This is a genomic window from Sphingopyxis sp. H115 (genome assembly GCF_001468465.1).
Lineage (GTDB): Bacteria > Pseudomonadota > Alphaproteobacteria > Sphingomonadales > Sphingomonadaceae > Sphingopyxis.
Window position 1 is genome coordinate 1 of record NZ_LNSA01000034.1, and the last position, 43,370, is coordinate 43,370.

Sequence of the window (43,370 nt, forward strand, 5' to 3'; positions counted from 1 at the left end):
GTGGCCACCAGCGACGCCGCATTCCGGGGTGGGGCATGCCCCACCCCGGAATACACCATCGCCTACACCGGAAATTACACCACGAGCGCGGACGCTAACCAGCGATATTGCTCCTCGCTCCGATGATATCTGGCAGGAGCGCCTCTACGCGATACAGTGGATGGACGCGGACGACATAGCTGCGGGCAAGGCCAACCCGCGGACTTGGTTTGCCGCACCTACAAAAGAGGATCTCTCTCGGGAGGAGGAGGTAGCGGACTACGTCGCGCGACACTTCGCTGAGTGGCAATCGGCCGGGCTTGTCCCAGACATGAACATTGAATGGGGGGTAGAATCACGAAAACCGATCTGGGAGCGGGGTTGGAATTACTGGCACCAGCTTTTTAATCCGCGTCACCTTTTGATCAACGCAACTGTCGCAAAGCATCTGAATCATTATCCTGAGGGGGCCCTGATTGCGCTAAATTCGCACAACCAGAACGCATCCTTGTGCAGATGGGCCACAGGGGCGACGCGGGAGGCGCTCGCCAACGTTTTCTCAAATCAAGCGCTGAATACCCTTCTGAACTATGGTGCGCGAGGCTACGAGGGAGCCTCTGCTTTTCTTAATATCCCGAATAACAAGCCGGTTGCGTTCACAGGTCATGTCCTGAACCAGTCCGCGCGTGACTTCTCGGAACCGGTCGACATTTTTGTAACTGACCCGCCCTATGCGGATGCGGTTCAATATGACGAGATCACGGAATTTTTCATCGCCTGGCTCCGGAAGAACCCGCCGGCCCCGTTCAACAAGTGGATCTGGGACTCCCGCAGGAACCTCGCAATCAAGGGCGAAGGCCAGTCCTTCAAGACGGCGATGATCGACGCTTACGGCGCTATGACCGAGCACATGTCGGAAAATGGGCTACAGATCGTCCAGTTCACCCACCAGGACGCCAAGACCTGGTCCGACATGGCCCAGATATTCTGGGGTGCAGGCCTACAGGTGGTCCAGGACTGGTACGTTTCGACGGAAACGATCACAGGCCTCAAACTCGGCGGCTACGTCCAAGGGACACACATGATCGTCCTCCGAAAGCGCCAAGGCGAGCAGTCCGGCTACCAGGACGAAATTGTTCATGAGATCCGGGACGAGGTAGAGCGCCAGATCAAGAACATGATCGGACTCAATGACCAGATGGACGCGGCGCGCGGCGAGAACATCTTCAACGACGCCGACCTCCAGATGGCCGGCTATGCGGCAGCCCTCCGGGTCCTGACAGCTTACACCAAGATCGACGGGATCGACATGACCCAGGAGGCGCTGCGTCCCCGCAAGAAGGGGGAGAAGACTCTCGTTGACGAGCTGACTGAGTTCGCAGTTCAGACCGCCAACGAGTTCCTGGTCCCAGATGGGCTGGAGCGGGAGCTGTGGCTTGAACTCAATGGGTCGGAGCGTTTCTACCTCAAGATGATGGACATCGAAGAGGCCGGCGAAGCGAAACTCGACCAGTTCCAGAATTTCGCCAAGGCCTTCCGCGTCGGGGACTACGATGACCTGATGGCTTCCAAGTCACCGAACAACGCGAAGCTCAAGACCGCAAAGGGCCTCGGCCGCGCTGCGATGGCAGAGGGGGTTCAGTTCGGCCGGGACAGCATCGTCCGGCTCGCGTTGCGCGCGATCTGGCGCGTCGGCAAGGAAGACGAGGTCGAGGACGTGCTGGAAGAGCTGCGCGACCTGATCCCGGACTACCTGCGAAAGCGGGACGCGCTTCGCCAAATCGTCATCTACGTGGCCACAAAGCGGGAGCGGACAGACCAGGCCGAGGCGAGCGCAGCTCGGATCCTCGGGACCGCGATCCAAACGGAGCGGATCTGATGAAGGGGGCCGCGCAGTGGCGAACCTGATCTCCCGCTTCTCCTCCCGCAACCAGCGCCTCTCGCATGTGTTCCTGAAGGACCGGCTCAAGGGGGCGGAGACGTATGACCGGATTGCGGGATACTTCCGCTCCTCTATCTTCGACCTGATCCACGAGGAGATCAGCACGATCGGTAGGGTCCGGATCGTCTGTAACGCCGACCTTGACCCTCGCGACCTGACCGCGGCGACCCTGAGCCAGAAGGCTCGGGACCAAGCGCAGGTGGAGAGGTGGCACGATCAAGAGAACGAGATCGACGCGCTCCTCGAACGGCCTCGCTGGCGGCGCCTGCACGAGCTCCTGACCGCAGGGAACGTCGAAATTCGAGTTGTCTCGAGAGACAACGCCCCGTTCCTGCACGGCAAGGCCGGAGTGATCACGCGTCCGGACGGGACCACATCCAGCTTTATCGGCTCCATCAACGAGACGGCGAACGGCTGGGCCCAATCCTACGAGATGATCTGGGAGGACCCGTCCCCGGAGGCCGCCGCTTGGATTCGGTCCGAGTTCGACTGGCTATGGAAGAAGGGGGTACCCCTCTCTCAGGCGGTAATCGACGAGATCGGCCGGACAGCCAATAAGGTGGAAGTCCAGATCGAGGCAATGCGGACGGACCCGGTCGAGCTCGCAAAATCCGTCACCGTGGAGAGCCCACTCGTCCGACGCGGCGAAGGACTCGCACCGTGGCAGAAGGCGTTCGTGAAGATCTTCGTCGAGCATGATCAGAAGTACGGGGCTGCCCGACTCCTGCTCGCGGACGAGGTCGGAGTGGGTAAGACCCTCTCGATGGCAGCGACCGGGGCGCTCACCGTCCTGCTGGGGCATGGGCCCTTCCTGATCCTCTGTCCGGCGACCCTGACTCTCCAGTGGCAGATGGAACTCTGGGACAAGTTAGGGCTGCCTGCCTGCGTCTGGGCTCGAGCCCCGCAGCGGGGCTGGGTGGATCACCGCGGTCACCTTTACAGGTCTCGGGATCCGGAGGACGTGCTGCGCTGCCCAGCACAGATCGGGATTGTTTCTACTGGCCTTCTGGTCCGAGGCGGTCCGGAGGCACAGGCGCTAATGCGCGGGACTTTTGGGATGATCGCGCTCGACGAGGGGCACAAAGCCCGTGTCAAACGTGGGATCGGGACAGAGGAGCCGGAGCCGGGTAAGCTCTATCAGGCAATGGAACGCCTCGCCGGTCGAACACGGCACTTGGTGATCGGGACTGCTACACCGATCCAGACGCATCGGGAGGAGATCTGGGACCTTATGAAGCTGCTCGCTTACGGGCAGGATCATGTCCTCGGCCGGCCGAGCGTGTCTCGCTGGTGGGACTCGGAGCAGGCACTCGACCTGGTCTCCGGCCGAACCGCCCTGCCGGATCCGGAGGTGGCTTGGCCATGGCTTCGTTCCCCACTCCCTCATGCCCGCGAGGCGGCCGTGTTTCGGGGGATCCGGGAGGATTTAAAGGTCTCGGAGAACGAGTTCTTCACTGACCGCGGTCTCGCGGACTTGGACGATTTTACCCGCGAGGACTTGACTGAGGTGATCGAGAGGGGGGAGATCGCTCGGAGACTGCCATTCATGCGCTACCACAACCCGCTGGGCCGCCACGTCGTCCTCCGGCGCCGCAAGACGCTTGAGGAAGCGGGACTAATGGACCGGATCGCGGTGAACATCCACCCTCGGCCCGGCACTTCCCCGGCGGTGTTCGAGCGCAGCGCGGTCCGCACTCCGCATTTCTATGACCGTGCGTACGAGGAGATCCAACTTTTTACGAGGGCAATGAAGGCGCGCCAGGCTGGAACTGGATTTCTAGGAAATTTGATGATGCAGCGCATATGCTCCTCCGTTGCGTCCGGAATAGCTACCGCCACAAAAATGCTCGAGCGTCGCCGCGAAGGAATTATGGCCGAGGAGGCTGAAGATCCGGACCTCCTCGAGGCGATCGAGGAAATGGGGGCAGACGCCTATGCCGCCGCCGTGGATGTGGAGGCGATCCATCTGGAACGGGTTTTGGAGATTCTGTCTTCGGCCAAGCAGGAAGACCCAAAGGGGCGGGCGGTCCTCCACTATCTCGACCAAGAGGGGTGGATCGCGCTCGGCTGTATCATTTTCTCCCAGTATTATGACACGGCCCGCTGGGTAGGCGAGCTAATCAGCGCGACGCATCCCACCGAGCCGGTTGCAGTATATGCCGGGGTCGGAAAGTCAGGCATTTTACTCGGCGGCGAGTGGCGGTCGATCGACCGCGAGGAGATCAAACGTGGGGTCAAGGAGCGCAAGCTTCGGGTCGTCTGTGCGACTGACGCGGCCTGTGAGGGTTTGAATCTTCAGACTTTGGGGACCCTAATTAATGTCGACTTGCCATGGAATCCGTCTCGTCTCGAACAGCGGATCGGGCGGATCAAACGGTACGGCCAGCAGCGCCGCGAGGTGGACATGGCGAACCTTGTCTATTCGGGGACCATCGATGAACGGGTTTATCAACGTCTCTCTGAGCGAATGCAGGACCGTTACGACATACTTGGTTCGCTGCCGGACACCATCGAAGACGATTGGATTGAAAATATCGAACGACTTGAGGAGGAGCTGAAATCATTCACCAAACCGGAAAGTCCGGCTGATGTTTTCAGCTTGAGGTACGGTGATTTTCTTGAAGTTGGCGATGGGGACGCTGACTGGGAACTTTGGACCAAAGTAGTGTCGCGCAGAGACATCGAGACTTTGCTTGAACTTCCATGGAGCTCTGGTCGTTGAACGGCCTTATTTTTTCAAAATTTTGAGCATTGCGTCTGAACGGACATGCGATTGGGGGAATTTGTGACCGATTCTGACGTTGTTGGCTCTCACGCTCAAGCGATAGAAATTAGGTCTAGCGGGCTGGTCCATTCGGCGGAAAGTGACATTCTCCGCCTGCAGCAAATCTTGCGTGAGGGATACGCTTCCGGCTTCACGATCTTCAAGGAACTCCTTCAAAACGCTGAGGATGCCGGCGCGCGCCGGATGGTCGTTGCCGGTCACAACGGTTTCGTTGACGCAATTAATCCGTTACTTCGAACTCCGGGGCTGATCGTAGCAAATGATGGTCCCGTGCTTGCACGTCACATGGAGGCAATCACTCGTGCGAGTGGCGGTAGCAAAGCGGATGAGCGCTCGGCAGTGGGGCGTTTCGGTCTCGGCCAGAAATCAGTCTATCACCTTTGTGACGCGTTCATTGCGGTAGGCCGAGTAGAGGATCAAGAAGGCCGGTCGCAAACGTTGATCATGAATCCCTGGGGACAGGTTAGCGAAGCCAATACCGCGCAGCGCGATTGGACCAAACTGGGGCCCCTCGAAGCAGCGGCTCTAATCGAAAAAGCTGCGAAGCTCGGCATGGACCGAGGGATGGTGTTGTTTCTCCCGCTTCGCACAGAGTACTTGCGGCCTGGTCCAGAACTAAGTCTGTCCGATCGGAATTGGTCGCCCGATGCCGCTATTGCCGAAATCCTGGAAGGGGGCGAACTGGCTGCAACTCTGTCCTGCCTGAGAAATCTCGAGACCATTGAGATTATTCCAGTGGACGGAAAATCTCGCAAAATCTCAATGGCACACGGCGCTCGACGCCTTTCGGGGCCGGGGGTTGAGGGCGGACAGCATAACATCGAAGGTAAAGTTGATGGTGCGGGTTTTGAGCTGACATTTAGCGGCTTCCAACAATGGAAGCCTGAGGGGCAAGCGGCGCGGCTTTTGCATGAAGATGGATGGGATAAAGTCTTCGATATCCATGGGAAACATATTCGGCCTAAGGCGAATCCGCATGGCGCAGTGATATTATGCCGCTCAGCTGCGGCGGAAGGCACGGGCCATCTGCGGTTGCGTCACGCAGTGTATTTGCCCCTAGGCGAACCACTGTTCTCCGAACAATTGGGGCGCAGTTCTTACGACATCGACCTGCTCGTTCACGGCTATTTTTTTGTTTCGAGTGACCGTCGCAAGCTGCGTGATGATGATCATATCGAAACCCGATGGAATCAGGCCCTCCACCGCGAAGCGACGCTGCCTTTGTTGCTCGAAACTTTGGCTGATGCATTGCTCAGGTTGCCTAGCGATGCGGAGCGACATGCACTCGTCCGCACCTTACATCGTACGCCGTGGTGGGACGAAAACCGAGGTGCCGTCTGTCAAGGCCGGGCGCTAGCCAAATGCTGGCCAGGCGATAGATCTGAAAGCTGGAATACATGTTCGGGCGTGTCACTACGTCCCATCTTGAGGGGCGATGCGACGACGCTCACCCGGCTCAAGTTGGCTTTTCCAAGGCTTGAAGAATGGTGCGATAAGAACGGCCTCGTTTTGGCGTTCGGCACTGTTTTGGCGGATCTCGAGCCAAGGTGGCCAGATACTCAATTAGCCGAGTTGGTGAGGCTTGCCGGACCAGCTGTCTTTCAAAAAGGCCAAGTGGCCGAGACGCTGGTTGCGCTTCTCGACTCGGTACACCTTGGCGCGGAAACACAGGCAGCCTTGGCGGACATCTATCGGGAAGCTGTCGCCGACGTAGATCAGAGTTTCGCAAGAACGGAAAAGCTGCGGGGGTTGGTGCGCCACCTTCCTCCGGATCGCATTTTCGTTCTGCCTCCCAGCGTCGAAAGCCGCGAACTTCTTAGCTCTCTCGTCGCTGCGGGCAGCAGCATCCCGATCAAATCGTCCTGGGCAGAGGAGAGCGGATCGATAGCTCGGCAACTGGGTTTGAACGAGACGATCGAATTGTTGGCGGTGACTGAAACCTTCCTCTCGGCTCGAGGCACCGTAGCGCAAGAGGCGTCTGCACTAATCTCGCACCTTCTGCGAAATGGCCCGTCGCTGGACGCGCTCGCTGGCGATGATCGGGGGAATAAATTGGAGGTCATCCCTGCGCGATTGATGCAGGATGAGAACGACGTTCGCCTCTCGTTGGGATCCATTGCAGCTCTTACTCGACGAGGCTTGCTCTTCGATGCCGCACCCAATCGAGAGCTGGGCGTGCTTGCCGCGGCAGTGGCGACACCTCGTATTTACCGGCTAGGTTTGAAGGACGGTGGTCTTGAAAATCTGGCGTCGGCGAAAAAGACGGACTGCCTTTTGGCCGTTTTGAGACAGGCTGAGCGCTTCGGGGATCCCGGTAGTTGCGGTAAGCTTGCGGAACTTCTTGGTACCGATGCTTCGCGCGACGACCTGCGCAAACTTGTTGCACTCGATCCGGCTTTGCCTGCAGATGTCGCCTTGATCGAGCTGGATGAACTTGGTGGCATTCTCGATGAGTTGGTCCAAGTCCTCTTACTGGACAGGAAAGATCGCCTCGTTGCCTCCGCAACAACGGCAGAACTGAAAAAGGCACTCCGCGACCGCATTGGTTTGCGTCGGATCGATGTCGCGGAATTGGGCGATTGGCTCCGTGATGCACAAGTTGAGGGCACTTTGCCTTCGATAAATGAATCCAAGGCCATCGCATTGCTCAAGTCGGGTATCGATGACGGCATTCTGAAAATGCTGCCTTTGCATCAATCCAATAGGGCTGATGATTTATTGCCAGCCACGGACATTTTCCGGGGGCGAGCCTCTGATGTCCCAGCAGCGCTGATGTCATTCACTCACCTTGTCGAGCTTTGGTGGGATACTTCGGCAGCGGGGGTCCAGAACAGGCTTATCGCGCGCTGGGGGCCTGAGGCGGCAATTCGGACAGCGTTGTCCGCGTCTAACCCCCATCGGTTCACCTCGGAAATAGCCAGTGCATTGGGCGAATTGGAGCAGGTGCCGGATGATTTGATCGATACGCTTCGTCAGACGGCCTGGATCTGCGCAGATGGTGATGCATGGGAGCCAACCAGAGTCCTCGACTTACCTCTGGAAGCCGAACATGCACTCGAGGGGCTGATCATCGAGGAGGGCGGGTATCTCTTTGCCAGTGCGCTTCCCGGCCCTCTCCGCGAACCGAAAGTGCAGCTGCATTTGGAGAGGCTTCGACCGGATCGATCCCAGTCATTCCTTCTGGCGGCCCAACTTGCAGCTGATCACGGTGCGACCGGCCTTTGCCTCGATATCGTAGAGCACCTTGATGACTTGGCGAAGCTGGCTGGCGCGAATGCCGAGCTGAACGCTGAAGCGTGGCCCCTGATTTCTGCGGCGTTGCGAGACGGCATGGTGGACGCGACCATTGCCGGGATGGGTGAAGTTCTATGCGTGCCATCTTCGATAGGCATAGTTGCTCAAATGAACGCAATGGCTGCGCAAACTGGACTTGGTTCGTCTGCTGAAGCGGCACGAAGACTTTATCGGGCCGCGTTTGACCGAAACTTGCCGGTTTTGACGCATAGTTCCCGCTTTCTTCCGCCAGATCTGCTCGTTCCAACCGAAGCCGGTAGGTTCGAAAGGGCGGACAGCGTTGCGCTCGCTGCAGCGGGTATCGATCCATCAGCGCTCCTTGAACGTGAATATGCGGGCAAACTCGACCAGCCCACAGATCAATCGACCCAAGAAATTTTGACGGCCCAGTCGGTCGATGCAGATTGGCTTGAAGGCATCGAACGCGCCTTCTCGCCGCTCATTCAATATGATGTGCATGACGGCATTCTTTTGGCCTTGGCTATGCTCGGCCGTGATCGCGGGATCCAGTCGCTTGCGGCGAAATGGGAAGGGCAGCGTTCGTTTCACCGAATTTGCGATGATCTCGATAAGCTAGCCGACGAACAGCGCGATGTGGACAACGCTAATCTGGACCGCCTTGCAGAAATCCGCTTCGCCGTAGCGCTGCCAGATCAGGGGCAGGTCAGTGTGCCGTCGGCAGCTGGGACTGACTGCACGGTGCCATTGTCCGGCAAAGAGGATGCATTACTCCTCGATTGCATCCAGCGAGGAATTGAGCGCGACGAAGCGGGATACCGACACGTCTACGATTTGGTGATCGGACCAGTTTCACCATCCGATGAAACCGAGGCTCGGCAGCTACTGGATCAGTTTGTCAGAAAACTGGCCATTGCTCTGATGCTCGGCTTCGAGCGTCACAAAACGGCGCTGTCCGAGCTGTTGGCCAGCTATTTCGCTAGCGATCAACGCACACTCTCAGACACCTGCGCGGAATTGCAGGAGGTCCTTCATGATCGCCTGGCCGGTATCAAGACCGGGCCTGTGATGCGAACTGCATTAAGTGACTACCATCGCGATGCGCCTCGCGACCGCGACAAGGCGCGCAGCGCGCTTTGGGCCGCCGCGCAGTCGGACGAGGGTGCGAAGGAACTCCTCGATGCCACCCGCCAGAAGATCGATGAGATGGGCTATGCCCCACATCGCGTGCTGTTCGAACTGTACCAGAATGCTGTCGATGCACAGGCGCAGTGGCACGGCAACGGACGCTTTCGTGTCGAAGCCATCTTCGACGGCGATCAAATGATCACGTGTTTGCGGGTGATCCATTGGGGGCGGCCGGTCAATCAGCCCGGGAGTGATCCCCTGAAGGCCGAAGAGGAAGGGCACCGCCGCGATCTTTCGAACATGCTCGCGATCAATCACTCTGCAAAGGATGGGGATGCAGTAACCGGTCGCTTCGGCCTTGGATTTAAGACAGTGCACATGCTCGCCGACGAAGTTCGGCTGGCCAGCGGTGGCATAGCCATTCGTATCCTGGGCGGCATGATCCCTGCCGACTGGGAAGGGGGAAGCAAGACGATCGCCCCTTTTCACGACAGGGGGCGCAAGGCGACACTCATTGAAATTCCTGTGGCACCTGGTCGAGCTGAAGAGGCGCTTGAAGCATGGAAAGCATTTCGGGAGGCAGCTCCGTTCTTGGCTGCACTCGGTCAGGACGCATCCATCGAAGTGGCAGGCCCAGAAGGCGAGAAAGTATTCCGACATGAGGAGCATCGGCTGGTTGATGGCGTAAGCTGGCTGGCAATCGATGGCACTCGCCGGGTACTGCGCTTCGATTTGGGGAATGATTTCCGTCTCTTCCTGCCCTTCGGTCGCAATGGACCCCATGCTTTCCCGAGTGATGTGCCTCAGTTCTGGCATCTTGTCCCGCTCGTTGGCGAACGCCGCCGGGGAGCCTGGCTATTGGAAGGCCGCTTTCCGGTCGATCCTGGACGCACCCAATTGTCCGGTACGGCAGACGAGAAGGAAAGCCGATTTGCGCGGCTGAGCCTTTCCCTTGGCCCCCGGCTTGTCGCCTTTTACGACGCTTGCAGTGCCGACTGGAAAGACTTTGCTCACGCGACGGGCCTGGATCCCGAAGGGCGAGAGGACTTCTGGCGAAAACTCGTGCAGCTTTTTGCGCATGACTTGGCAAGTTACGGACCTGAACATTCGCTGCATAAATCAGGCCAGGGCCTCGCACGACTATGGGCGGAACGTCCCCTAGTTCCCTTGGCATTCGGCGGTGCATCGTGCGCGGCTGATGTAAAATGGCGCTTGTCAGGAGCCATCGCCGACCATGACGCTCAAATCGCGATCACTGAGTTGCTCGCTTTGGAAGAATTCGCAAATGCCGTTGTCACGGAGGAAACTGGCCGGCTGCTGAAATCTGTTGGGCTCCCTTCGGGGCAACGTTTGGATACCGTTACCTTGGTCGAAGCGCTCTCCGGAGGCGAGGGCATAGACTGCGCACGAGCGGGAAGTCTTGCCTGCCTTTGCGGAGAAGCCGTGTCGCTTGCCATGACCGGCGAGGAAGAAGCGGAATTCCGCAAGGTCCTGCGCGAGCGGAACTGGCTAGCCGAAGATGGAAGTTGGCAGCCCATCCGCCTGCTGGCATTTCCGCAGGGCAATAGCGATGAACAAGAGCGGGCAGCCTTCGCGCCTCCTTCAGGGCGGTTGGCTTCGAATTACACGGGGTCTGCCTTTGACCTCGCCGCCTTCGCACGTGAACAGTCCGGACATACGCCAAATGTCTGGGAGAAATGGGCTGAGAGTGCTGGTGACAGTCCAGTGCGCCAGACCGCCTTCATTCGCTATTTGGTCGGCGCGGATGATCGGACTGTCGCTCAATTGGCGAGCGCGGCAAAGTGGCTTCCCACTGTGGACGAATTGGTGAACTCTCCGTTGCTTGCCGGACTGCAGCAGGACGAAAAAAACCGATTGCTCGCCAAACTTGGATATTCCTTTGGGTTTCCTTCAATACCGACCGATACGACCAGCCCTTGGCAACCCGATGCTGAGCAGGCGCTTTCGGGCATCGCGCAATGGTGGCACGCCAATCAGGTCGGTCTGCGCGAGGCGTATGATCGTGCGGTCTATCCTGAGGACTTTTCCTCCGGGGCTTTGGCTGACGGGGATAAGCCTGCTTGGTTTACCATGCTCTCGCTCGCAACCTTCCAGACGCTTGGGAGGATCAAACCGGCTCAGTCCCGGCAATTTGTTGCCAGGGCGATCCAGGATGGATGGTGGCAAGACCTCGCGACAATCGACCCTTGTGACGAGGAGCTGAGACCTTTTGTCGAGCGGCTTCGAGCCTGGAGCGATCCGGATGCGGATGAGAGCTACCTGATGTGGCGCCGATGCCTTCCCGATCTATGCATGATCGCACGGCACCTCGAGAGCTACCAAAGGCTATTTATGAAATTACCGGCGGTAGTTGCCCAAGAGGGCGATGTATCCCTTCGCGGGCACTTGCGGCCGGCGTTCTCCAACGTTGCGGCCCGCATGGGCATAGAGGCAGCGCCCCTAGCAAGATCGCTTGGTATTGGCGCAAACTGGCTGGTGCGCGAATTAGGCCGCAAGGGTATCTATTCGCAGGCTCAATCCGAACAGATTATGCCTTATGGCTGGAGCGCAACGGAACGCGTCCGCCGCCTCGCCCACACGCTCGGCATGGGCCAGTTCGAGCGTGGCATTGACGAAGGACGCGCCCTGTATGGGGCAGTCGAGCGTTGCATTGGAGATGCCGCCCATTTCGATGGTGACGGTGATTTGCCACTGCACGTCATCACACTCGCCAAGCACCGCGATGACCTCGTGTCGATCCTCTATGATGCCGATGTCGCAGAATGGCCAGATAACAGTTGGGACGATGCCGAAGATGACGATGCCTGAAGCGCTGGCCGCCGATACAAGGGTCAATCACCCACGCCACGGCGCTGGCCAGGTGATTGCGGATGCAGGTGAATTTGTCGTTGTTCGTTTCGGCGCAACGATTCAGCAGGTCTTGCGCACCGAACTCACCCTTGCTCGGTCGCTCGAGCAGGCTCTTTCCACCGGCACATTTGATGAAAGCGCAGAAACTTTAATGCGCGCCAGCGCCATGGCTATTCGCTCTGTGAACGATCAGTGGGGGGTATTTTCAAGATCGCGGGTGCAGCTGCTCCCGCATCAGCTTTGGGTTTGTCACAAGGTCAACCGGACATTCCCCTTCCGCTGGCTGGTGGCCGACGATGTGGGGCTGGGAAAGACCATTGAGGCTGGCCTTGTGCTCATGCCTTTGGTGGCACGAGCACAAATCCGCCGCCTACTGGTATTGGCGCCTGCCAAACTGGTGCCCCAGTGGCAGAAGCGGCTCCGTCAGATGTTCGATATCCGTCTGCAGGTCTATGATCGCTCGGTTGATACGCCGACCGTGGACTTCTGGGACACAGCGAATATGGTCGTGGCATCAGTTCACACTCTGCGCCGTGAAGTTGCCGATGGTCGATCGGAAGGTAGTCGCTTCCTTTCTGCGGACCCTTGGGACGCTGTGGTGGTCGACGAAGCGCACCATCTTCACGCCGATGAGCGGTCAGGGGAAACTCTATCCTTCCAGCTCCTGCGCGCGCTGGAAGAACGACACAAGATCCGCTCGCTTTTGCTCTTCACCGGTACGCCGCACCGCGGAAAGGACTTCGGCTTTCTTTCGCTGCTCAGTCTGCTCGATCCGTGCCAATTTGGCCCGGAGCATGACATCGACGAACAGCTGGCCAAGCTCCCGGATGTGATGATCCGCAATAACAAGGCGACGGTCACTGACCTGAAAGGCAATCGCTTATTCACGCCGGTCACGGTGGAGACGCGAGAATACGCCTTCAACGATGAGGAAAGTGCCTTTTACGAGACATTGAGTTCCTTCATCATTGATGGGCGGGCCTATGCATCGACCCTCGACGGACGCGCACAATCGGCAAGGATGCTGTTGCTGATTGCGCTTCAAAAACTGGCCGCCAGTTCGATCGCCGCGATTCGAAGCGCTTTAACCAAACGCCGGGCCAAATTGGCAGATGTCGCCGAGCAGGCTCGCGCCCCTATTCTGACGATAACGGAGGGAGACGAAGACGAGACTTTGGATGATCGCGCCCGAGCCGATGAGGAGGCGTGGAGCAAGATGCTTGCCGAACTCATGGAGGGGGAGATTGCTCGGCTCGATGAATTGCTCGAATTGGCAGAGCCTATTCAGCAGGAGCGCAAGATCGAACGTCTGGTCGATCTCATTGAACGCGAGCTGCCTTCAGGTGAGCCCGTACTTCTCTTCACCGAATATAAGGCGACGCAAGCCCTTGTCGTTGATGCCCTGCACGCTCGATTTGGGCACGGTTGCTGTGCCTTTATCAACGGCGATGAGCGCTTGGAGGAGATCAACAAGGCAGACGGGTCTCGCGGGCCAAAAAGTTGGTCGCGCGATGCGGCGGCAGAGGCGTTCAATCAGGGTTCGATCCGGTTTCTGGTCTCAACCGAGGCAGCAGGCGAGGGGATCGATCTCCAAGAGCGTTGCGCCACGCTGATACATGTAGACATGCCATGGAATCCGATGCGTTTGCATCAACGTGTCGGGCGACTTTCCCGGTATGGTCAGACACGACCGGTCCAGGTCTTTATCCTCCGGAACCCGGACACCGTAGAGGCGCGAATTTGGGACCTATTGAATGCCAAGCTCGAGCGAATTCAGCGCGCTCTCGACGAAGCCATGGACGAGCGAGAAGACATCAGTCAGCTCGTCATCGGCATGACCGGCCCGAGCGCATTCGAGAAGATTTTTGCGACTGGACAGACACAGTCGCGCGAAAGCCTTGATCAGTGGTTTGACCGTGAATCCGCCACCATTGGCGGAGAAGACCTGGTCGACAAGGTCAAGACGATGATGGGGAACGTAACCCGCTTCGATTTTGCTCAGGTCGGACGAAACCTCCCGCAGGTCGATCTTCCCGATCTCGAACGCTTCTTCGCGATGACGATGGAATCACAAGGCCGGCGTGTGTTTCGGAGGGACGATGGGCTGGATGTCCTGACGCCTGAGAAATGGGTGGATGAAGATTACGCCATGCAGGATCGGTATAAAGGCCTGCTGTTCGATCGGAATGTCCGCTTGGGCGATCGGGAAGGCCCAACCCGTCTCGTGGGTGTGGGGCATACGCTTTTCGATCGCGCTTTGAAGGAAGGAGAGGGGCTGCAAAGCACGCTGGCGGTTTGCCTGCGATTGCCAGCTCCCTTGCTCATTGCTTCGGTCGAGGACCAAGTCACCGGCCAGGACCATTCGGTTACCAGGATTGTTTTGGGGGCGTGGCGCGATCATGAAGGCCAGACCCACGTCCTGCGGGATTGGGAGGTTCTGCAGATGCTCAACACATTGGGACGAGCGGACAATCCTACGCCACCTTCTGTAAACGGCGAGCAACTGAAGACACTCGAGGCGAGTCTTCTTTCGTCCATGGAGGCAAGCTTGCCAACTATCGCCGAAATGATGACCCGGCCCGGCATCCGCAGTGAGATCATGCTTCTGCCGGATGAAAACGCCGGTACCTGACCGTCCTGCCTGAGTTCTGAGGAAAGGCTGCGCGTCTCTCGTGGGGTATGTTTTTCTGGTTTGGTCCTTTGTTGTTGATGGAGTATCGGATCAATAAGTCCTGGGCCGACCCATGGGCGTTGCAACGAAGCAGCCTCTTTTCTGAGTCGGAGCAATGCTAGGATTATATTGAGCGCGAAGTCAAAGTGGGTGATCCAGTGCTTCTCGGCAGACGAGGGCTAGGTGCGCACAAGGCGCTGCTACGTTGAGCGATTCGGGAGCAGTGCGTCAGATCGGGTTTCTGGCGAAGAAGCACGGTGCCGGATTTGATAGCTCGGTAATATCCTCATCAAGTTTTCCCTAGCCCACTTATGCGGCCCTGAGGTTTGGCTTATCGATGTTTGCCGGCGTCGTTGCCGCTGGTGAAGGGATATGAAAGCCCATCGTGCCGCGGTGGCGATCGCCGCGCGCATCAATTTCATCGCGCAGCCAGCGCAGCAGCACCGTCGGATCGCGCTCTGCCAATAAGCGGGCACGATGCGCGACGACGGCAAAGTCGCCTGGCGTTTGTCCCTCATGGATTGGCCACTCCACCGGCCAGGCTAGACCGAAGTGCGACTGAAAGAGCTTGCGGGCCTGGTCCGTCGTCATCGACCTGAAGGTGGCGCGCATGGTGAAGCGCCGCTGCGTCGCCGCATCGAGCTTGTCGGCAAGGTTCGTCGTGGCGACGAACGGAGTCCGCAGATGTTCGAGTTGGACGAGCATCTCGTTGACCTGGCTGACTTCCCAGCTTCGTTGCCCCGCCTCGCGCCGGTAGAGGAAACTGTCTGCTTCATCGATGAGCAGCATGGCGCCGCGTTCGGCGGCCCTTGCGAAGGCCTCGGCGATGTTCTGCTCGGTCTCGCCGACAAAGGGGCTCATTAGGTCCGAGCACCGTCGCTCTTCGACCTCGATGCCCATGACCTCGGCGAGATGCCTTGCAAACGCAGACTTCCCCGTACCGGATGGACCTGACAGCAGCAGGCTCCACCCACGGTCCGGCGAATTTGCCAGCTGCTCCGAAAGTCGAGAAAGGTCGGTGTCCGCTCGCGACAGCTGCGGGTCATAGACAGAACTTCCCGGACTATCAGGTGCGCAAGACTGACCGAGAATGCGCATCACGCTGTGAATGGCAGTCTTTGCAACATCGGCTCCACCGCTGGCGAGTTGAGCCGCCTTTAGGCCTGACGCGACAACGGCTGGCGGCGCTTTCAAACTCGCAATATCGCGCAGCTCTGCTGGGCTCAGCGAAACCGATGCGGCTTCGGCCGATCTCTTCACGACACGCTCGCGCACCGAGAAGCGCGGGCGATCGAAGTTAATGGCAAGGGTCATCCGCCGCAGAACTGCCGGGTCAAGCCTGGAACGCTGGTTGACGATCCAGATCGTCGTCACTTGCGGGTTTTCGACCAGGCGATTGATCCACTGCTTTGAGCTGCCCTTGCGTTCGCTCATCATGAGTACGTCATCCGCTTCATCGACAACGATGACGCGATTCCGGCGATGACGGCACATGGCACGCAACACCATCAGGTGATCGAGGCGTTCGGATCGTTCGGGTTCATTGCCGAAATCGTCGGCAAGGCCTGCGAAGATAGCGCCGCTTCCGGCTTCCGCGGCGAGCGTGCGAGCAAATTCGGTTTTTCCCGTACCGGGCTCGCCAAACAGCAGGATGCTGACCGGCTCTTTGGAAGCCAGAACCTTGAGCGCCACGTCCCGCAGGGGATCGATGTGATCAAAATCGTCCCAGAGCAAGTTGCTTGCTTCCGGGGCCGGCATGAGCCAGCGCAGCATCTCCTCTTGCGTCTCAGCATTTACGCGGATCAGACGTCTGAGCAGCGGGCTCAGGCTATACTCACCATCCCGATCATCATGGAGCAGCCGACAGGAAAAGAGCGGAGCGCCAGACATCAACTTCTGCTCTACAAGGTTGCTTTCCAGTCCCGAGAGGCGCGCGATCACGGTCGGAGTGAGGTTGCTGCAGGAGAAAGGAGCTCGGCGCACGAGGTCGCGCCAGCATTCTAGCTTGCCCCAGCGAGCAAAGATGGTGAGGATCGTGATCTCGGTATCGTCGAGGCCAAACAGCTCTCCGACCCAGCCAAAGACGCGGTCAATGTCGGTAGTTTCAGGACGCTTGAGCGCCAATTGCCTGGCGACCGCCCGCATCTCCGAAGAAGATGGCCTCTCGCGATTGGCAACCTTTCGCAACGCATCGACCGGGACTTCCTGCTCGATCAGGTCGATCAGATCCTCGCCGCAACGCTTCAGCTGATGTGCGGTCAATGCGCGCAGGACATTCGCCGTAGCGTTTGCGAAATGCGCCACTTCGCCCCTCTCGTGCGGTGCGAATTCGGTTTGTGCAGTCAGACGACGTCCCATTTTCCTCACGATCTCCCTGTGTGCGCGTTCCATTCCTGGTCTTAGACCACACTAATGCGACAAAAATGGTCGTAAAAAAATGCAGATTGATGTCGAACTCACTTGCTCTTGCCGATCAGGCAGTTAGCAATGGTCTGTGATGACCAAGCGCCTCAGTAATCTCGACCGCACATTGAAGCTTGTGCACGCGCTTACACAGAGCATCGAAGGACTGACTCTCGACGAAATGGCGACCATGCTTAATGTCAACCGGCGAACGGTTGAACGTTTGCGCAACGTCATTCTGATTCATTTCGATCTCGAAGAAACGATCGACGGTCGGATCAAGCGATTTCGGATCAAGGACAGCCCGGGAAGAGCCTATGCAACGCCGAGTTCTTCCGAAGTTGCGGCGCTTCAGTCCGTCGTTGATGCCGGGCGCCGCGAAGGTACCGCCAACACCGAAGCGCTTGAGAAGTTGCTCTCCAAGATCAAGATTGCCTTCGACAGCGCTGAGAGGCGCCGGCTGGACAACGATCTTGACCTGCTCACCCGCCTCCAACGCTCGCGTGTCGCAGCAGGGCCTACCGTCATTGCATCGCCCGAAGATCTGACGACAATCCAGTCTGCCATCCTTGCATCCCATTGTGTCGACTTCGATTATCAGCCTGATTGGGCGGATGAGCCTTCATGGCGGAGGGTTGTACCCCATGGCCTGATCCATGGACCGATCACTTACCTCGTGGGCAAGATGCCTGACCGGGACGATCCGCCGTTTACCTTCCGCCTGGACCGCATGAGCAATGTCCGGGACAGCGGGATTGTCGGATGCCCTCCCGAGGATTGGGATCTCGATGCATGGATGGCCCGCAGCTTCGGCATCTGGCATGAGGCAGGTCATGAGATCGTTCTGAGAGTTTTGGCCCCGGCGGTTGATCGGGCGCGGGCTTGGCGCTTCCATCCGCATCAACAGTTTGAAGAAGATGGCGGCGAACTAATAGTTCGTTTCCAATCTGGCGGCTTGTTTGAACTCGCCAATCACTTGTTCGGATGGGCCGGCAAACTGGTGATCGAAGGCCCTGACGCACTCAAGGACATAATGGAAAAGCGCATCGCTGCCGCGCAGACAATGCTGCGACCAGATTTGTCGTAATTTGCAGGCAAGGGGTGATGTTGTGGTGCAGGGAGAATTCTGAGGGGTAATCTTGAATGTTTGAAAACTGCCATCTTCGGATCGGCGAAGCGCCCTTTACGAGCTGCATGCCCCTCAGTGCGCAGCTCCTGGGGAGCCTTTATGCCTTACCTCAGTCCACCGAGAAGCCGCTGCGCGAGGCCCTTGATACCTTGGGTGACAGCGTCCCCTGGGCGGAAAGCTTCGCGGTAGCGCCTGAGCAGACCACCGGTGTCGTGGGGGCGATGCTCCGCCACATGATGATGGCTACGCGTGATCTCGATCCGGCGTCGATCGGGATTGATGCGCTGCCGGGCGAGGGTAGGGCGCGCCTTCATTTGGAAGCGCTGCAAAATCTCTGGATCAGCAGCGATTCTCTAGTTCCGTCCGATCTTGCGACGCTCAAGGCTTTCCTTGCGAGTGACGCAGGTGATGCTCTGCAGCCGTTGCAGGTTGTCTGGGATCGAGACTGCGTTCAGTTGACCCCGCTGGAGCGCGCGGTGCTCGATCACATCGAAGCCCATCATGGCCAGCTGAGCGAACAAGATGATGACGTCGTTCGTCTGATTTCTGACCGGAAGCTGGCGCGGGCACCCGGATCGTGTCTGGCAGGCCATGTACAACGCCATCTTCTGGATCCGGATGTCCCGGTCATGCCGCTCGACGACAGCCTGGCCATACTGTCCGTCCGAGACTCCCTGACCGAATGCGAGGCCGCGGCGGCCATCGTGCAGCGATGGCTGGCTGATGATGCAAGTCTCGCAGCCAGCGACATCGCCATCATCGTCCCGCAGGGTGCGGAATATGGCCATTATCTGGCAGAGACCTTCGCCCACGCTGGCTTGGTTGCCTCATCGCTTCCTGGGGTTGGTCAGCGGAGGAACATTGGCGGTGAGGCTCTTCTGCATTTCCTTCAATGCCGACGTCGGCCAGCTCCCGCCATGGCGCTCGCGTCGCTCTACTGTTCACCAGTCCTGTGCTGGCCCGAAGAAGTGGGAACGGCCTTGGCGGCAGCCGTTATGGGTGGCGACTTTCAGCCAAGAGAGGCTCGTGACTTTGCAGGAAGGCAGGCATCTCTCTTCGCCCTGATCCGCTCGGCCTCGCCTTCGACTAACGGGCAACTCAAGGAGCAGATTCGATCTTTCCAGAGGCTGCTCAGCGACAACGCGGCACTCGCTGAGGATGTCGCTGAAGCGAAGCAACAGGCATCGCGTCTGATCGCAGCCCTTGGCAATGCCAATGACGCGGCAGAAGCTGAACTGGAGAAAGCCATCCAGATGGCAGCGGCCTACCAGGCTGCGCCAACGGCGAGAGGAGCTTACTTCCTCGGTGGCATGTCGGTGATGATGGTCCACGAAACACCAAAGCGGCCGCTTCGCAAACTTCTCGTCCTGGGCTTCAATGACGGTGCCTATCCATCGCCGCCGACGGGCAATCCGTTTTTTCTCGACAGCGAAGTTGCATCGATTGCCGAAGTGACGGGCATCCAGTTGCCATCGCAGACGCAGCAACTGACTGCCGCGCTCGAGCTCTTCACGCGCCAGATTGGTGCAGCGAGCGAGCAGGTTATTCTTATCCTGTCGGAGCGTGATCGCAGCGGCAGCTCGCTTTCGGTGTCGTCGAGCCTGCCGCTGATCTCGCGGCTTGTGGAAGGGATCGAGGACCCAGAGAATCTGATCGTGCCTTTGAGCCATAGCGAGGGGACGATCTGGGACAGGCTGGTGGGATGGAAGCCCCGACCAGTGATCGAACCGGCGCTTATGCCGGAGGTGCCGCCTCATTATGCCCTCGACTTCAATCTTCTGGGGCTGCGCCAGAAAGAAGACGGCAGTGTGCGAGCGCAGAGCCCGAGCCGGCTCGAGAAGCTTCTGGTCAGCCCCTTGGCCTGGCTCTTGGCAGAGCTGGGGGCCGAGCATGTTTCCTGGCAGCCCGAGGCGCTTGACGTCATGCTTCGCGGATCTCTGGCGCACGAGGTTTTCGAGCGGCTGTTTGTGCCGGGCAATGCGCATCCGTCCAGCGAGGAGATAGAAGCCACGGTCCCCGAACTTCTGCTGGATCGCATTCGCGCACTGGCGCCGTTTCTCCAGACGTCGACATGGGCGGTCGAGCGCAACACGCTTGAGGCAGAAATCACCAAGTCCGCGAAGCACTGGTCGCTCGTCCTCAAATCCCTGGACGCCGAGATCGTGGGCAATGAGTTCTGGCTGTCAGGAGAGCTGTTCGGTCATCCCGTGCACGGCAAGGCCGATTGCTTGTTGCGGCTTCCCGATGGGCAGCCGATCGTCGTGGATTACAAGAAGAGCAGTTCGGGCACACGGCGCCAGCGCCTCCAGAAGGGATGGGATCTACAGGTGGATCTCTACCGTCGCATGAGCGTTCGGCTCGACGAGCGCAGCAACGAAGGCGTGGTTCGCATTGCCGAGGCGCTGGGTGGGTGGTCTAAGCTTCCGGCAGTCGCCTATCACACCCTCAACGACGGGAATGTCCTGCTCAACGGGATCGACGAGTTCGATAGCGCTGAGGTCGAACTTGTTGCGGGCGATATCGCCGAGCATGCGCTGGCGCTCATTTCGGCGCGGTTCGATGCTCTGAAGGCAGGCCGCCTCGATACCAACACTACAGCCGACGAGAAGTTCTTCCAGCGCTCTGCCGCGCTCGGCACTTATGCGCTGGAAGACAGTCCGTTGATCACCGCCTTCATGCGCGATGACATCAACCCCTCAGTGGCGCTTACGGACAATGAAGATGACTGAGCTTTCGATCGTTCCCGCCGGCGCAGGGGCGGGCAAGACCCATCACATCCAGGAAACCCTCTCTCAGTGGGTGCGCGACGGCAAAGTTCGGCCCGAGCGGATACTGGCCGTCACTTTCACGGAGGCCGCGGCTGGAGAACTTCGCCAGAGGATCCGTGGAGCACTGATTGCCGACGGCAATCTGCAAGCGGCTTTGGCCGTAGAGCGAGCCTATGTGTCCACAATCCATGGCCTTGGACGCCGGCTGCTGATTGAACATGCCTTTGCGGCAGGTTCATCGCCGCAGCAACGTCTTATCGCCGAGGACGAGCAGGACCTGCTCATCCGCCGTTCGATCGAGGAGAACCAGGCTTTAAGCGAGCTCTCCCGCAATCTTGGGGCCTATGGCTACCGGGGTAGCTTCACCTCGGACGACACGGCTGAAGACAGCTTCCGCAAGACGTTGCTCGGCGTGATCGCACTCCTGCGAACGCTTGGACCGCGGGGCAGTGATCCGGCGATGGCCGACTTTGTCGAGGCGTCGATCAGGCAAGGATATCGTCAGCCGGTCGGTACGCCAGAGACCCTGGCGGCAGGCTTGAAAAAGGCCGTCGACGCGCTGCTTTTCGCCTTTCCGAGATCGCTGGCTGACGACGCCGGGAGTGCTGCAGCGAAGACAGTGTTTCGGGATAATTTCCGCGCCTTGAAGCAAGCCGAACAACTCCTCTCGACCGGAGGGAAGGACTGGAGGCTCTGGCAGCGCCTGCGTGATCTTCGCCAGTCCAAGCGCGGCAGTCCGACGCCCGATGGTTACGATGACCTGGGCGCTGCAGTCATGGCGGCGGCCGATACACTGGTCTATCATCCGGGTCCGCTTGAAGATGCTGTTTCTCATGCGCGCGCGCTTGTGGAAGGAGCGCAATCGGCCATGACCGACTACGAGACCCGCAAGCGCGAGCTCGGCGTGATCGATTTCAGCGACATGGTCACCAACGCCGCGCGGATACTCGATGAGAAGCCCGGCGTGCTCGCCGCGATCATGGATGAGGTGGACTGCGTCATTGTCGACGAGTTCCAGGACACCAACCCGATCCAGTTCACGTTCCTGTGGGCCCTGGCGCGGCAAGCGAAGCGTTCGCTCGTCGTCGGCGATACCAAGCAGGCCATCATGGGCTTTCAAGGCGCGGACCCGCGCTTGACGGTCGCGCTTACGAAGCAGTTCGAAACCAGCCCGCTTAACAGGAACTGGCGCTCCGATCCCCGGATCATGGATTTCGTCAACGCGCTCGGCCCTTGCCTATTCGGCGGTGACTACACTTCGCTCACCGCGCAGAACCCCGCCGGACATGACACCGCGCTTGAGATCATAGAATTGGCTAACAAGCGCGGCGCGCGCTCGGGAGGGAAGCCCCAGCATTTTGTCGCGGATCGCCTTCTCTCCCTGCTGTCCGACGATCAGGTGGCTATCATCGACAGGCATACGAAGACTTTGCGGCCGCTGGAGCCCCGAGACATCGCTGTCCTGTGCCCAACCCATAGCCATTGCGCGAGCTACGCCAGCGCGCTGCGATCACTTGGCCTGCCCGTTCGTGTGGCGGAAGGTGGCTGGTGGCAGAGCAAGATCGTCCAGGCCGCGTGCTTTGCGCTGCGGTTCGCGGTCGACCCTGCCGACAGCCATGCCGCGATCTGTACCGCGACGCTTGGTCCGGGGGCTACAGCGCTTCCGGACGCGATAAGGGCACTTGCCCAGCAAGACAGGATCGACACGCCTGAATTGACTGCGCTGCAGAAACTTTGGCCTGACTCGCTTGCAACACCGGTTGACCGGCTGGTCCACCAGGTCATCGAAGTCGCGGGGCTTCGCGAATGGTGCGACAGGCTCGATGATCCGGCCCAGATGAGAGCAGACCTGCTCCGGTTCGAAGCGGAAGCCGCAGCATTCATGGATGCTCACCGCGATATGCGCGAAGCGTCCGGTTTCTATGGACAGAGTGCCAACGTCTTTCTCGGATGGCTTGAGAACAAGGTCGGTCTCAAAGGCGAAGATCTGCGTCCGAACCCTTCAGGCAGTGAAGCCGACGGCGTCGAGATCGTCACCTGGCACGCATCCAAGGGACGTGAATGGCCAATCGTCGTTGTCTGCGGGCTCGACCACAAGCTCGACCCCCGTGCCGGGACCTTCAGCACGAAGTTTCCGGGGTTCGACGATCTCGATCATGTGATCGAGGAAGCGACGCTCGCCTATGCTCCCGAATTCGCCGCGCCTGAAGCGACCGACCGCTTTCTTTATGAACTCCATCCGGAGTCCGAAGAAACAGCGAGGCGGCTGCTTTACGTGGCCCTGACCCGTGCCCGGGATCGCCTGATTATCGAATGGCCACAGGACGATGAGAAGGTGGAACCGCCTCTGCCGATCACTGCCCGCCGCCTTCTGAATGACGTCTGCGGCATCAGATTTCAGGGTAACCAGATCAGCGTCGGCGTCGCAGAATTTCCTGCGCGCATGACGATCTGCAGCAAGGAATTGCCGGCTTCGTTCGAGGCTGAGAACCGGATTCATCTCGACGCGTTCGACCGTGAGCTGCGATTTGCCCTGGAGCGATGTCCGATCGGCGCGCTGACATCTGTGGTTAGCCCCTCGCAGGCAATCACTACGTCACGGCCGCTTCCTTCTCAAATCGAGACGCGTGCGATCGCACCAGGAGTCAAGCTGGCTGGATCTGACTTGGTTCATGCGACAGATAGGGGCACGGCGATCCACGAAGCGCTGCGCATTCTCCTCTGCCGCCCTGATCTACGACATAGGGTTCAGGCGCATTGCCGCATTCTCGATGCCGAGGTCGAATTTCTATCGCAGCAGGCAGATGCCCTACGCCAGGCTCTCGCCGACATCGGCTATCCGCGGCTGCATGTCGAGCAACCGATCGAGGTTTCTCTTTCAGATGGTGGGAGTCAGAGCATCATCCTCGATCTTATCGCTGAGGGCCCGGACAGCTTCATGATCGTCGATCACAAAAGCGGGGCGGTCGCTGACCATGCGCTACGCTTCGAACGCTACTGGCCGCAACTGGCAGCCTACATCGACGCAGTCGGCACTAAAGACGCAAAGACTGTTGATGGCGCCGCTATTTTTTGGACGGAAACCGGCGAACTGACAATCGGTCGCGGTCACCAACCGAATGCATGAAGATTGAACTGCGAACGGGTTGTTTGAAAAGTCATGACAATAATCAGCGCATCCGATTTTCAGTCACACTTTGATCGGTTCCAAGAGCTCATTACTCCCGAAAGCAAGGGGCACTCGTTTATTGATTTCACGGAGGGCAAAATCGCCGCTTGGGAAGGTTACAAGCCAACGCTGCGTCAGACTGCCCTTGCACGGCTTTCCCCCGATACATGGTCTCGCGAAAGCATCGGGTCCGGCTCAATTGTTGAGCATGCCATCGACAGCATCGAGATACAGGACAACAAGGCCAATTTCGTCAACAACCTTGTCTTCTGGCAAAACCGCTTCGGGCACGCCAATCGGGATCACCGCATCTTGCTTGAAGCCCGGACGAACCGCAGTTTGAAGCACGCACTCGATGCTCTGCTGTTCGACCTCTACCGAGAAGATCGTCAAGAGGGCATGGTCTTCGAAGAACTGGCCGAACTCACCGGGCACAAATACCCGCTGATCGCCTATCTCTACTTTCTGAAGGATATGACCCGCTTCATGCCGATCCAGCCAACGGGCTTCGATCGCGCCTTTGCAGCTATGAATCTTGGGTTTTCGACACGACAGCAGTGCTCCTGGGACAACTACAGGAGGTTCAATGAGATCCTGTTGCAGCTCGTCCCCCTGATTGAGGCTGCGGCCGGCATCCGCAATGTCAGGCTCATAGATGCTCACTCATTTTGCTGGATATATGCCCATCTTCTGAAATTGGAGGCTGAGGGTGCAATTGGTCAAACCACATTAGGCAAAGACGCGGGCCGCGTGGTCAGCGGCCGAGAAAAGTCTGTTATTACCATGCGTCTGTCGATTGAGGATACGGTCAGGAAATCGAACGGCCAGAGCATCGAACGCAGGATCAAGAACAAGGAGTCTGGCCATTCCGCCCAAGAGCTCGAAGCTCTTCTCGCCGAATTGCTTGATCTGCAGGGAAACCGCTGCGCGCTGACCGGCATTCCCTTTCACTTTCCCGGCCCTGACGCCGATAGCAACCTCTTGCCGTCTCCTGACAGAATCGACAGCAACGGGCACTACGTCCGAGGGAATATCCAAATTGTATGCCGCTTCATAAACTTCTGGAAAGGGGCAAGCGACAACGAGGAGTTCAAGGAGCTCCTCATGCTTGTGAGGTCCGTGTGATCGCGCGCTTGCCTCCCAACGGTCAGTCTCGGCTAAACGAAGCAGGGTAGGGGTCGGACAACATTGCGTCTGGCATAGGCTTTCTCAAGAACACCTCCCAGCCAGATCGGTTCAGGTGGATCTCCCTATCGAAGTCCCCTTGCGTGCATCGATCCATCTTGTCCTCGACCTCATATTTTCGCTCGATGAAGGAGCCGACCTGATCTTCGTCAAAGCTGTCCTTGAGATAGGGATAGTTTATTTCCAAGGCACTCGTGTCGGGACCCCGCTGCTGCAAGAGGCTGTTCACCTTGCCAAAGAGACGGTCGACGCGGCCCACACGCTGCTCGTTATCGCCCGGCGTCCATGCAATACCGTAATGATGAACTTTTCTGCACTGCAGGTGCAGATTTACCCCCTCTTGGAAGACCGAGGTCGCAATAAGTGTGTTCGGATAAAAGGGGCTGTTGAATCCGAGAATCAGGTGTTGCCGGTGGCTGGATTCGCCACTTGCATACCATGCCGGGCTGGAAAGCGTCGTGAGTGTTCGCCACCCCTTGTCCCAGGCGTCGACTTCGTGATCGATGATCTTCGTGCAGAGCTGCTCGAAGGTTGCGATGGCTGAAATAAAGTATTTCAGCAAAAGGGAATCTGGAATTTGCAGGTCTGCAAAATCCAAGAATTTCCGGTAGCGCCGCTGAACATTGGCGTGCTTTTCCTCGTCAGCAAGACGCCGCTCGAAAGTCACATACCAGCCGTAGAGCTCGACGATAACGGGACTGGCGAAGAGAAATCCGGCCTTGATATAGTTGGCGAAGTTCTCGGCAATGCGCGGCTGAGCAGTTGCCCATTCGACAAGACTAGACCTCTGTTGCGCGGGCAGGTGATAGAATACGCGGCCCCAGATCGTTTCGATCGGCGCATCGTATTCGCGCTGATCTCCGTCGTGAGGGCGCAATGCATCCAACGCGTCTCGCGGAAACTCGGGCCGTGTTTCCATTCGTTGCATCTGTGCAGCCTTGGCAAAATCCATGCGCTGCTTGCCCCCCTGCACGAATTGGTAGTGCCAATGATAGGCACCTGATTGGTAATCTGATGCGGGTTCCAGGAGCATCGAGAAGATGCCAGTTGTTTTGCGCAGATTAAGGCTGAAACGGGAGCAGTCGGTCGGTGGTGCAGGCGGTCTGCCTTCAGCCGCCTTCTTAGTCACAAACAGGTCTGCAACTCTGGAGCGAAGATAGTCGTGTTCGTCGACACTTTCACTCTCGCCTTCGATCTCGTCCATCTGGTCGTCGTCGCTATCGATGTCGCGTCGATTGCTTGCACCAGTGATTTCGTTGAACACCTCACGCGACCAATTGCTTTTCTTCCATCGAAGACGAGCTTCTTCATCCCAGCCGTGGGTGTCCGCAATGTGCTTTGCGAGCAATTCGTCGTAACGCTCATTGATGCGCTTCGTGAGCTCTCGGACCGACGGGATACGGCGCACAAAGACGAGGTGCTTATCTTCATGCAAGCAGCGATCTGTGGCCATTTCGAACAGTTCTGATGGCGTACAGAGATTGACGATGCCATCGTATTTGGGGTGATCGGGAGCCGAGCCGAAAAGGCCGCGAAAATCGCCGCTCATGTCTTGCAGGAGCTGTGTGTCCGCAGCCGCCCTGAAGTCCTTCGAGCGCTCGTCATCCGATCCTTCATTCTCGCTCTGCGCGTCACGGGCCAGATCACGATGGCCTGCGGATTCGAAACCTTCTAGATAACCGTAGAGAGCCCGCCTTTTTTCATCCGCCACACCGCAGTCTTCGATCAGGCGCTTCTGGTAGAGCGCAAAAAACATCTCATCCTGGGGGTTGTCTCCAAATCTGCACGGAGTTGCGATTTCCCGGCGGTATTGGTGCTTGGTGTAGCTCGTGCCCTGACCTTCCATGCGCCGAAACCGGCGAAGCGCGTACGTGCGCATCAGGTCATCGACTTCCTTTCCTTCAAGTGAGGCGTGGTCGACAAAGTAGGACAGGATGTTCGCCACATCACCAAGGCGGGTATGGCTCGGTGTTGCCGTCAGAAGTAAGGTGCGCCGGGCAATTTGACTTTCAGGCTTGCCGAAAAATTCTTCAGCGGCAGTGACGCGCTGCGATCCACCGCGGCGATTGCGAAAATAATGTGCCTCATCGACGATCATCAGATCGAAGCCAGTCCCGCCTGTCGCGGCCAGAATTCGCTCATGGAGTTTTTTGGCTACCTTCCCCGCAGCTCGAGCCTTGTCGTTGGATGCATCGGCGCTATCGAGAAGGCCGCTGAGGGCATGGATTGTCGTGATATATAATTGGGCCGGCTCGTCATCTTTGGACCGCTGTTCAATTGCCTCGGTCAATTCCGGCAGGCGATAGTGGGCTCCGATGGGCGGTACGGGTTTTCCGTCCTTCTTGCTCTTAACGAAATCATCGGCCTTTACGTAGAGGTCTCGGGTAAAGGACGAGAACTCTCGTTGCCAATGCGCGCATATATCGCGGTTTGGCGCGATCACCAGGATCTTTGCGTCGGGCTTCTTTCGCCACAGCAGTGCTGCTACCCCAAGTGCTTCAAAGGTTTTGCCCATGCCGACTTCATCGGCCAAGAGCGCAACCGGACTTCTTGAAAGCACGCTCCACAAATGAGCGACGCCTTCGGTCTGAAGTGCGGCCATTCCTGTCGGTTGGTCAGGCGCATAAGTCCATTCCCCGCTGACCCCGCCGAAGTTGATCCACTTCGCGACCTCCATTGGTTTCAAGCGTCGCCAGAACTCACTCATATGCTGCCTGCGCCCTTACCAGTGTGACATATTCTGCGGAGACCCCGTTCGGGGATTTGGGCACCGACATTGCTATGCTGTTCCATCGTGATTTGGGCGCCGGGGTATAGTTTGGCTCGCGACGTTTGTAGCCGTGAAGTAGCTTGCGACGCCGGTCTTGAGCCAAGGCGCAAACGGTCGCGACTTCATTCGCGAGGAACCAATTGAATACCGAGCGCTCCTCGGTTTGGATGGTTTCGCCGGCCTTTTCGACCAATTCGAGTAGACATCCAGGCGCTACGAAGACTTGCTTTTCCAACTGCTCCAGTTTGTCCACTGCAGAATACCGTTGGCGATAATCATGCATGGCTTTGAAAAGACGGAAATAGCTGATCGAACTGTGCTCGGAAATTTCTCGTTGGAGTAGCTCTGAGCCCAAGTCCGGTTGAGCGGGAGTGTCGTCAGGAAAGCTGTCGCTGTCGTCAGGACCTCGAAGCGGAAGGTCAGTAAGCGATCCCGGGTCATCCCCAAGCAACAAGGCTTCCAGGAGATCATTCAAGTTGTTGAATATCTGAGCCCTGCGGGACTCCAGGTTGGTTTCACCGACGATGCCGCGATGAACCTCTTTCCCGTCGTGGTGTACACGAAAGATTCGATCTCTAAGCAGCACGCTGTCATTCACACGAATTTGTGCAGGTTGCACGGGCTCACCGCTGCGGGCCCATTTCAATGGCAGCAGCGCATCTACGCCGGGCAGTCGGACAGAGTATCCCTCGCGCGGCTCATTTCCTGCCATCCACGCACCCGAAAACGTGTAGACCTGTGCATGCCAGTCGAAGGTTACGTGCAGATCAAAGGGTGGCAGAGCGGCGGGATTAAGTGCTTCCTCGGCCAGGAGCTCATCCGACGCGCAATCCTCCTCGCTCAGCGCCAGTGCTTTGCCATGCATGAGACGCCAGTCATTCGCATCTTCGATGATGATGCCTGCTTCAATGTTGTTGTCTCGGCTCCATTTTCCCCGGTCGTCGCAAAGGCTGTTGGAGCCGGGTGCAGTGAAGTTCCACGAGCCAACAGCCAAAGCCTTGCCGACCTTCCAGATCTTCGCATGACATAAATCAGATCTGTGGTCGCGTTCGACTGGACTATCATAGAACGTCAGATGCCCACGCGCGATCAACTGCCCTAGTTCCTCACTCCATTGAGTTCTGAGGAATTTGTTCTGGATCCGATCAGCCACCAAATGGACACGCAGGTCACTGTTCGCCGTCGAAGTTTGCAGCTTGCCGATAAAGTTGGCGAGGTCGCGAGGCAGATATGGTGACCAGACGACGATGTCTGATGCCGCCGATCCGTTGAAAAGTTGCGCTGCGAATGATTGGTTCTGGAGGCTATGGATAAACCGCCATTTTTCCTTGGTCTTGGCAAACTTTCGGCGCTCGGGGAGTTTGCCGCCACCGTCCTGAATGTCGTTGGCATCCCAAAGTCGGTCGAAAAACCTTCGGATTTCTCGATAGTTACTGAGGCTTTCAACCTCACGGAATACGAACGCTTCCAGATTTCGGCCCCAGCCGGACAGCGTTAGATTGGCGCTACCTGCGCCGATTATGCGCCGACCTTTGTCGTCCTCGAGGTAGATGACTTTGGGATGAAAAAGACTGCGTTCGCCGAACCGCTCCGACAAGCGGTCGGGACGGACTGCGTGTATGGGAACGCATGTCCTCTTGATGCGGTTGGTGTCGATGAACCGCGGATCGCAAAAGGCTCTGACATCAATGCCTTGATCCGTGAGTTCTTGCTGTAGCTGCTCGAACTCGATCCGGTTTCGTGGAGGCTCGGCACCTACCACCGCAGGCAGGACAAATGTCTCGAGGAACTCAATGTCCAAGTTGAAAGTGGTGAACCATGCTCGGCGCAAGGGACCCATGCCGGTCACCTTGCGCTTCAATTCCTGCAGGAGTTTCATGCGACCGCTCCGCACAGGCCGTTCACGAAGCTGCTGAACTGGGGGAGATAATAGCTATTGAGCCATGAACCAGGCACACGGCTATCAGGCTCGGGCAGAGAGACAGTTCGCGCGTGGACATTGATGGCGCCGTCGCTGCTGACATTAAGCCATGAAACCTGGCCGCGGGATTGCATCACTGAGCCATGATAATTCGCTATTTCGCGAATTTGATCGTCGAGACTGGTTCCGTTTGCAGCTTTCAGAAGCTGCTTGAGACGCTTTGCCCCCTCCGTGCCCTTAATGGCTGGCAGATCTGCATAGCCAGAAACCGCAGCGGATACGCCTGGCAATCGCGTTGCGTCCCTGCCGAAGTTTGCCCACGCGTTCGCAACGTCATCGGTTGATTGGTTTCGCCGAGATGCCATGAGAGTGAATAGCAGCGAGCAATCCGCCAAGAACGGCTCCAGGTGCACAATGTGCTCGAGCTTGGCCTTTTCTCCGGGCGCTAGGTTATGCGAAAGCGCCTGCTCGATTGCCCCTTTCGGCGACAGATCGTCTGTTTCTTCGAGAACATCGAAAATCGCACCGGCCGCACCTTGATTGAGCTCTGTCTGTAAAAGCCAAAAGTCTTTTGCGTAACTTCCGACTGCTTGAGGCGAGGCAAATGCTCGAGCGTATGCCCGGGTCAAATCTATTGGGACATCGGCAAATGGAAGTTTTCCGCCTTGGATCGGTTGGGAGACGCATTCCTTGAGAAAGTCGTATGCCTTGCGTGCAACCTTGCTGAGCAAGCTCTTCGGTTGGCCGATTATGAGCCTTTCGGCATCAGCCCACCGGCTTTGAAATGCTGGCTTATGATAGTGATAATTGCCATCGAAGAAGCCCATTTCCATTAGCGGAGTCTTGTAACGACCACTCACCCCGAGGCCGAGCTGCCGGATCAGGATTTGTCCGATGGGTTCATGGGTGAAGATGAGTGCGGGAGGGCGATCCTCATTCCCCCAAAGTCGCCGCGCGTTTGAGATGCCAAGTATTCCTGTCGATTCCACACCCTGCGATTTGTCATGGCGCAGAATTGAAAAAACAAAGACATTCTCGAGGAAGATCAGGCATGCTTGCTTGAAATTCAGGCTATCCTTGCTCTGGTATTTCCGCTGGAGCTGATGAGAGAGATGAATGCCATCGTCTTCAATCAGCGCCTTCACCAAGTAGTGGTTGAACAGGTTTAGCGTAAAATTTCGAACATCGTTCGAGATAGAGTTTATCCGGTTTCGGAACACCTGCCGGCCGAATGCTGACCAAATAATGAGCGTGCCGATGGGATCAATGTATGAATCGGACGAGAGCGTGTCGTCGTATTCTGTGAGTAAGCTATTTAAAACATGCACCATTTGATTTCTTAGCTCGCGACTTCGACCAGTTCATTGGCGGGGTGGGAGATGGCTTTTCGGAAAGCGCAAATTGCTAGCGTAGGTGTAAGGACATTTGACGAAGCATGCCTCGGATCTCATTTTCAAATTGTGAAGCACATACATCGGCTATCTTGCTCTCATGCAAGACAGAATGAGGGTTCTCCCGGCGCATCGTCGCAATATGCGACCAATTTTGACGTGTTCGATAGTTGGTGAGGCACAATGAGTAGAAACCTTCGGGCCAGCTTAACCGACCCTATCCAGATCCCAACGCTATCAGCAGCGACCGGGCGAATTGGAGTCCGGGGGCCATCGAAACCAGGGCGCAGGAGAACTATCTGCACGAGCTTTGGCGCGTGTACGATCGTGCCTGTGGATGTCTGATCGGTTTGGCTGTCGGAGACCCCTTGGGAACGACGCTCGAGTTCAAGCCTCGTGATAGTTATTGTCCGTCGTCAGCGTCCATGGCACAGATTTGAGGTTGACGCCGATCAAGCGAACCTCGCGATCCCGACCGGCGTCCGCGACCGCCGCAGAAATACCTTCCTTGTGCAAACCAACTCCAAGAATGCATTTTAATTGCCTGCCATGGTGACCTCTGATCTTGCACGGTCGATCCTGACCAACCGTCGGCCGAAGAGACTACACCGATGGACCCGTCTGCCAACCGACAATGGTCAACCCATCTGGCTGTTCGCCGGATCGAAGGCCGGCGGTGAACGCGCCGCCGCCATCTACTTGGTCATCGAGACAGCCAAGCTCAATGGCGTCGAGCCGCAGGCCTATATCGCCGATGTCATCGAGAAGATCGCATCGGGCTGGCCCGCCTCCCGATGGGACGAACTCATGCCGTGGAACTGTACAGCACAGACCGCACCCGTATGCATGGCGGCATGACCGATCAGATCGCCCGGATTCGCATCACGCTCGAAGACATGAAGCCCGCCATCTGGCGCCGTGTCGAACTTCCCGTCACCAACAGCCTCAAGACCCTGCACCTCGCGATCCAGGCCTGCATGCTCTTCGAGAACTACCATCTGTTCCGTTTCGACGTGGGCGATGCCGCCTATGGCGTCCGCTTCGATGATGACAATGCTTTCATGGTCCGCACCCGCGACGCCGCCAATATGCGCATCAACAAGTTTGTCGAGCGCGGCATCACCAGCTTCACCTACACCTATGATTTCGGGGACAACTGGCGACATCGTATCGAGATCGAAGAGATCACGACCGCCATCCCCGGCACCGATTACCCGCGGTTCGTCGATGGCGAACGACGCGCCCCGCCCGAGGATGTCGGCGGAACCCCGGGATTTGAGGAGTTCCTAAATGCCATGGCCAAGCCGCGCCATCCCGAGCGCGCGTCCATGGTGCAATGGTATGGCGGTGTCTTCAATCCCATTGATATCATCCCCGACGAGATCAGCGCACGCATGGCGAAGCTCGCCAAGCGACGGGCGCAGGGAAGAGCCGCCTACTCCGACCCTAAATCCCGCGACAGCTAATCGATGGCGGTTTCCTGACCACGCTTACGGATCAAAAGTGGCGATGGGATTTTCGGGGCGCTCGGTATTGGGGTGACGGGGTGTGCGGCCCGATCTCCCATCCTTTATTCGGTACTAGCTTGCCATCTACCGCGGTGGTCGGGGGACCCGCGCTTCCCAGATGGAACTCAGGATGAATGTCCCACATTTGGGCGCCCACAAAATACTGGTCGACGGGAACTCCGCTCTGCGTCTCGCTCCAATTCGCCGCTTTGAGCTTCGTTTCCCAAAGCAATTCTTCAGACGGCGTCTTTCCTTTGTTCATGCTCAACGCGAGAGTGGAGCGGAGATCGTACGGAACGCCGTTAGGACCAAATGCAGAAGGGTCTTGAGCCGTGATCCAGACGGCCGACCTGTTTACCAAGACCAACTTGGCGACGTCTTTATTCTGACAGCCGGCAAGGGTTGAAAACCACTGATCATGACGTCTAGGCCAAGGCTTGGTGCCGGTCGCGATCTTTTGCAATTGCCGTGAGAACGCCAAAAGACGCAAGCTGGCGTACGCAATCTGCTGGCCTCCGGTCACGCCGCCAGCAACGACAGTAGTGATGCGGGTTCTCATCTCGCTCCGAAGCTGGGAGGAGTTTCGTCCCTTTTCGCCAAGCGATGAACTTTGCCGTGCGCGACTATATACCGAATACATCAGCTCGATTCTGGGCGACAGCGATGCGAACAGGTGACGAACCTCTTGCTCGGCTTCGAGCTTTGCGTTGGGCCCTCGTGCAAGATAAACTTTTGATTCCAGGATTTCTCCCTCGGCCTTGAGGAGACGAAATAGTTTGGGACGTGGGCCTTTCGGCTTCGTCTCAGAAAAAATTGCATCCCGAGCCGCTTTTAACGTGCCAACCATTTGCCGCGTCTGCGCGTCGTGAGCACCTATCGTGTGGCGCTTGCGCCCATCTTGATTCTGAAAATGGAACTCTTCAATTGCGCGCTGGCGTACTGAAATTATCTGCAACTGAAGCGCGCCGAAATATAATGCGGTTGAATAATATATCCGTTTCAACTTTGCGCGATCGTTCAGCTCTGCGGAAGCCGGCAACGTTTGGACGGTATGATGCCAGCCTGACAAGCATTTGATCGCGAATTCTGGAAATGAATGCATAGTCTCTAGAAGATTCCGCGCATCGGCCTCTGGATTGAGCTTCAGGGCTTCGGCGATTAGCTCTGCACCTTGGGCGTGCGTGCTACACAACATGTTGGACAGGAGCTCGGTGAGAGGGTTCGCGTCTCCGTTTAGTAATGCCCTGGCTTGCTGTTCCGGCATTTGCACCCGATGGTCAAAAAGATGTCCAATAGGTAATCGAGACATTTCGCCGAATGTGAACAGCCGTCGCTCAAACTCGATCCGAGTAAGGCCGCCATCGAGCGCGCGATCCAGCTCTGATCGCACGCGAGCAAAAAGCGCAGCCAGATGGAACATGGATTCAGGGTCGCTTTCGGCCATCAATCGCTTCAGAACATCAATCATTTAACCTCTCGACTTGCGAAACGCGTATCCGGATCTAGTCGCTTAAAATTACGGCCAAAACATTAATCCGATGTAGCCCCCCGTGGGAGAATTATCCGCACCTTCTACGTGAGTCCTGTCGAACAGAAGGCAATCCAGCCTTCACGACAGGAGAAGAATGAAATGCAGTCGCACAAAGAATTTGGTGCATCGATCGGGAAGTCCCTGGTCGAAGCAGAGGCGGGCGCCGATGTGCCCCGGGTTGCCGCCGCGCAGTTTGCATCTGCGCTCGTCGCCGAGCATCCGTCGGTAAAGTTGCCGACTTTGCTCGCCAACTCGAACGTTCGCACTTGGATGAGCGATGCTCGCGTAAGCGAAAGCATGCTGCGCATGGCTCTTACCAATGCGCGCAAAATAAGTCGTGAAAATGTGCGGCAAAAGGACATCGTTCGTGTGCCTCCGCGTTCGCGGAAAAAGCCGACGGTTGAAGTCGAGGCAAAGCCCGCGTCGCAGGCGAGCGGGCGGAAGATCGACCTCGGGAGCACCGAGTTGATCCCGAACCGCTCCCTCGATTTGCTCTGATGACAAAAGGCGGTCGACGCTCACTCCAATTCACAAGTCAGCCGCGACCGCCTTTTCAATCTTTCATCAACTCACCAACTCGCCGCGCGCGCGCTGCGAGCCTTGGAATATCTACGAATAGGAATCTAAGATGGCAGCGCTCGCATCGAACGCAAACTTCACAAAACGACGTAAACGTAGGCCGATTGTGCTCGTTGGAGGCGACAAGGGCGGAACTGGAAAAAGTTTTGGAGCCCGAGCAGTCGCAGGTTGGTTGGCCATGCAAGGGTATCAAGTAGCCGCCTTCGACGCCGATGGACGAAACGGTCATCTCGACCGCTACTATGGCGAGAGTCTGTGCGTTTCACGAATTACATTGCGAGAGACCCTTGGCTGGACGTCAATGTACAAGGCATGGGAGCTTGCGGACGACAATTGCGTGATCATTGTCGACCTGCCCGGCAACATTGGCACCGACGTCACCAGAGAAGCAACGCGTCTCAAGCTGATATCGGACGCTCTAAACCGCGACCTGATTAATGTGTGGGTGGCAGCTGAGGAAGAGGACTCAGTTTGGTTGCTTGAGGAAGCATTGCAGGTAGCCGACGCGCATCGCACAATTTTTTGGATGAATGGTCGTTTTGGCGCAGATCCATCAAAATTCGAACTTTGGAATGGTTCGAAGATCCGCAGCCACTTCATTAGCGACGGTGGTACCGAATCGTTCTTGCCAGTGCTGCCAATCTACGCTCGAACGGCTATCGCGCGGGCTCGTGCGCCGTTCCACAATCTGTCCTCAGCTAATCTCGGATTCACCGACCGGATCGATTTCGACCTCTGGTGGACGGCCGTCGAAGAATCTCTCAAACCGCTCTCTGATCTCCTGGGAGGCCGGCCATGAGCAACCTTGCAGAACAGATCATGCGCAATGTCTTAGGCCGTGCGACTACGGCCGAAGACTATCGTCAGCTGAACGAAATGATGGCCGCTTTGCCGCCTGAAATTGCAACCAGCCCGGGCGCTATGTACGAACTCGTGTCCCGCATGAATTTCTTGCAGCAGCTTGACGCGACCATTGCTCAGGCGGGACGTGAGGCTCAGCAGAAAATCCACTACGATCTGCCGGCTCGCATCGATGACGCCGCGCTGAAGGCTATGCTAAAGGTGCGCGACACGCTGCCGGTCGATGCCGCGCACACGGCGAAGAAGCTCTACTTCACGACAGCACTCGGAACGCTCGTGATAGGCATTTTCTGTTGCTGCGCCGGTTGGATTCTCGGCGAGAATCATGTCAAAGCCGAACGAGCGGCAACACATGCCGCGTCCGATCGTGAGCTCGGTCGCTGCGTCGATGCCGCGACAGGCGCTTTCGTCACCAGCGCGCGCGCCGGCGTTAGAACCGCGCCGATCCGCAACGAAACGGTCCGAAACGACCTTATGGTCTGCGGGGCAGAGTACGCCGATCGCAGGGCAGGGAACGGCTAACTCGCCGCGGGCCCCTGACGACTTCTCGTCAGGGGCCCGCCGGTGGCGACGACAAGCGTCGCCACGTTCAAGCCAATCACAGATTCAATCGGAAAAAGGGAGGAAAGAGCAAGGGCTGGCCAACGACTACCGCGCCGCTGCAGCGGCGCTTTGGTCCGCGCTCTGTCGCTTCGCTCTGTCGCTTGTCACGCGTGGCCCGACCTTGTTGGGGAGGACTCTGTCCTCCCCAAGCCCCTCCTCAGAGACACCAGAATTTCACCCTAGGGGAATGAAAATGACCGGACAGACCGGATCCGAAAATCGCAGGCGGCAAATCGTCCGCAGCACGCGCTGGGACGAGCAAGAGTTCGCCCAGCTCCAGGCGATCGCTACATACTCAGGATGCTCCGAGGCCGAGGTTCTGCGCCGCCTCGTTCGACGAGCGAACAAGCAGATCATAATCTCACGCGACCTCGTTCGTGCCGTCCGTCAGCTCGGGAACAACGTTAATCAGATTGCTCGGCGCATGAACTCGAACGAGCAGGTCCGTTCTGACCAACTTCTCGAAGCCTACCGAGAACTGCTCCATGCCGTGAAAATCGCAAAGTCATGATCAGCAACATCACATGGGGTGCCGATTTCGCCGGCATTGTTCGCTATCTGGTTGAGAACCGCGATCATGAAGTCCTCGACCTGAAGGGCGTTACCTCGGTCGAACTTGCCGCGGACGAAATGGCAGCAGTTGCCGCGCTCAGCTCGCGCGCGAAAAATAAGCTGCTTCATGTCTCATTGTCGGCAGCGCTCGAGGATGGTTCACTTGACGCATCTCAATGGCTGCATTGCGCCGACGAACTCACCGTGGCTCTTAGGCTGGTTGGCCTTCAACGAGTGGTTGTTCGCCACAAAGACAAGGCACATGACCATGTCCACATCTTCTTCTGCACCATCGACTCTGCGACCGGTCAGACGCCACCGAAGTCCTGGTATCTGAAAAAGGGCAATGCAATGCTGGGTATTGGACCGCATGCACTGTCCGAGTCCGAAATTGTCGCGGTCCCGCTGCACGCACGTGCCCTCCGGACATATGATTTTCGCGCACTCGCCCGAACAATGGACATCTGTCGCAAGCTGGAAAGGCAGCTTGGTCTTCGCACTCTTCGTACACCGGTAGAGGCGGCGCAAGCACGGTTGGCGGGAGTGGCCAACGACAAGAGTGCGGCACAGCGAAAACGTCATGATCGAATTGGATCGACACCGCTGATCGAGCGAGCGGACGAAATCCGCGGCGTTCTCGGTACGCGAGATTGGCCGTCAAAGCGTGACGCACTTTGCGCGCTGGGATTGGACTTTGAGCCCACCTATCGGACCACCAAGAAAGGGACGGAGCTTCGTGGCCTGACGATCTTTGACATGCGCGATACGGGCAATCGGATCCGCGCATCCGATCTTGATCTCCCAAGCCAGAAGTTCGGTCTGCTGCGCCTCGAAGCGCGACACGACCCCGGTGCCGACAGGTTCGATATTTGGTGGCCAAGGCGGGGTGCGAGCGCTTCAGCAATCGAGACCGGTCGCGACAACGATCATGTCCGACTTAAGAGCAGCTTTGACCTTTTCGCACTTCAGCATCGCACATCCGAACGCGAAAAGGCAAATGCGCGAAAGAAGCTGCGGAAGGAGCAAACGCTCGGACGCGCGCGCTTGAGAAAATCGCTTATGCGCCGTCGCCGTGATGAAGCTGCGCGGCTGCCGTCCAGTGAGCGCCGAGCCTTCTATCGTCGGTACGCCGCAGATGTGTCGCGGCCTGAACTTGCCTCGCTAAGTGAATTTCACTCGAAGCAGAAGCGCAATCTCGCGCGCAGTAGAAAACCAACTTGGACGGAATATTTGCAGCTTTGCGCTGAAGCGGGCGACATCTCGGCCGCGCGATTGGTTCCGCCGCCCCGTGCGAAGCCACGCAATCGAATTGCGGAGGTCGTTCGCAATGAAACTGTGATCGCCCGCGCTCCTGGTGTGATATCGCAACCAGCGCCCAACATCGTTCAGAACGAACCTGACGACCTCAGCCCCGACGATTTGTTCTTCATGTACCAGGCGTCGAAGCAGCGCGGTCGCGATTGATCGAGTTTTGACCGTTATCACGCGGCGAGGCCGACGGCGCGTTTGTGCTTGTGCGAGTTTAGCCGGAGCGCTACTTTGACAGAGTGTTTTCGGTGGAGGAAAAAAATGATTTCCAAAGAAGACGTCCCTGGCGGCTGATCCCGTTCAATGTCTCAAGTCGAGGCGGCCAACGATTGGTCGCCTTCTTTTTTGCAACGGCCAAGGACAACGCTATCCCGCTTGCTTGCGCTATCGACCGATGACGCTTCCGTGATGGCATGAATTCACTTCCCCGCTGGTAGAGCTACGAGCCGCTCGGTTAGGCGGCTTTTTCGACGCTTCCAAAACTATATGCCGAATGCCTTCAGGCTCGCGTCGAACGCGCCTTCCAGTCCGCTACGGATACCGCCTTTCGGGTGAGTTGATAAAGGTGCTTCCTCGATGATTAGAATTCCGGAACCTTGCTCAACCTTGTCTTTGAAGAGCTGTTCTCGGCCGAAAAAATAGGGCGCAAAAGTTTCGGTGCGGGTGACGGAATAAGCAAGATCCGCACTGAATCCGACTAGCTGGTCTTGGCCAAAGATACGGCCGCGCTCGGCTTGTTCCAATCGGATCCCGCGGCCGCCCTTGATGACCAGCCGACATGGACCATGGAAAACCAAATAGCGAAGCTGCAGCGTCAGCCACGCGTTGAGTGAGAATAAGCGCCAGTGGCTCGTGATCCGCATTGGTTGCCCTTCGGGCTGAGCAACTGCGACGAGGGCGCGGGGATGTAGCACGCAAGCGGCACCTCGCGGTATATTGACCTCTGCGAGCTCTGCAAACGGATCGCGAACTGCAGAGACGGTGGTATTTTCCCCTTCGCCCCGAATACGCGTTAAGAAGATTAGTCCGCTGGCAACGCTGGAAAAGATGTGTCGATAATCGAGCAGCCAGCGAGTGTCTTTCTTAGCTCCGACGGCGGTCGATTGAAGGTAATCTTGTCGCACTAAGAGCTCTTCGCTTTTTCCCAACGTTATGAGAACGGACACGCGGGAATTCTCCGCAGGCGGAATCGGCGCGCTCCCGGCGCCGGGAACCTTTATGCGGATCGATGCCCGGCGCTCTGCCAAGGGGGCGAGAACATAGTAGAAAATGGTGCGGATGATGAATGGCATCGCGACGATCGCTGCAAGCACGAGCAGGGCCTGCAATAATATGCTTCGAATCGTTTGCTTGGTCACCTCAGGGGAGTATTCGTTGAGCTTGGCGGCAACGTCATTTCGGACTTGCGCAAGGGCAACTTCCGCAGCTTCCAATTTGGCCTGTGCGACCTTACCGGCCGCCATGCCAGTCTCCCGCGCAGCCCTTTTGGATTTGTAGCTGGAGCACTCGGCCTTTGCGGTCTGGGTGAGCTTTGAGGCGCGGTTTTCCATGAGGTTGCCTACGGCTCGTCTCGCATAACCACTGCCGTTAAACGTTCGCACGGCTTCGTTCGCGTGCTCGCACCCGAGCCGTGCGACCTCGACGGCGCTTTGACGCGGGAAGGAGATTTGGTTGAGCGCCGCACGGCGCGCTTCGCGGTCCTTGGCCGTCTCAAGCAGCGCGATTTCTGCTGACAATGTGCCGCGCCTCAATTTCAGTTTTTCCCGCGCAATGATTGCCGTGGGTCTGACGCTGGCCAACCATCCCTGCTGCTGCTTGAGCTCCGAGTCAGTTTTGGCAAGATCGTTACGCTTCTCCTGTAGGGTCGCCGCCAGCTCGCTCCCCGACATCGCGAGGAACTGACCTTCAGATGTTTCCAAATTAGCGATCGCCTGGCGCTTCAAGCGCATCAGTTCGTTTTTGATCTCAGCCGATGATTTCCATTCGTCACTGGCTGCCGTCCGCACAGTTCCGTCCGAAACCATCGGCCAAATAAGCTGATGGAATGCTATTGCCGCAACGATCAATACGAACACGATGCCCTTCCGAAGGTACCCATCCGGTGAGGGCCGTGTTGTAGGCTGGGGTTTCGCGCGCTCATAAGCGTGCTCGTATGAGCGAGCTTAAGGACGGGTATGAGCCAGGTAACGCTGTTTAGCGGCCCCGAGCGTCGTCGGCGGTGGAGTGAGGATGAGCGGCTTCAGATCCTGAACGAGGCGTTTGCGCCGGGTTCCTGCGTTGCCGAGGTTAGCCGCCGGTATGATGTTTCCACCAGCCTGATCTATGCATGGCGGCGCAAGTTTCGCGCAGCCTTGCCGGGCCCAGTATTCGCCGAGGCGATGGTGGCCGACGAGCTGCAGCCGCCTTCGCCCGTGCCGGGCGTTGCGATTCTGATCGAGCTGCCGGGCGGCGCCCGGGTCAGCATTGCGGCCTCGGCATCGCCGGTGCTGACAGCCGCGGCCTTGAAGGCGCTGCGATGATCCCGCCCGTCGCGCGGGTGTGGATAGCGATGGGTCATACGGATATGCGCAAGGGCATGCAGGGGCTCGCGCTGCTCGTCCAGCAGGCTCTGGGACGCGATCCTTTCGGCGGCGATCTCTTCGTCTTTCGCGGTCGCGCCGGATCGCTGACCAAGATCATCTGGCATGATGGTATCGGCATGTCGCTTTACGCCAAGCGGCTCGAGAAGGGGCGCTTTATCTGGCCGTCGGCGAAGGACGGTATCGTGTCGCTGACCAGTGCGCAGCTGGCCTGTCTGCTCGACGGGATCGACTGGCGTAACCCGCAGTATAGCTGGCGGCCGCAGAGCGCGGGATGACGCCCGGCATGATGCTTTTTTGGCTTGATTGGCGAGGCCGATGGTGATTCATTCATGGGCATGGAAGCCGCCGTTTCGCCCGTTCCGGACGACGTCGCAGCGCTCAAGGCGCTGCTGAACGCGGCGACCCGCAGAGCCGATGAGGCAGAGGCGCGGCTCGCCAACGCAAAGGCCCGCGAGAGCGCCACCGAGGCGATGATCGCCCATCTCAAGCTGCAGATCGCCAAGCTGAAGCGCGAGGCCTACGGCGCCAGCGCAGAACGCAGCAAGCGCCTCCTGGCGCAGATGGAGCTACAGCTCGAAGATCTCGAGGCCGATGCCAGCGAGGATGAGCTCGTCACCGAAGCCGCCGCCGCAAAGGCCCTGACCGTCACCGCGTTCGAGCGCAAGCGCCCGAGCCGCAAGCCGTTCCCCGATCACCTGCCGCGCGAGCGCATCGTCGTGCCCGCCCCCTGTTCCTGCCCGGCATGCGGCAGCAGCCGCCTTGCCAAGCTCGGCGAAGACATCACCGAGACGCTTGAGGTTATTCCGCGATCGTGGAAGGTCACCCAGACGGTGCGCGAGAAGTTTTCTTGCCGGGATTGCGAGAAGATCGCGCAGGCGCCCGCGCCCTTTCATGTGCTCCCCCGCGGCTGGGCCGGGCCAAGCTTCCTCGCAATGCTGCTGTTCGAGAAGTACGGGCAGCACCAGCCGCTCAACCGCCAGGCCGAGCGGTTCGCCCGCGAGGGCGTGCCGCTCAGCACATCGACGCTCGGCGATCAGGTCGGCGGCGGCGCCCATGCGCTGATGCCGATCTATCGCCTGATCGAGGCCCATGTACTCGCCGCCGAGCGATTGCACGGCGACGACACGACCGTGCCAGTCCTCGCGAAGGGCAAGACCGATACCGCGAGACTGTGGGTCTATGTGCGCGACGACAAGCCGTTCGCCGGCGCTGATCCCCCCGCGGCATTGTTCCACTACTCACGCGACCGGCGCGGCGAACATCCGCAAGCTCATCTCGCATCCTGGTCAGGGATTCTGCAGGCCGACGCCTATGGCGGCTACGGCGAGCTCTACCGCGAAGGGCGTACGCCCGTACCCATCTTCGAGGCGGGATGTTTCGCGCATGCACGGCGCAAGTTCTTCGAGCTTGCCGACGTCGAGGGCGCTGCGCGCAAAAAGAGCCGCGGCGAGCGCGCCGGCATGATCTATCCGATCGCGCTCGAAGCCGTGCAACGGATCGATGCCCTGTTCGATATCGAGCGCGCCGTGAACGGCAGCAGCGCCGCCGAACGTCTCGTCGTGCGGCAGGAACTCAGCGCACCGCTCATTGCCGAGCTCCACGCCTGGCTCACCGCACAGCTGGCCAAGCTCTCGCGCAACCACGATCTGGCGAAGGCGATCAACTACATGCTCCGGCGCTGGGCCGCGTTCAGCCGCTTCCTCGATGACGGCCGCATCTGCCTGACCAACAACGCAGCAGAACGGGCGCTGCGCTGCGTGCCGCTCGGCCGCAAGGCCTGGCTGTTCTGCGGATCCGATCGCGGCGGTCAGCGCGCCGCCATCCTCTACACCCTGATCCAGACCGCGCGGCTGAACGACATCGATCCGCAGGCCTGGCTTGCAGACGTGCTCGCCCGCATCGCTGAGCATCCGGTCCGCCAACTCGATCAGCTGCTGCCTTGGAACTGGCAAAACCATCGCGCTTAGGTCACGGTCGGTACCTCAACAGGGAACAGGTAATGCGAACGATCGCGGATTTTCAAAAAGAGGTCGCGGACTACATCGCGCGTACCCACCAAAGCGGTGGGCTCCTAGAATGCCCCCTATGTGAGCAAGGCGCCCTGATCGAGGCGGAGGTTCGCGCGACGGGTGAGCAGATCTCGTTCTGCGAAGAATGTGACAGCATCTGGCCAAGCGAGTGCCTCATCGACGATTCTCACGCAGAGGCGTTCCAAACATTCGTGGATGCCCATGGTAAGCGCGGCCTCACCTGGTCCGAGCTCAAGATCTCCTAGCGATCCATCACCGCCCAATCAGAGCTGCGCCGCGGTCTTCACCGGATGGCTACTTCCGAAGGAACCACCCCAAGATTGCTTTGATGGCGTTCATTCTGCTCCTCTAGGGTAACCGTGTCCTGAAGGCCGCCTTGCGGGAAGCTGCTGCGGGATGCTGATAGCCGCTCTTTGCGAGGAGCGGTGATGAGCGAGGATATCGGAGCGTCG

General features: G+C 58.2%; 23 protein-coding genes and 2 pseudogenes. 19 read left to right on the forward strand and 6 right to left on the reverse strand.

The window, feature by feature from the left end:
• The 4 genes and pseudogenes from ATE71_RS18420 to ATE71_RS18450 form a co-directional block, all read left to right on the forward strand.
• Positions 1-1,858, forward strand: a pseudogene (locus ATE71_RS18420) (DNA methylase); the annotation flags it as partial.
• A gap of 16 nt (positions 1,859-1,874) precedes the next feature.
• Positions 1,875-4,643, forward strand: a complete 2,769-nt coding sequence (locus ATE71_RS18425) for a phospholipase D-like domain-containing anti-phage protein (RefSeq protein WP_058804807.1) — start codon at positions 1,875-1,877, stop codon at positions 4,641-4,643.
• A 63-nt stretch (positions 4,644-4,706) separates the two neighbouring features.
• Positions 4,707-11,915 carry a sacsin N-terminal ATP-binding-like domain-containing protein gene (locus ATE71_RS18445; protein ID WP_152998844.1) on the forward strand — a complete coding sequence of 2,403 codons (7,209 nt, stop codon included), beginning with the start codon at positions 4,707-4,709 and terminating at the stop codon, positions 11,913-11,915.
• Positions 11,851-14,589 carry a DEAD/DEAH box helicase gene (locus ATE71_RS18450; RefSeq protein WP_201022986.1) on the forward strand — a complete coding sequence of 913 codons (2,739 nt, stop codon included), beginning with the start codon at positions 11,851-11,853 and terminating at the stop codon, positions 14,587-14,589. The genes ATE71_RS18445 and ATE71_RS18450 overlap by 65 nt, the downstream gene beginning before the upstream one ends.
• A gap of 348 nt (positions 14,590-14,937) precedes the next feature.
• Here the strand turns inward: ATE71_RS18450 and ATE71_RS18455 are convergent, their stop codons facing one another.
• Positions 14,938-16,986: an AAA family ATPase gene (locus tag ATE71_RS18455; protein ID WP_160328064.1), complete on the reverse strand. Its 2,049-nt coding sequence runs from the start codon at positions 16,984-16,986 to the stop codon at positions 14,938-14,940.
• 139 nt (positions 16,987-17,125) lie between these two features.
• Here ATE71_RS18455 and ATE71_RS18460 point away from each other — a divergent pair, with 139 nt between their 5' ends.
• Genes ATE71_RS18460 through ATE71_RS18475 form a run of 4 tightly spaced genes read left to right on the forward strand, consistent with a single transcriptional unit; the run spans position 17,126 to position 25,222 of the window.
• Complete coding sequence (locus ATE71_RS18460) at positions 17,126-18,118, forward strand: helix-turn-helix transcriptional regulator (RefSeq protein WP_058804813.1); 993 nt, start codon at positions 17,126-17,128, stop codon at positions 18,116-18,118.
• A gap of 56 nt (positions 18,119-18,174) precedes the next feature.
• Complete coding sequence (locus tag ATE71_RS18465) at positions 18,175-20,889, forward strand: PD-(D/E)XK nuclease family protein (protein ID WP_058804814.1); 2,715 nt, start codon at positions 18,175-18,177, stop codon at positions 20,887-20,889.
• A complete protein-coding gene (locus tag ATE71_RS18470; protein WP_160328065.1) occupies positions 20,882-24,055 on the forward strand; it encodes a UvrD-helicase domain-containing protein in 3,174 nt (1,057 codons plus the stop codon). Before ATE71_RS18465 ends, ATE71_RS18470 begins: the two co-directional genes overlap by 8 nt.
• 33 nt (positions 24,056-24,088) lie before the next feature.
• Positions 24,089-25,222 carry a hypothetical protein gene (locus tag ATE71_RS18475; protein ID WP_058804816.1) on the forward strand — a complete coding sequence of 378 codons (1,134 nt, stop codon included), beginning with the start codon at positions 24,089-24,091 and terminating at the stop codon, positions 25,220-25,222.
• 22 nt (positions 25,223-25,244) lie between these two features.
• Here ATE71_RS18475 and ATE71_RS18480 read toward each other — a convergent pair whose 3' ends face one another.
• From ATE71_RS18480 to ATE71_RS18490, 3 genes are read right to left on the reverse strand one after another with little or no spacing between them, the layout of a single operon-like run.
• Positions 25,245-27,989 (reverse strand): DEAD/DEAH box helicase family protein, encoded by a 2,745-nt coding sequence (locus tag ATE71_RS18480; RefSeq protein ID WP_058804817.1) that lies wholly within the window; start codon positions 27,987-27,989, stop codon positions 25,245-25,247.
• Complete coding sequence (locus ATE71_RS18485) at positions 27,982-29,931, reverse strand: hypothetical protein (protein ID WP_058804818.1); 1,950 nt, start codon at positions 29,929-29,931, stop codon at positions 27,982-27,984. The genes ATE71_RS18480 and ATE71_RS18485 overlap by 8 nt, the downstream gene beginning before the upstream one ends.
• Entirely contained in the window at positions 29,928-31,304 is a 1,377-nt protein-coding gene (locus ATE71_RS18490; protein ID WP_058804819.1) for a hypothetical protein, read from the reverse strand. The genes ATE71_RS18485 and ATE71_RS18490 overlap by 4 nt, the downstream gene beginning before the upstream one ends.
• A gap of 663 nt (positions 31,305-31,967) precedes the next feature.
• On the opposite strand from ATE71_RS18490, the pseudogene ATE71_RS18495 reads away from it, so the two are divergent.
• Both ATE71_RS18495 and ATE71_RS18500 read left to right on the forward strand, forming a co-directional pair.
• A pseudogene (locus ATE71_RS18495) lies at positions 31,968-32,222 on the forward strand (transposase domain-containing protein); the annotation flags it as partial.
• Positions 32,219-32,830: a plasmid pRiA4b ORF-3 family protein gene (locus ATE71_RS18500; protein ID WP_058804831.1), complete on the forward strand. Its 612-nt coding sequence runs from the start codon at positions 32,219-32,221 to the stop codon at positions 32,828-32,830. The pseudogene ATE71_RS18495 and the gene ATE71_RS18500, both read left to right, overlap by 4 nt.
• Positions 32,831-32,861: 31 nt before the next feature.
• Here the strand turns inward: ATE71_RS18500 and ATE71_RS18505 are convergent, their stop codons facing one another.
• Complete coding sequence (locus tag ATE71_RS18505) at positions 32,862-34,340, reverse strand: hypothetical protein (RefSeq protein WP_058804820.1); 1,479 nt, start codon at positions 34,338-34,340, stop codon at positions 32,862-32,864.
• Positions 34,341-34,448: 108 nt separating this feature from the next.
• On the opposite strand from ATE71_RS18505, the gene ATE71_RS18510 reads away from it, so the two are divergent.
• The 5 genes from ATE71_RS18510 to ATE71_RS18530 all read left to right on the forward strand — a co-directional run bounded on the left by ATE71_RS18510 (position 34,449) and on the right by ATE71_RS18530 (position 38,462).
• The gene (locus ATE71_RS18510) at positions 34,449-34,901 is read left to right on the forward strand and encodes a hypothetical protein (protein ID WP_160328066.1); all 453 of its coding nucleotides are present in this window, start codon (positions 34,449-34,451) and stop codon (positions 34,899-34,901) included.
• Between the two features lie 130 nt (positions 34,902-35,031).
• A complete protein-coding gene (locus tag ATE71_RS18515) occupies positions 35,032-35,781 on the forward strand; it encodes a division plane positioning ATPase MipZ (RefSeq protein WP_152998845.1) in 750 nt (249 codons plus the stop codon).
• Positions 35,778-36,365 carry a hypothetical protein gene (locus ATE71_RS22595; RefSeq protein WP_058804823.1) on the forward strand — a complete coding sequence of 196 codons (588 nt, stop codon included), beginning with the start codon at positions 35,778-35,780 and terminating at the stop codon, positions 36,363-36,365. The genes ATE71_RS18515 and ATE71_RS22595 overlap by 4 nt, the downstream gene beginning before the upstream one ends.
• Before the next feature lie 274 nt (positions 36,366-36,639).
• Positions 36,640-36,957 (forward strand): plasmid mobilization protein, encoded by a 318-nt coding sequence (locus ATE71_RS22600; RefSeq protein ID WP_160328067.1) that lies wholly within the window; start codon positions 36,640-36,642, stop codon positions 36,955-36,957.
• On the forward strand, positions 36,954-38,462 hold the full coding sequence (locus tag ATE71_RS18530; protein WP_058804825.1) for a relaxase/mobilization nuclease domain-containing protein: 1,509 nt from the start codon (positions 36,954-36,956) through the stop codon (positions 38,460-38,462). The genes ATE71_RS22600 and ATE71_RS18530 overlap by 4 nt, the downstream gene beginning before the upstream one ends.
• 326 nt (positions 38,463-38,788) lie before the next feature.
• Here ATE71_RS18530 and ATE71_RS18535 read toward each other — a convergent pair whose 3' ends face one another.
• Entirely contained in the window at positions 38,789-40,381 is a 1,593-nt protein-coding gene (locus ATE71_RS18535) for a hypothetical protein (protein WP_152998846.1), read from the reverse strand.
• Positions 40,382-40,480: 99 nt separating this feature from the next.
• On the opposite strand from ATE71_RS18535, the gene tnpA reads away from it, so the two are divergent.
• Genes tnpA through ATE71_RS18555 form a run of 4 tightly spaced genes read left to right on the forward strand, consistent with a single transcriptional unit; the run spans position 40,481 to position 43,163 of the window.
• Positions 40,481-40,825, forward strand: coding sequence for an IS66-like element accessory protein TnpA (tnpA, locus tag ATE71_RS18540; RefSeq protein ID WP_058804827.1), 345 nt, complete (start codon positions 40,481-40,483; stop codon positions 40,823-40,825).
• A complete protein-coding gene (gene tnpB, locus ATE71_RS18545) occupies positions 40,822-41,163 on the forward strand; it encodes an IS66 family insertion sequence element accessory protein TnpB (protein ID WP_058804828.1) in 342 nt (113 codons plus the stop codon). The genes tnpA and tnpB overlap by 4 nt, the downstream gene beginning before the upstream one ends.
• Positions 41,164-41,223: 60 nt before the next feature.
• A complete protein-coding gene (tnpC, locus tag ATE71_RS18550; protein ID WP_058804832.1) occupies positions 41,224-42,855 on the forward strand; it encodes an IS66 family transposase in 1,632 nt (543 codons plus the stop codon).
• Between the two features lie 32 nt (positions 42,856-42,887).
• The gene (locus ATE71_RS18555; protein WP_058804829.1) at positions 42,888-43,163 is read left to right on the forward strand and encodes a hypothetical protein; all 276 of its coding nucleotides are present in this window, start codon (positions 42,888-42,890) and stop codon (positions 43,161-43,163) included.
• Positions 43,164-43,370: the final 207 nt, after the last annotated feature.

Bases quoted from the DNA above. Each gene is read 5' to 3' on its own strand.
- ATE71_RS18450 (WP_201022986.1), top strand. From the start codon at position 11,851: ATGATGCCGATGTCGCAGAATGGCCAGATAACAGTTGGGACGATGCCG.
- ATE71_RS18455 (WP_160328064.1), bottom strand. From the start codon at position 16,986: ATGGGACGTCGTCTGACTGCACAAACCGAATTCGCACCGCACGAGAGG.
- ATE71_RS18460 (WP_058804813.1), top strand. From the start codon at position 17,126: ATGACCAAGCGCCTCAGTAATCTCGACCGCACATTGAAGCTTGTGCAC.
- ATE71_RS18465 (WP_058804814.1), top strand. From the start codon at position 18,175: ATGTTTGAAAACTGCCATCTTCGGATCGGCGAAGCGCCCTTTACGAGC.
- ATE71_RS18470 (WP_160328065.1), top strand. From the start codon at position 20,882: ATGACTGAGCTTTCGATCGTTCCCGCCGGCGCAGGGGCGGGCAAGACC.
- ATE71_RS18475 (WP_058804816.1), top strand. From the start codon at position 24,089: ATGACAATAATCAGCGCATCCGATTTTCAGTCACACTTTGATCGGTTC.
- ATE71_RS18480 (WP_058804817.1), bottom strand. From the start codon at position 27,989: ATGAGTGAGTTCTGGCGACGCTTGAAACCAATGGAGGTCGCGAAGTGG.
- ATE71_RS18485 (WP_058804818.1), bottom strand. From the start codon at position 29,931: ATGAAACTCCTGCAGGAATTGAAGCGCAAGGTGACCGGCATGGGTCCC.
- ATE71_RS18490 (WP_058804819.1), bottom strand. From the start codon at position 31,304: ATGGTGCATGTTTTAAATAGCTTACTCACAGAATACGACGACACGCTC.
- ATE71_RS18500 (WP_058804831.1), top strand. From the start codon at position 32,219: ATGACCGATCAGATCGCCCGGATTCGCATCACGCTCGAAGACATGAAG.
- ATE71_RS18505 (WP_058804820.1), bottom strand. From the start codon at position 34,340: ATGATTGATGTTCTGAAGCGATTGATGGCCGAAAGCGACCCTGAATCC.
- ATE71_RS18515 (WP_152998845.1), top strand. From the start codon at position 35,032: ATGGCAGCGCTCGCATCGAACGCAAACTTCACAAAACGACGTAAACGT.
- ATE71_RS22595 (WP_058804823.1), top strand. From the start codon at position 35,778: ATGAGCAACCTTGCAGAACAGATCATGCGCAATGTCTTAGGCCGTGCG.
- ATE71_RS22600 (WP_160328067.1), top strand. From the start codon at position 36,640: ATGACCGGACAGACCGGATCCGAAAATCGCAGGCGGCAAATCGTCCGC.
- ATE71_RS18530 (WP_058804825.1), top strand. From the start codon at position 36,954: ATGATCAGCAACATCACATGGGGTGCCGATTTCGCCGGCATTGTTCGC.
- tnpA (WP_058804827.1), top strand. From the start codon at position 40,481: ATGAGCCAGGTAACGCTGTTTAGCGGCCCCGAGCGTCGTCGGCGGTGG.
- tnpB (WP_058804828.1), top strand. From the start codon at position 40,822: ATGATCCCGCCCGTCGCGCGGGTGTGGATAGCGATGGGTCATACGGAT.
- tnpC (WP_058804832.1), top strand. From the start codon at position 41,224: ATGGAAGCCGCCGTTTCGCCCGTTCCGGACGACGTCGCAGCGCTCAAG.
- ATE71_RS18555 (WP_058804829.1), top strand. From the start codon at position 42,888: ATGCGAACGATCGCGGATTTTCAAAAAGAGGTCGCGGACTACATCGCG.